Annotated in this window: 42 protein-coding genes and 1 tRNA gene; 34 read left to right on the forward strand and 9 right to left on the reverse strand. The window is 63.4% G+C overall.

The genetic code is table 11. The features are described 5' to 3' along the window. The 9 genes from BGN91_RS01475 to BGN91_RS01515 form a co-directional block, all read left to right on the forward strand. The coding region (locus BGN91_RS01475; RefSeq protein WP_292610193.1) for a ribulose bisphosphate carboxylase small subunit at window positions 1-362 on the forward strand (362 nt) is incomplete at its 5' end. Window positions 363-520: 158 nt separating this feature from the next. Continuing rightward, window positions 521-1,435 (forward strand): CbbX protein, encoded by a 915-nt coding sequence (cbbX, locus tag BGN91_RS01480; protein ID WP_292610194.1) that lies wholly within the window; start codon window positions 521-523, stop codon window positions 1,433-1,435. 278 nt (window positions 1,436-1,713) lie between these two features. After that, entirely contained in the window at window positions 1,714-2,217 is a 504-nt protein-coding gene (locus BGN91_RS01485; protein WP_292610195.1) for a hypothetical protein, read from the forward strand. 250 nt (window positions 2,218-2,467) lie between these two features. Further along, window positions 2,468-3,982 (forward strand): WD40 repeat domain-containing protein, encoded by a 1,515-nt coding sequence (locus BGN91_RS01490; RefSeq protein WP_292610196.1) that lies wholly within the window; start codon window positions 2,468-2,470, stop codon window positions 3,980-3,982. Window positions 3,983-3,992: 10 nt separating this feature from the next. Continuing rightward, the gene (locus BGN91_RS01495) at window positions 3,993-4,322 is read left to right on the forward strand and encodes a hypothetical protein (protein WP_292610197.1); all 330 of its coding nucleotides are present in this window, start codon (window positions 3,993-3,995) and stop codon (window positions 4,320-4,322) included. Window positions 4,323-4,480: 158 nt separating this feature from the next. Further along, entirely contained in the window at window positions 4,481-5,218 is a 738-nt protein-coding gene (locus BGN91_RS01500) for a hypothetical protein (protein WP_292610198.1), read from the forward strand. 26 nt (window positions 5,219-5,244) lie between these two features. Beyond that, window positions 5,245-5,655, forward strand: a complete 411-nt coding sequence (locus BGN91_RS01505; protein ID WP_292610199.1) for a hypothetical protein — start codon at window positions 5,245-5,247, stop codon at window positions 5,653-5,655. A gap of 64 nt (window positions 5,656-5,719) precedes the next feature. Beyond that, a complete protein-coding gene (locus BGN91_RS01510) occupies window positions 5,720-6,133 on the forward strand; it encodes a hypothetical protein (protein WP_292610200.1) in 414 nt (137 codons plus the stop codon). 32 nt (window positions 6,134-6,165) lie between these two features. Then, the gene (locus BGN91_RS01515; RefSeq protein WP_292610201.1) at window positions 6,166-6,798 is read left to right on the forward strand and encodes an SHOCT domain-containing protein; all 633 of its coding nucleotides are present in this window, start codon (window positions 6,166-6,168) and stop codon (window positions 6,796-6,798) included. A 45-nt stretch (window positions 6,799-6,843) separates the two neighbouring features. Here BGN91_RS01515 and BGN91_RS01520 read toward each other — a convergent pair whose 3' ends face one another. Then, on the reverse strand, window positions 6,844-7,785 hold the full coding sequence (locus BGN91_RS01520) for a LuxR C-terminal-related transcriptional regulator (protein ID WP_292610202.1): 942 nt from the start codon (window positions 7,783-7,785) through the stop codon (window positions 6,844-6,846). A gap of 24 nt (window positions 7,786-7,809) precedes the next feature. Between BGN91_RS01520 and BGN91_RS01525 the strand changes: the two genes are divergently transcribed. Next, the gene (locus BGN91_RS01525) at window positions 7,810-8,598 is read left to right on the forward strand and encodes a hypothetical protein (protein ID WP_292610203.1); all 789 of its coding nucleotides are present in this window, start codon (window positions 7,810-7,812) and stop codon (window positions 8,596-8,598) included. Between the two features lie 96 nt (window positions 8,599-8,694). Here BGN91_RS01525 and BGN91_RS01530 read toward each other — a convergent pair whose 3' ends face one another. Together BGN91_RS01530 and BGN91_RS01535 are read right to left on the reverse strand one after the other, a co-directional pair. After that, complete coding sequence (locus BGN91_RS01530; RefSeq protein WP_292610204.1) at window positions 8,695-9,366, reverse strand: SH3 domain-containing protein; 672 nt, start codon at window positions 9,364-9,366, stop codon at window positions 8,695-8,697. Between the two features lie 69 nt (window positions 9,367-9,435). Beyond that, window positions 9,436-10,125: a hypothetical protein gene (locus BGN91_RS01535; protein ID WP_292610205.1), complete on the reverse strand. Its 690-nt coding sequence runs from the start codon at window positions 10,123-10,125 to the stop codon at window positions 9,436-9,438. 178 nt (window positions 10,126-10,303) lie between these two features. Here BGN91_RS01535 and BGN91_RS01540 point away from each other — a divergent pair, with 178 nt between their 5' ends. After that, window positions 10,304-10,573 (forward strand): hypothetical protein, encoded by a 270-nt coding sequence (locus BGN91_RS01540; RefSeq protein WP_292610206.1) that lies wholly within the window; start codon window positions 10,304-10,306, stop codon window positions 10,571-10,573. Between the two features lie 132 nt (window positions 10,574-10,705). Here BGN91_RS01540 and BGN91_RS01545 read toward each other — a convergent pair. Together BGN91_RS01545 and BGN91_RS01550 are read right to left on the reverse strand one after the other, a co-directional pair. Continuing rightward, window positions 10,706-10,782, reverse strand: a tRNA-Arg gene (locus tag BGN91_RS01545). A gap of 456 nt (window positions 10,783-11,238) precedes the next feature. Further along, window positions 11,239-11,553: a hypothetical protein gene (locus BGN91_RS01550; protein WP_292610207.1), complete on the reverse strand. Its 315-nt coding sequence runs from the start codon at window positions 11,551-11,553 to the stop codon at window positions 11,239-11,241. Between the two features lie 349 nt (window positions 11,554-11,902). On the opposite strand from BGN91_RS01550, the gene rpsT reads away from it, so the two are divergent. From rpsT to gyrB, 6 genes are all read left to right on the forward strand, one after another. Then, the gene (rpsT, locus tag BGN91_RS01555; RefSeq protein ID WP_292610232.1) at window positions 11,903-12,169 is read left to right on the forward strand and encodes a 30S ribosomal protein S20; all 267 of its coding nucleotides are present in this window, start codon (window positions 11,903-11,905) and stop codon (window positions 12,167-12,169) included. Window positions 12,170-13,540: 1,371 nt separating this feature from the next. Further along, the gene (gene dnaA / locus BGN91_RS01560) at window positions 13,541-14,968 is read left to right on the forward strand and encodes a chromosomal replication initiator protein DnaA (RefSeq protein ID WP_292610208.1); all 1,428 of its coding nucleotides are present in this window, start codon (window positions 13,541-13,543) and stop codon (window positions 14,966-14,968) included. Window positions 14,969-15,157: 189 nt separating this feature from the next. Further along, a complete protein-coding gene (gene dnaN / locus BGN91_RS01565) occupies window positions 15,158-16,276 on the forward strand; it encodes a DNA polymerase III subunit beta (RefSeq protein WP_292610209.1) in 1,119 nt (372 codons plus the stop codon). A 177-nt stretch (window positions 16,277-16,453) separates the two neighbouring features. Continuing rightward, window positions 16,454-17,596, forward strand: a complete 1,143-nt coding sequence (gene recF, locus BGN91_RS01570; RefSeq protein ID WP_292610233.1) for a DNA replication/repair protein RecF — start codon at window positions 16,454-16,456, stop codon at window positions 17,594-17,596. Between the two features lie 128 nt (window positions 17,597-17,724). Continuing rightward, window positions 17,725-19,875: a hypothetical protein gene (locus tag BGN91_RS01575; protein ID WP_292610210.1), complete on the forward strand. Its 2,151-nt coding sequence runs from the start codon at window positions 17,725-17,727 to the stop codon at window positions 19,873-19,875. 432 nt (window positions 19,876-20,307) lie between these two features. After that, on the forward strand, window positions 20,308-22,749 hold the full coding sequence (gene gyrB, locus BGN91_RS01580; RefSeq protein WP_292610211.1) for a DNA topoisomerase (ATP-hydrolyzing) subunit B: 2,442 nt from the start codon (window positions 20,308-20,310) through the stop codon (window positions 22,747-22,749). Window positions 22,750-22,776: 27 nt separating this feature from the next. On the opposite strand, the gene BGN91_RS01585 is transcribed toward gyrB, so the two are convergent. After that, entirely contained in the window at window positions 22,777-23,910 is a 1,134-nt protein-coding gene (locus BGN91_RS01585) for an FUSC family protein (protein ID WP_292610212.1), read from the reverse strand. Between the two features lie 256 nt (window positions 23,911-24,166). Here BGN91_RS01585 and BGN91_RS01590 point away from each other — a divergent pair, with 256 nt between their 5' ends. Continuing rightward, window positions 24,167-24,766, forward strand: coding sequence for a hypothetical protein (locus BGN91_RS01590; protein WP_292610234.1), 600 nt, complete (start codon window positions 24,167-24,169; stop codon window positions 24,764-24,766). Between the two features lie 255 nt (window positions 24,767-25,021). Here BGN91_RS01590 and BGN91_RS01595 read toward each other — a convergent pair whose 3' ends face one another. Beyond that, on the reverse strand, window positions 25,022-25,306 hold the full coding sequence (locus BGN91_RS01595; RefSeq protein ID WP_292610213.1) for a DUF1330 domain-containing protein: 285 nt from the start codon (window positions 25,304-25,306) through the stop codon (window positions 25,022-25,024). A gap of 165 nt (window positions 25,307-25,471) precedes the next feature. Between BGN91_RS01595 and BGN91_RS01600 the strand changes: the two genes are divergently transcribed. Next, entirely contained in the window at window positions 25,472-26,392 is a 921-nt protein-coding gene (locus BGN91_RS01600; RefSeq protein WP_292610214.1) for a pirin family protein, read from the forward strand. Between the two features lie 87 nt (window positions 26,393-26,479). Here the strand turns inward: BGN91_RS01600 and BGN91_RS01605 are convergent, their stop codons facing one another. Next, complete coding sequence (locus tag BGN91_RS01605) at window positions 26,480-27,481, reverse strand: adenosine kinase (RefSeq protein WP_292610215.1); 1,002 nt, start codon at window positions 27,479-27,481, stop codon at window positions 26,480-26,482. Window positions 27,482-27,771: 290 nt separating this feature from the next. On the opposite strand from BGN91_RS01605, the gene murJ reads away from it, so the two are divergent. The 4 genes from murJ to BGN91_RS01625 all read left to right on the forward strand — a co-directional run bounded on the left by murJ (window position 27,772) and on the right by BGN91_RS01625 (window position 32,255). Further along, window positions 27,772-29,331, forward strand: a complete 1,560-nt coding sequence (murJ, locus tag BGN91_RS01610) for a murein biosynthesis integral membrane protein MurJ (RefSeq protein ID WP_292610216.1) — start codon at window positions 27,772-27,774, stop codon at window positions 29,329-29,331. Between the two features lie 92 nt (window positions 29,332-29,423). Then, window positions 29,424-30,464: a tryptophan--tRNA ligase gene (gene trpS / locus BGN91_RS01615; RefSeq protein WP_292610217.1), complete on the forward strand. Its 1,041-nt coding sequence runs from the start codon at window positions 29,424-29,426 to the stop codon at window positions 30,462-30,464. A gap of 538 nt (window positions 30,465-31,002) precedes the next feature. After that, window positions 31,003-31,497, forward strand: a complete 495-nt coding sequence (locus tag BGN91_RS01620; protein ID WP_292610218.1) for a universal stress protein — start codon at window positions 31,003-31,005, stop codon at window positions 31,495-31,497. A 188-nt stretch (window positions 31,498-31,685) separates the two neighbouring features. After that, window positions 31,686-32,255, forward strand: a complete 570-nt coding sequence (locus BGN91_RS01625) for a NifU family protein (protein ID WP_292610219.1) — start codon at window positions 31,686-31,688, stop codon at window positions 32,253-32,255. Window positions 32,256-32,389: 134 nt separating this feature from the next. Here BGN91_RS01625 and BGN91_RS01630 read toward each other — a convergent pair whose 3' ends face one another. Beyond that, window positions 32,390-33,520, reverse strand: coding sequence for a DUF2778 domain-containing protein (locus tag BGN91_RS01630; protein ID WP_292610220.1), 1,131 nt, complete (start codon window positions 33,518-33,520; stop codon window positions 32,390-32,392). Between the two features lie 401 nt (window positions 33,521-33,921). Between BGN91_RS01630 and tsaB the strand changes: the two genes are divergently transcribed. The 11 genes from tsaB (at window position 33,922) to rimP (ending at window position 44,204) form a co-directional block, all read left to right on the forward strand. After that, window positions 33,922-34,623: a tRNA (adenosine(37)-N6)-threonylcarbamoyltransferase complex dimerization subunit type 1 TsaB gene (tsaB, locus tag BGN91_RS01635; protein WP_292610221.1), complete on the forward strand. Its 702-nt coding sequence runs from the start codon at window positions 33,922-33,924 to the stop codon at window positions 34,621-34,623. Continuing rightward, window positions 34,620-35,099: a GNAT family N-acetyltransferase gene (locus BGN91_RS01640; RefSeq protein WP_292610222.1), complete on the forward strand. Its 480-nt coding sequence runs from the start codon at window positions 34,620-34,622 to the stop codon at window positions 35,097-35,099. The genes tsaB and BGN91_RS01640 overlap by 4 nt, the downstream gene beginning before the upstream one ends. Before the next feature lie 161 nt (window positions 35,100-35,260). Next, on the forward strand, window positions 35,261-35,710 hold the full coding sequence (locus tag BGN91_RS01645) for a Fur family transcriptional regulator (RefSeq protein ID WP_292610223.1): 450 nt from the start codon (window positions 35,261-35,263) through the stop codon (window positions 35,708-35,710). Window positions 35,711-35,943: 233 nt separating this feature from the next. Then, window positions 35,944-37,371, forward strand: coding sequence for a tRNA (N6-isopentenyl adenosine(37)-C2)-methylthiotransferase MiaB (gene miaB / locus BGN91_RS01650; RefSeq protein ID WP_292610224.1), 1,428 nt, complete (start codon window positions 35,944-35,946; stop codon window positions 37,369-37,371). A gap of 4 nt (window positions 37,372-37,375) precedes the next feature. Continuing rightward, on the forward strand, window positions 37,376-38,422 hold the full coding sequence (locus tag BGN91_RS01655) for a PhoH family protein (protein WP_292610225.1): 1,047 nt from the start codon (window positions 37,376-37,378) through the stop codon (window positions 38,420-38,422). 65 nt (window positions 38,423-38,487) lie between these two features. Next, window positions 38,488-38,997: an rRNA maturation RNase YbeY gene (gene ybeY, locus BGN91_RS01660; RefSeq protein ID WP_292610226.1), complete on the forward strand. Its 510-nt coding sequence runs from the start codon at window positions 38,488-38,490 to the stop codon at window positions 38,995-38,997. Further along, complete coding sequence (locus BGN91_RS01665) at window positions 38,998-40,122, forward strand: hemolysin family protein (protein WP_292610227.1); 1,125 nt, start codon at window positions 38,998-39,000, stop codon at window positions 40,120-40,122. Further along, window positions 40,119-41,717 carry an apolipoprotein N-acyltransferase gene (lnt, locus tag BGN91_RS01670; RefSeq protein ID WP_292610228.1) on the forward strand — a complete coding sequence of 533 codons (1,599 nt, stop codon included), beginning with the start codon at window positions 40,119-40,121 and terminating at the stop codon, window positions 41,715-41,717. Before BGN91_RS01665 ends, lnt begins: the two co-directional genes overlap by 4 nt. 200 nt (window positions 41,718-41,917) lie before the next feature. Continuing rightward, window positions 41,918-42,337 (forward strand): helix-turn-helix domain-containing protein, encoded by a 420-nt coding sequence (locus BGN91_RS01675; protein WP_292610229.1) that lies wholly within the window; start codon window positions 41,918-41,920, stop codon window positions 42,335-42,337. A gap of 38 nt (window positions 42,338-42,375) precedes the next feature. Next, window positions 42,376-43,149: a tRNA (guanine(46)-N(7))-methyltransferase TrmB gene (locus tag BGN91_RS01680; protein WP_292610230.1), complete on the forward strand. Its 774-nt coding sequence runs from the start codon at window positions 42,376-42,378 to the stop codon at window positions 43,147-43,149. 275 nt (window positions 43,150-43,424) lie between these two features. Then, complete coding sequence (gene rimP / locus BGN91_RS01685; protein WP_292610231.1) at window positions 43,425-44,204, forward strand: ribosome maturation factor RimP; 780 nt, start codon at window positions 43,425-43,427, stop codon at window positions 44,202-44,204. The last annotated feature ends 64 nt before the right edge of the window (window positions 44,205-44,268 follow it).

Consider the following 44,268-nt stretch of genomic DNA (forward strand, 5'->3'; position numbering starts at 1 on the left):
AGATCCAGTACTGCCTCAGCCAGAACTGGGCGGTGAACATCGAGTTCACCGACGATCCGCATCCCCGCAACACCTATTGGGACATGTGGAATCTGCCGATGTTCGACCTGCCGGATGCGGCAGGCGTGCTGATGGAGCTGAAGGAGTGCCGGAAGGTCTATGGCGACCGCTACATCCGGATATCCGCGTTCGATTCCAGCCATGGTTGGGAATCGGTGAAGCTGTCCTTCATCGTCAACCGGCCCAAGAACGAGCCGGGCTTCCGGCTCGAGCGCCAGGAGGCCGATAGTCGTAACGTTCGCTACACCACGACCTCCTATGCGGTGGCCGATCGTTCCGAAGGTCAGCGCTATTCATCGTGATTCCATCCGGCCAAGGCTGGACGATCTTCCTTTAGGTCGTCCAGCCCGGATGCACTGCTCCGTCGCCTCCTGACGACGGAGCATTCCTCCCCGAACAGTTCTCTCGCGAGCGGTCGTCAAAAAGCAGCTTCCGGCCGAGGTTATCAGGACCATCTTCGATGCAAGAAAAAGTCAACCTTCGCGAGGAACTCGAGGCCGTCGGAATCGGCGAGATACTCAAGCAGCTCGATCAAGAGCTGATCGGTCTCAAGCCCGTCAAGACGCGAATCCAGGAGATTGCGTCGCTCCTCCTTGTCGAGCGGATACGCAAGAAAATGGAGCTGACGTCGGAGAACCCGACGTTGCACATGTCGTTCACCGGCAATCCCGGCACCGGCAAAACCACCGTTGCCTTGCGGATGGCCGATATTCTCCATCGGCTGGGTTATGTACGCCGTGGCCATGTCGTGTCGGTCACGCGCGACGAATTGGTCGGACAATATATCGGCCACACCGCGCCGAAGACCAAAGAGATATTGAAAAAGGCGATGGGCGGCGTGCTGTTCATCGACGAGGCCTATTACCTCCATCGGCCCGACAACGAGCGCGACTACGGCCAGGAAGCTATCGAGATCCTGCTTCAGGTCATGGAGTCGCAGCGCGAGGACCTGGTGGTAATTCTCGCAGGCTACGCCGACCGCATGGAAAAATTCTTCTCCAGCAATCCCGGCTTCCGCTCGCGCATCGCCCATCACATCGACTTCCCCGACTACACCAACGAGGAGTTGCTCGCGATCGCGGAGGTGATGCTGCACCACATGAACTATAAGTTCACCTCCGAGGCCCGCGACGCCTTTGTACGCTACATCGCGTTGCGCAAGGCGCAGCCCTTGTTCTCCAATGCGCGCTCAATCCGCAACGCGCTGGATCGTATTCGCTTGCGTCAGGCCAATCGCCTGGTTGCGGACGAGAACGCCATCCTGTCTGTCGACGATGTCCAGTCGATGGTCGCGTCCGACGTTCTTGCCAGTCGCGTATTCGAGACGTCGCAGCCCGCCATTGTCGAGCAATTGATCGACAAGAGAAAGCGATAGTCCTGCCGAGACCAGCCTTTGTGGCCGCGTCTCGTTCTGCCGCAGATTTCGCGCGTCTTGGAAAGGCAAGACGGGCGATCGATGCCGCCGGCGTGCCGGACGGACGAGAGGCGCCGCTTCGTGGTTGATCGAATATTGCTCCGGAGCCGGCAGCCGCAATCACCTCATAGTCCGGGCTGACCACTACCGGATGATAGTGTTGCGCGGCCGCGAAAGCCGGCGATGCTGGGCGTCGCTTCCTTCGGGCCGAACGACGGTCGAGCAGGTGGAAATCATTCGTGCGTTTCAAACATAACCGGCTAAACACCATGCGCATCGGGGCAACACTCTGCGTTCTAGCTCTCGCTTGCACGGCCGCCCATGCCGAAACGCTCGCTTACCGCACGCGGGCGGGGATGGACGTGACCGTGGTGAAAAAATCGAACATCGGCACCACGCACGCCAAAATTCTGACCAGGCACACCAGGGCGAACGCCACCGCCTATTGCCGCGACTATGTCGGCAAGGTCACCGCCAGGTGTATTGCCGATGAGTTGAAAGTGAAGCTGCTGCCGGAGATTTCGGCCAACTGCAAGACCGGCCAGTTCATCACGCTGTACGGCCAAGGCTACCGGTTCCTGGGCGCCAATCCGGACTATGACGCAGACGGGGATACGGCAGAATATACGCAATACCGGATCGTCGAAGCCGGCGGCGGCGAGCCCCTGAAAGGCTATAGCGCGACGGGATACGACGTGGCGCTCGGCCAGTTCGAGGCGCTTTGCCCGAACCGCGCCCGGTAGCGCTTCTGCCTTTTCCGCATGTCTTGAAGGATCGCCGGCATAGAGCGGCCATCAAGGATGAGATTCGCGATGGAGCCTCAGCTGGACAAGGCCATCGCGGTCGGATGCCGCCGAGATGGTGACCCGATGCCGAGGCCGCACCACTATCGAATGATAGTGTCAGGCGCCAACCCTGCCCGTTAGCGTGCCTTGCGGGGGCGGATGCCTTGATCGACCCCATACGGGCTGCATGCAACAGGAGGTTGGCTTGGTGACGGCCCTGAAACGGATAGCGATCCTGCTGGGGTTCTGGCTGGTCACGATCTCCATGACCAGCGGAGCGATCGCCGCCGACTTCTACGCATCGCGCGTATTCAGTGTGGATCAGTCCGTCTACGCGGTCCGTTTCAGCCCGGCCGGAGACCGCGTCGCGCTCGCCACCAACGCCGGCACGATCATCTTCAACACGTCGGACGGCAAGCAGGTGGCCGAACTGAAGGGTAAAGCGTCGTCCGTGGCCTGGAGCCCGGACGGCTCGATGCTGATGGTGCGGACCGAGGACGCGCTACGCTTCTGGAATATCGCCGATTATTCAAAGGAATTCGCGGCGATCCCCTTGACTGCGCAGACGCTCATCATTGGCCTTCCGCGCGAGCCGTTCAGCCCGGACGGCAAGCGTATTGTCGTGCTCAGGCAAGATGACACGGTGGCGGTCTGGCAAATCGAAGGCCCGCGAGAGGTCGCCATACTGGACGGGCATTCGGCCCCGCTGACCGACGCCGGCTTCAGTCCCGACGGTGCGCGTGTCGCCACCGCCGCGAAGGACAAGGCCGTGGTCGTGTGGGACGCCGCTACGGCCAAGAAGATCGTCAAGCTCGAAGGGCACGAGAAGGCCATTGACCAGGTCGGCTTCAGTCCGGACGGAGCGCGCATCCTGACGGTCGGGCGAGACCGGACCGTGCGAGTCTGGGACGCCGTCGGCGGTGGCGCCATCGCAACGCTGCGGCATCAGGCCGACGTCGAGGCAGCGACATTCGACCGCGAGGGCAAGCGCATCGTGACCGGCGCGGATGACGGCGTTGCGCGCGTCTTCAATGCTGCCAGCGGCGCGGAAATCGCCACCTTGAAGGAAGACGGCGTCGAAAAAGTCCTGTCTGCGGCCTTCAGCCCGGACGGCACCCGCATCGCCACGGGCTCGTCGGACCGGTACGTGCGCATCTGGGACGCGGCCTCCGGCAAACAGATCGTCAAGCTGAACGGCCTGTCCGAAGGCTACGGCGTTGGCTTCACCGACGATGCAACGATCGTGGTGAGACCGCACGGCGCGATGGGTGTCCTCTATACCGTGCGACAGTCACGGGGCGATGTCCGACTTGCAGATGGAATGGTCGGCATGTGGGCCTTCGGGCCACCCGATGACGTCGATGCCACGCCCGATGTCATGCATCTCATCTGTTCGACCAGCCCATACATCATCCACCCGGACGGGCTCGTTGAATACCTTGCCGGCGGCGAAGACCAACTGCTTGAGCCCCGACAGTTCATGCGCTGCAAGGCCGACCTGACCTGCGACGTGTTCGAGGGCGCCGCGCATTCGCTGGCGGCCGATCCTTTGGACAAGGCGACGTTCAAACTGGCCGACGGCAAGGGCACGCTATGCATGGCCAGCGATCCCGACAGCTGCAACACCCTTCGCAAATGCCCGAAGCTGGAATGGAACGACGCGGCGCGCGCCAGCGGCCATGCCGAGCAATGGGACAAGCTGTATGCGGCCTCCGCCAACTGAAATACGCAAATTGATCGTGTTCGTCCTCGCGATCGCGATCGCTGTCTACGCGGTCCACGGCATCATCGTCGATGACCTGGTCATGCTCTACCGCGTGACGCCTTGGCGCCTCAGACACTATGGATATCTCCATTTGCGCGGCATGTGGGCGATCGGAGGCGCGGCGTGCCTCCTGCTTGGCGCAGCCGGTTTCGCCGTCCTGGCTTTCGGCGTCATCGGCGCGAAACCGAAGGCAGATCCCGCGGCGAGGTTCTATACAAAGCTCGCCACCCCATTGATCTTGATCGGTGCTGTGTTCTTCCTCGGAGTATCATTTTTCTCCGAGCTGTTCGTCCGATGAGGATCGTCGCCGGGGCTACACTGGTCGGTGGAAGAAGCAGTTCGCTTCGGCCGGAAAATAGAGACGGCGTCAGGCGCGCCACGTCGATAACGGCTGAACCCGTCGGCGCCGGGGGCGAAAACGCGGGCGGCCGAAAACATCATGCGAGGCACCGAACAATGACCGGACGCTTCGCCACCGACTGCTGCGGAATGGTTCTCGGCGCACTGCTGAGCCTGTCTCCGCTCGCGGCCCGCGCCGCGGAGCCATGTACGCATGAAACCGAAACCATCGTCTGCCGCAACGAAACCCGGACGATCCGGGTCATTGCCGATTCGACCTCGCCATCGGCGCGCTATGCCATCGGATGGATCGTACCGTCCGCCGTGGCGGCCAAGGAATTCGAACGCAACCCGGAGGATGGATCGCTGGCGCTTCCGGGCGGCGAGCCGGAGAACGTCATTGTCCGCCTACGTGACGGCGCCGTCATCTCGACAATGCAGAGCAAGCACTTCGGCGATCACGCGCGCTACAACCACCGCGAGATCATCACAATCTGGTCGACCGACGAAAGGCTGCTGCTCGTCTGGTCCAACGACAAATGGGAAACGCTGGCGTCCGAAGCCTTACGCCTCGACGGCCGCGGTGAACTGACGGGCCGAGACGACGTATTGGCGCTGGTGCGGCGCATCGGCAAGGAACGTCTATCGCGCCGGACAGGAACCGACGACGCCGATCTCCATGAGCCGCTTATTCTCAAGGAGCGATTGCACGGCACGAGTCGGATAGACGTCGTTACCGCCTTGATAACACCGGGATCGGAGAACGGCTTCACCTTCACGATAACCCTGAAACCGTCGGACGAGCGACGCTCTCGGCCCCTGCGGGCCGTCCATGTCGGGACGCTCAGAAAATGACGTCATCTCTGAACAGGAGACTTTACATGAAGACCCGCACCGCGTTGGCATCCGCTTTGTTTCTTGCATCCCTGACCGCATCGCCCGTCCTGGCGTCCGGCGATTGCGTCTACTCCGGGTACAATCAGGGCTCGCCCGATGTCTTCAAGTTCGTGAAGTGGGAGTTCGGCAAACGCGATGGACGCTGGCTGAAGGTCAACCTGACACTGCACAACAAGCTGAAGCAAACGGTCAAATGGTTCGAGTTGACCATGCTGGCGGACGGACATTCGATCAGTCTCAACACGACGCAAACCCTCCCGGCGGAGAGCGATGCGCTGATAACTGCCAAATACGAGATGTCGAATGAATCAGCCGCCGAATTTCAGAAGCTGACGCCATTGATCTGCGTCCGCTCCACGGAAGACGAGAAAGGCGACAAGCAAAAATACGATTGAAGGTGCGCACCGCGCCCGAGCCTGACCGGCCCTCATACCGATTCACGAATGGAAGATCACGACAATGAGTATCCTGATCCGTACTGTTCTTGCCGCTATTCTCCTGATTCCGTCGGCCACGTTCGCCCAGGCATCGAAGAAAGCCGGCGCGCCGCCCGCGATCCAGGCGGAGTTCGACGGGTTTATTGCAAAATTCCGGGCGGCGTTGAAAGCGGACGACTCGGCCGTCATCGCCGGCATGACCAAGCTGCCCTTCATGGAGGACAAGACGTATTCCGATGTCGCACAGTTTCGCGCGAAAGCTTATCCGGAGTTTTTCACCAAGAAGAACCGTACCTGCATCCAGCGCAACAAGGCCGTCTATGATCGTGATCCGGAGGGCAACGATAATTACTTTATCTTCTGCTACGAGAATATCTTCACCTTCACCAAGACGCCGGCTGGCTTCCTGTTTATCGACGTCAGCGTGAACGATTGATCCGACAACCGCTTCGATAGCTGGCCGGACCGATGATCGGCAAAGAAACACCAAACTCCAGTCCCGGGCCCGCGGGACCAGCGCCGTGGCGCCGCGCGCTCCGCGTGCTCTCACTGACCATGCGGTTGGGCGTCAGCCTGTTTCTGGGCACCATGATCGGGGTCGCGGGCGGCGCCCTCTATCCGCCGCTCACCCGCATCGCCGCGCCGTTGATCTGTAGCGGCAAGCTGGAAACGGTGTCGTCCCAATATTCGTACAAGCCGGGGCAGCAGGGCGTCACCCGCGAACTCTTTTGCGTCGGCGACGACGGTTCGCGGCAACCGATGACGGCAAGAGGCCTGTTCGCTTCCAGCCTTGTCTACGGCATCGTGCTGTTCACCCTGTGGCCGTTGCTCATGTTTCCCTTCAGGTCCTTGCTGTCGCGGTGCGCACGCCGCGCTGGCTCCTACGCCGAGGACAGGCTGCACGGATTCGCCTCCCGGAAGACCACGACGCCCACCGGGGCGCTGCCGATAAAGGGAATCCGAATTGAAACCGTTCGGCAGCCGGCTCCCGCCGATACGATCGAAGACCATCTCCGGGAGCTTGCCCGGTTGAAGGACGTCGGCGCGATTACACCGGAGGACTACGAGACCCGGAAGCGGGAAATACTCTCCGAACTCTAGCCGCCGCTGCCTGCGTCATTCAGGTTCCGGCTCTATGGCCTCGCTTCAATGCACGACCGAAAGACACAGCGCGACGAGCTGGGCCTGCGAGCCCGTGCCGGTCTTGCCGAAGATGCGGTTCAGGTGGCCACGGACATTGCCGAGAGAAATTCCCAGTCTGGCTGCGATTTCCGCCGGACCTTCGCCCGCAACCAGCAGCACGACAATGTCGGTCTCGCGTGGCGTCAGCCCGAAGGCGCGGCACAATCCGGATATGCCCGCCGGAGCCGGCCGGTCGGTATCGTCTATGAACAAAATCGTCGCCGCCCCGAAGGTCGAGAGCGCTCGATCTTCCGTAGCGGGCATCCGCACTGCGCGAACCGCCAATGGCCGCGACGTCTCGCGGCGGACAAGCGTGATCGCCCCCGAGCTTTCGTCGATGATCCTGGCCAGTTGCTGGCTTTCGATGTCGCCGGCGCCCCAAAGCATCGCAGGCTGCGTCAGCAGCTTTCCGGAATGCGCGAGAACCTGCTCGCCCGCCTGGTTGGCGTGAATGATCCGCCGGTGCGCGTCGAGGAAAATCACGCCGGTCGATAGCTCGTCGAGCGTGGCTTCGAGTGTCGAGATCCTATCTTCGAGCAAGCGTATGTGCCGCTTCAGGCTCAGAGCCGAGGTGAGCGTCGGCAGGAGGTGCGTCAACACAGCTTTCTCGGTCTCCGAGAACGGCTGTCCTGAACGGCTTCGGCAGGCGGCGACGAAGCCGCCGGATGTCGTGCATGCGACCGCGGCATGATGCCCGCCCATCGGTCTGATCGCGCCCTCGAACACCGCCAGCCGACACAAGACCGCCAACGGCACCGCCTCGTCCTGCGCAACCATCCTGCCCTTGGGAAGCAGGCGCGAAAGCACAGCTACGTCGGCCGGATAGGCGGCCAACGCCTTTATGCTTTCGTCAGCGACGCCACTGCCCCAGGCCAGCGGCGTGACGCGCGGATAAGGGTTATCCATCTCTTGGGGCAGGGTCGCGACGAGATGGTCGGCGTGCACCGTCTCGACGATCGCGGCAAGGCCAGCGTCCCAGGCTGCCTGGTCCAGCACCCCCTGCATGACGAGACGTCCAATCCTGGAGACAACATTGCCCATAAAACATCCCCCCGCGCCGGCACAACCGGCGGCCTCGTTTCTTACCACGGCTACATTAGCATTCTTGTTGCAACCACGGCCGGGCCGCAGACCCTCACAGGTAAAGCCACCCGGAAATCACCGCAGGCCGATGCTTTACTGGCTTACGAGCACGCGCTTATCGAGGGCGGCCTCAAGGCAGCCATCCCCTACATGACGTCGGAGAAGCTGACTGACCTTAAGGGCATGGCGGAAGCGTTCGGCGAGGACGGTTTCAACGAATTCCTCGACCGGATGCGCGGCGGCGCCCAGGGCGAAGCGCAGCGAAAGCAGATCATGAGCGTCGCGATCGACGGCGACCACGCGGTGCTCGAAGTGCGCGACAAGGCGAACACCGTCCCCGAACAACACCTGGACAGAACGAAGGACGGCTGGAAAGTCGGCACACGACTGCGACAAGCGGCATGCCCTCGCTCGCGGTTGCGCTCCGGATGTCGGCGCATGCGGAGAGACAAAATCGACCAGACCAATCGACCGGAAACGATTCGAACTTTTTCACCGCCAACCGCTGCCGTTTGTACGCTTTTTCGCTCGTCGGCTATTCCCTGCTCGTTGCTTGGGTGTGGTTTCGACAGAAATCGGCGGCTAAATCGTACTTTGGAGGGCCATCGGCGGTATTTGGCGCGCCCGAAAGGATGAAACTGGGCACTGTTACGTGCTTGTTATTCCAAACGTTTCCTGGCCGCGGTAGCGTACCTGCGAGTCCACCTAACGCCGGTTAGCCTGGTCGCGTTTTCATCGCCGACCTGCGCCCGCCTCCCGCAAGTAGCGTCCGTTGACCCAGCCGTGCAGGGAGCTTCTCCCGCTGTGCTCCACACGGCACCATCTTTGGCCGCGGGTGTTCTTGCAGCCGAGGTTTTTCACAACCGCCCCGTTTGGTAACCGCGCGACAAGCTGCGCGTGAGGAGAGGGTTCGGCGCGCATGTTGAGCGCGTCGCGGGCGGGGACGCTGCTCACCTGCCAAAAGTCCGGCCCGCCGGTCATGCCGTCGGCGAAATCGGACCCCTTCTCGTTGGTCGCGCTCTTTTGCCCGAGCGCGATGGTCAAAACGTAGTTTGCGACCTTCCCCCGCCGCGCGTCGTTGCGCATGAGATAGACGCGCGCTTTGTAGTCGCCACTCGTCGGCGCTACGCCTTCGTAGGAATCGCCGCTCGTTGAGCCGATGAAGAACGCCGTCTCTGTCTCTCCGGGCGCGAGGAGATTGAAATAGTTGCTGAACTCGCCCGTCTTGAGCGTCACCTCGATGGATTCGCCCGCGCCCGCGGGAAAGACATAGTCGACGAACTCATAGCCCTTGATGCGCCCCTTGATTACGGCGTGTCCGTGATGGAACGTGACGCGCTCCGTTCGATGCTCGCGATCGGCCAACGCGCGCGTGGGCGTGAAAGCGGTGAGCGCCGCGATCAAAAGTAAAATGACCCGCATGGCCGCCTCTCTCTCGCTTCCGCGGCGCCCAAGCGCGCAGATCGCCTTAAGTCAGAGCTTGCCCTCTTCGGTCAGGGACGTCACGTCCGAAACCGAGCCGCCCTTGACCAGGCAGCGCCAGGGCGCACGCTGGGGGCCGACGCCGAGCGTCACGGAATTGTTCGCCTGCGAGATTTCGCTGCCCAGGACGACGACCGTAGGATTGTTGGTCTGTTTCTTCACGGCGCGCAGGCAAGCTTGCTTGTCCTCGCTGGAGACATCGCTGGCTCCGGCCGCCTCATGCGCGGTGCCGCCGGCCGCGACGGCGCGGGTGAACTTGACGATTCTCGATCCGCTGCGATTGAACGAACATTGGAAGGTCGCCGGCGCACTTCCCTCGACCGAGCCGTTGACGGCATGCGTGCCGTCCGTCCGCTGGCCCTCGTACTTCACATTGACCACATCGGGACTCGCCTTGAAGGCAGCCGCGGCGCGAGCACGGCATTTGTCGAGCATCGCGTCTGAGGAGGACGCAGCGGCGGTGGCACCGGCTGTCGAGGATGCAACCGAGCCGCTCTTGGCTTCCGCCGCCCGGCACCCCTTCTTGTATGATGCGCCGTATTGCTCCTGATCGTAACGGCCCGCCGAGCAGTCCGCGTAGCCGCGCTTATACTCCCTTTGAGACGCTGTCGACGCGAACGATGTGTCAATAAGCGTAAGGGCAAGCAGCGAAGATAGCGTCGCTACGGTAGTATATCGCATGACGTTTCCTTCCCTATTTCCAACTGGCGACTTCCGCAGATAAATTGAAAGACTGCATACAGAACACTGCGTGCTGTCAAGCGACGCGGCGGGCCTTCCTGTCGGGCTGCTGAGACGTTGCGCTGATCGCGCGGTCGTTTCCGCGCTAACCACAGTCGAGAGCGGTCGAACGGGCGCCATGATGAGTAAGCTTTGCCGGACGGTCTTCTTTATCTATGTTGGCTTGGCCGCAGCCGCGTTGCTTCTCATTCCGATCAGCGCCCTGCGGCTGTTTGGCGCTGAGCCATCGCCGTTAGCAGGGATCTTTGCTGTCCTGCTTGCTCAGCCGTGGCTTTCGTTGGCGTCGGAGGCGGGCGGGGAGTCGATAATTGGGAATCTTGGGATCGTGACAGCCTGCCTCGCGCTCAACGCCATGATCTTGTGGCTGGTCTGCCGGTTCGGGCTTTAAGCCGAAGCATCGGAGTCGTCCCGGAGTGATCTCAAGCATTAGCGGAACGCAAATGAGACGGGATACGACAGCTCGCGCCACAACGTCGATTGCAGACCGAGCGCCCAGTTTTGTTTAGGAGTGGTGGAAAAATGGCGCGCCCGAAGAGATTCGAACTCCTGACCCCCAGATTCGTAGTCTGGTGCTCTATCCAGCTGAGCTACGGGCGCGTCTGTCGCGGAAATCGCCGGTAGGCGAACAGCAACTGCGTTCGGAGACAGGCGTCTCGAAGGCGGGCCATAGCTAACGGCTCCCAGTCTGCTTTGCAAGCGGCGCGGCTGCGTCGCCGGAGGCTCGGGACCAGAAAACCTCTCGGGATCAGCTGGTGGCGCATCTGACCTGGGGCGGATCGACCCAATCGGGCTCAGGAACCGGCAGCGGCGAAGACGTTGGCGCCTTCCTGAAGCGCAAAGGTCGGCCGCAAGCGGCGAAAAACGGAACCTCGCAGCACGTCGTCCTAAATGACATAGTCCTTATTGCGCAACTCAACGGCTTCTACTTCTTCCCTTTTTCGCGAGCTCAGTCACGGGCATCCTTCCGACCCATCGGTTCTCGCGGAAGCCCCATGTACGGCGGTTGCATACCGTCAGCCGTGCGCAGACGGCATCGATGGCCCCCTGGTCCATTCAATCCCGGGAGTAGCCGATCAGCGGTCGCCGCGGCCGAAACACCAAGAGCAGGAGAATGCCCGCAATCGCCAGCACCGCAAAAGCCGGCTGGTTCAGAACCAACTTGATGAGATCCCATAGCCAGGGCGCCGACGCCTCGATCTGAGTGCGAGCCGCCTGCTGACTGGCCTGATGAATGTCGTTCCAGAATTCTCCGAGCGTGGTCAACCGCAGCGTCTGGTCCGCGATCGACCGCGCGCCATCATAAACCACGAAAACGAAACCGCCCGCGAGCAGCAGCAGCCCAATCAGGCGAAAAAACCCACGGATCATGCCATTACCTCTTCCATCTGCTGCCGGATCGCCAACCGGCCCCTCGGCCGTCGAACATTGGGAAATCCAACCTCGGCAGCCCTCAAACGCTCAAAAAGGCCCCCTTGCCGCCCCGCTCCAGGAGGAAGGCGTTGACGCTCGAAACCATGGCCTCTATAAGACGGCCAATGGCGGCGGGATAATCCCGCCGCCGCTGTTCTTTAGAAGAGCACCTCGCGAATCAGTTCGCTTCGAGGGTGGCATTTTCAGGAACAACCGGAAACACATTCAGACTCACCCGCGCAATCACATGGCCGGCGCAACCGGCCGGCTCTCGCGGCGAGACACTGCCGAAGGATACGTCGAGACCATGGCCAATACGACCTCCGCCAAGAAAGCGACGCGCAAGATTACCCGACGCACCGCCGTCAACAAGTCGCGACGGACTCTGATGCGCGGTTCGATCCGGATCGTTGAGGAAGCGATTGCCAAAGGCGATCGCGATGCCGCGATCCAGGCGATGAAGCGCGCCGAGCCGGAGTTGATGCGGGCAGGCCAGAGAAACATCGTTCACAAGAACAGTGCGAGCCGCAAGGTCTCGCGTCTCACGCATCGAATCGCCAAGCTCGCAAAATAGTCCGGCCCAGTTCCTCAACCCGAAACTAATTCAAAAAAGGCCCGGCAATCGCCGGGCCTTTTTTTGCGAGATAGTCGTAGAGCATCTTCGATCAAGTCCGCTGACGAGGAAGCGGTTCAGCGCGTCACGCCGGCTTCGCCTTTCGAAGGAACGTCGACGCCAATGACACGCTTGTGATCGGCATCATGGTCCGGGATGCGGAATATCCGGCACGAAGCCTGCATGACAGTTCGATGCCGATCAAGTTTCATCCCGCTTGAAACAAAAGACAACGCCAATCCCGCTATTTCGATTTGCCTCGCCGGCTGACACTCGCGTCTGATCTCGGCTTCGCGCCGATAGCTCGCTGCCCTGTTCGATGCTTCCAGGCAGATATAACCGCAGGCGCGGTCGGTTGCGGCACGCGGCCGGCACGGGTTACCCGCAAAAACGGCCAGAAAAAAATGCGCTTCACTAATCACTTATCCACATAGCGTGATGAAGCACTTCCAAAACGAGCAGGCGTGTCCGCCCGTTTTACGGTTTCTTAAAATATTTTGGACCGCGATGCGAATTTGTAACACTGCGCGGAGGCATCGAATCCGCGCGAAGATTCAAAACGTTGCCGCTGGGCACATCGAGCATCGCCCGCCTCACCGACACGCATTCGATTTGTGCGACGCAGCCGCGACGTGAAAGCCGTTGCGAGAATTGGGGTGTCGTGTATTTCTTTGGTGGCTCGCGGCGCTTACGGCTCTTCACTTAGTGCGGATTAGAGAACCTTGGGTGGGCGTGCATATCGGCGGCGATATGAACGTTAGCGAAGCTTTCCATGTGACCAGCGAATGGCAACTCATAGCAACATGAGAACGGATGTTCTGTGTCGAAATTTCTCGATTGCGACGTTTACGTCCAGCGTTGCCGAACGAGAGAGATACGCTCAGGCCAAGCCGAATATCCGCAGGAAGCGGACGGGTTGAACTGGTGAGTTAGAGTGCGCGTAGCGGTCCCGACATTGATGTCGGGTCTCGCAGACTGGTTTTGAAATAGATGTGAGAGGACATCTCGGCGCGATCCATCGCAGCGAGGAGGGGGTTTATGTCAAACAAAAACAACACCACCGGATTTCATTCATTGAATTGTTTCACTGACATTTTCTCAAGTGCGACCGCTTCGCTGTGCTCTCCCACACAGCCTCCGGGCAGCCCGTCCAGTCGCTGCTGACCTCGCGTTCGTCTCGTTTTCCAGCCATCTGAACCCGCTTGCGGTGCTTGGCCGAACGATCGGTCATGGCTGAAACGAGGCACGCCGGAGGATCACGACGAGCCGCGCGACGCCTTCCCGGAGCGCGGTCGCATCGCAACCTTATTCAAATCAGAAAAGTCACAAAAAATGTCAGACATAGAACAGGAGCGCTGGTCGCGGGTGAAGGGCCGATTGCGCACGACGGTCGGAGAGGACATCTATTCGAGCTGGTTCGCCCGGATGGACCTCGAGAGCGTCCATGCGGAGAGTGTCCGTCTGTCGGTTCCGACCCGTTTTCTGAAGAGCTGGATTCAGGCGCATTATGCCGAGCGGGTGCTGGCCTGCTGGCAGGCCGAGCTGCCGGACGTTCACCGGATCGACCTGACGGTGCGCTCGGCCATGCGCTGTGCTGCGCCTGTCAAAGAGATGCCGGCCAACGATCCGCGCCATGCCGAGCAGAGCGACGGTCGCGCCAGCGTCGAATTGAAGACGGTCGCGACCGCGCCGGCCTCGGCGAACCATGACGCGCTCGGCGGTTCGCCGCTCGACCCGCGACTCACATTCGCGAGTTTCGTCACCGGCCGCTCGAACACGCTCGCCCACGCGGCGGCGCGTCAGGTGGCAGAGGGACGACGTGGCGACAGCGTCATGTTCAACCCGCTCTACATTCACGCCGGAGTCGGCCTCGGCAAAACGCATTTGCTGCAAGCCGTCACATGGGCCGGCAATGCCGGCACCGAGCGCAAGGTGCTCTATCTGACCGCCGAGAAGTTCATGTACGGCTTCGTCGCCGCGCTGAAGACCCAAACGGCGCTCGCCTTCAAGGAAGCGCTTCGCGGCATCGACGTTCTGGTCATCGACGATTTGCAATTCCTGCAAGGCAAGTCGACCCAGGCCGAGTTCTGCCACACCCTGAACGCACTGATCGATGCCGGCCGCCAGGTGGTGATCGCAGCCGACCGGCCGCCGTCCGACCTGGAAAGCCTCGACGATCGCGTACGCTCGCGGCTCGCCGGCGGCCTCGTGGTCGAAATGGGCTCGCTTGGTGAAGAACTCCGGTTCGGCATTCTCAAATCGCGCGTCGACGCCGCACGGATTCATCATGCGAGTTTCGACGTGCCGGAGCCGGTGCTCGATTATCTCGCCAAGGCGATCACGCATAACGGCCGCGACCTCGAAGGCGCGATCAACCGCCTGCTGGCGCACAGCAAGCTCAACGCCCAGCCGGTGACGCTGGAGATGGCGGAGCGCGAGGTCCGCGACCTGATCCGTCCGCAGGAGCCGAGGCGGATCAAGATCGAGGACATCCAGCGCGTGGTCGCCCGGCAGTACAATGTCAGCCGCTCCGACCTTCTGTCCTCGCGCCGCACCGCCAATGTGGTGCGGCCGCGGCAGGTGGCGATGTATCTGGCGAAGACGCTGACCTTGCGTTCGCTGCCAGAGATCGGCCGCCGTTTCGGGGGCCGCGACCACACCACCGTGCTGCATGCCGTGCGCAAGATCGAGGCGCTGGTGTCCAAGGACGCGACCCTGTCCGACGAGGTCGAACTGCTGAAACGCCAGCTTCAGGAATAAGCACGGCGGCAGAATTTCCGCCAAAATATGGGAAAAAGCCAAAACCCGGGCAAGCCAAGGCTTGCGCCGGGCGCGCTTCCGCGTCACCTTGCGGGCCCGCCAGATTTAAGCAAATCGGCCTTGAACTCGGGGTGTACGTGCTGCGTTCCGCGGCATTTTCAAGACGCGAACTGATCGGACGGATTTGCAATGAAGGTCACCGTCGAACGCGCGCAACTGCTGAAATCGCTGGGCCATGTGCATCGGGTGGTGGAGCGGCGGAACACGATCCCGATTTTGGGCAACGTGCTGGTCCGCGCCGAAAACGCCAGGCTGTCGCTGAAGGCCACCGACCTCGACCTCGAAGTGACCGAAACTTTCCCCGCGGAAACCGGAACCGGCGGCTCGACAACCGTTCCGGCGCATATGTTCTACGACATCGTCCGCAAACTGCCCGACGGCGCGCAGATCGTACTGGAAGGCGACGGCGACCGGTCGGTGCTGGCGATCCGTGCCGGGCGTTCGCGCTTCACGCTGCAGACCCTGCCCGAAAACGATTTTCCCGATCTCGCGGCCGGCGAGATGACGCATTCCTTCACGCTCGCGGCCGCCGACATCAAGCGGCTGATCGATCGCACCCAGTTCGCGATCTCCACCGAAGAGACCCGCTATTATCTCAACGGCATCTATCTCCACAGCGCGGGCAGCGCCAAGGACGCGACGCTTCGGGGCGTTGCGACCGACGGCCACCGCCTGGCCCAGGTCGATCTCGCATTGCCCAAAGGCGCGGCCGGAATGCCCGGCATCATCATCCCGCGCAAGACCGTCGGCGAGGTGCAGCGGCTGATCGAGGACAGCGAGGCCGAGATCGGCATCGAACTGTCGCAAGGCAAGATCCGCTTTACGCTCGGCAACGTGGTACTGACCTCGAAGCTGATCGACGGCACCTTCCCCGACTATGGCCGGGTGATCCCGCAGAACAACGACAAGGAATTGATCGTCGACAAAAAGGACTTCGAGGCCGCGGTCGATCGCGTCTCCACGATTTCCAGCGAGCGCGGCCGCGCGGTGAAGCTGGCGCTATCGGCGGGCAAACTCGTCCTGTCCGTGACCAATCCGGATTCCGGAAGCGCAACCGAAGAACTCGAGGTCGAATACGCTTCTGAGCCGCTCGATATCGGCTTCAATTCGCGCTATCTGCTGGACATCGCCGCGCAGATCGAGGGCGAGGCCGCGGTGCTGAAGCTCGCCGATCCGGGCTCGCCGACGTTGGTGCAGGACAAGGATTCAAAGGGCGCGCTCTACGTGCTGATGCCGATGCGGGTATAGGATCGGGCCGGCGCGCAACCCGTTCAGAAGTCGTCATTGGCGGGCATAGCCGTTCGGAGAACGGCGTCGCGTCGCTCGCCTATGACCCGGCAATCCATCGCCCGAAAATCAGACCATCCGCAATATCCGCTTCGCGGATGATGGATACGCGGGTCAAGCGCGCGTATGACACGTCGCATGATCGCCTCCCGCATACGCCGCCTCAGCCTCACCCGCTTCCGCAACTACAGCGCGGCAGCGTTCGAGACGCGCAGCGACGTGATCGTGCTGGTCGGCCCGAACGGCGCAGGCAAGACCAATTGTCTCGAGGCCATCTCGCTGCTGTCGCCGGGACGCGGCTTGCGGCACGCCACGCGCGAAGACGTCGCCGATATCCGGGGCGACGGCTCCTGGGCGGTTTCGGCCGAGGTGGAAGGCGCGCTCGGTCTCGCGACGCTCGGCACCGGCATCGACATGCCGAGCGCCGATGCGACGTCAGGCGGGCGGCGCTGCCGGGTCGATCGCGAGCCCGTCGCGTCGGCGGCGGCGTTCGGCGATCATCTACGCATGGTATGGCTGACGCCCTCGATGGATGGCCTGTTCACGGGGCCGACCTCGGAACGGCGGCGCTTCCTCGATCGCCTGGTGCTGGCGGTGGACAGCGATCACTCCGGCCGCGTCGCGGCGCTGGAGCGCAGCCTCCGCTCGCGCAACCGCCTGCTGGAGATGCGCAACTTCGACGACCACTGGTGCGCCGCCATCGAACGCGAAACTGCCGAGCTTGCCGTCGCGGTCGCGGCGATGCGCGCGCAAACCGTGACGCGCCTTGCGGCCGCGCTGGAGGCGCGCAGCGCGGACTCCGCATTTCCTTCGGCCAGGATCGGGCTCGACGGCTGGATGGAAAACGCCCTGCTCACCGAGCCCGCGACAGCGGTGGAGGACCGGTACCGTGCGATCCTGCGCGACAATCGCGCCCGCGATGCGGCGGCGGGCCGCACGCTCGATGGCCCGCACCTCACCGATCTCGAAGTGATCTACGCGCCCAAGAACATGCCGGCGAAGGACGCCTCCACCGGCGAGCAGAAGGCGCTTCTGATCGGGCTCGTGCTGGCTCATGCGGGTCTCGTGGCCGAGATGACGGGGATCATACCGCTGCTGCTGCTCGATGAGGTGGTGGCGCATCTCGATCCCGACCGCCGCGGCGCGCTGTTTAGCGCGCTCGCCAGGCTCGGGGCCCAGGTCTGGATGAGCGGAGCCGACCCGGCCGCGTTCGCCAATGTCGGCGCGGGAAGCGAGATTTTCCAGGTCACTTCAGGACGAATCGTGCGCCGGCCGCCATAGCATCCCGCAGGACGGGGAAATGCCGCTGTGGCTTTGAACCAAGGTTCCACTCGGCACGACTAGGCCTTGTACTGCGTCCCGACCGGCGCCCCTGCGCCGCCCCTCGTCGTTTCCCGGAGAAACCGATCATGCCCGCCCCGAGCCGCCGGTACCGTGCGTCAGCACGCCGATACGTCCTGACCGCACTTTCATTGGCGCTGATTGCGGGCGCTTCTCCCGCGAGGGCGGAAAGCGGCCTGGTGGACGTCAACCAGTTGCCGCGGCTTCCGGGCGCGCAGGAAACCACGGATTCGCAACCCGACCGCGTGATCTACACCGTGCAGGGCGTGGTGCCCTCGGCGGTCCGATCGGTGCAGACCCTGATGACCGACAATGGCTGGATGCGATACGTGCGGCCGCTCGAGGAAACGACGAGCGGCCTGCTGTTCAAGAAAGGCGGGTACGGTCTGTCGGTATCGTTCACGCAGGCACTTGGCCGCCCCGACCGGTCGGCGGTCTATTACGCCGCCAACCGAATCTACGCCGACGTTCCGTTCCCACTCGGCGCTACAGATATCATCTACGACGAACGCCGGCCCTATTTCGGCTGCACGGCTCCCGGCAGCATCGACGCGAACCTCGATTTCTTCAATCGCGAACTTGCAGCAGCCGGGTGGACGCCCTTATCCGCCGACGACGCCAGGACGCGCTGGCCCAATGCCGCAATCGACGACAAGATCGACAATGGCGCGCGGGCCTATTTCAGGCGCGACGATCGCGACAGGCAATCGCCGATCATGGTGTCGCTGCGACGGCTCGGTGACGACAAGACCGCCGTCGATATCAGGGTCGCCCCCTTCGCCCTGCCGCAGGATCTCCGCGCGGGTCCCGACATGGACGGCCTGCCGCGCCCCGATCGCATCGTGACCGCCGGGACCACCGGCAACGCCGCCTCCGAACACCGCGAAGCGCATGCGACGGTGGTCGCCGAAATGCCTGCCGTGCTCGCCTTCTACCGCCGTGAGCTGGCCGCGCGCGGCTGGAAGGAAGAGACCAAGGGGGCTGTCGTCACGCCGGACGAGGCGTCGCTGAATTTTACGGCTCCCGAAGAAACCGGCGCGCTCAAGCTCGGACGCAAATACGATCTGACCCTCGTCAGCTTCGTCATGCAGGTCACCCCGTCGGCGCTCGCGGCCCGGGCCCGGGCGAAAAAGCAGGCCGACGATGATTTCATGAAGGACGCGATGTCGATGGCGACGGAGCTGATCGCGGCCGACAATGCTCGTCGTGCGCAACAATCCACGACGCTGTCGGACGCTCCCTTGCATGCGCAGGCCGGCAAAACCACGCCGATCCCGGTGCCGGAAGGCGCCGAGAATGTCGAATTCGACGGCTCGGACGGCAAGCTCGAGTTTGAATCGGCGTCGAGCGTGAAGGCGCTCGCTGGCTTTTATCGCGGCGCGCTGAAGCCGCTCGGCTGGAAGACGCAGCCGACGGTGATCAACAACCCCAACATGGCCGCGTTGCAGTTCTCAAAGGGCGGCAAAAGCATTTCGATCACCGTCATGCAGATGGGTGCAAAAACCAATGTCAGCGCCAACGGTTCAGGCCTTGAGATGGCGGATGCCGGGACGAACGCCGCCAGCGACGATCAGGCGGCTGCGCCCGCGGCTGCAAAGCCGCTCGAAGCGGAGCCGGATTCCGCGCTGCCGGTTCCGAAAGATCACACCTTGAGTTCCATCACGACGGGTACGTTGCCCGGCAGCGACGCTCCGTTTCGCCGCGAGCTTGAGGCCAGCATCCCGGCCGATCTGGCTTCCGTGCTTGCCTTCTATCGCGCCGAACTGGAGAAGCGCGGATGGAAGGAGGCGACGGATCACGCAATCACCAAACCGGATCGCGCCGAACTGGCATTCGCCTCCCCTGACGGCCCGGCCGTGCTGAAACTCGGGCGTCAGAAGAACGAAACCACGGTCAACCTCGCGCAGAAGATTCCGGCCGCGGCCGCCAAGGGCGACGTGCTGCCGAAGCCGGGTCAGTCCCGACTGATGCTGGGCAACATGGGACCGACGGACGCCACCATCACCATCAACAAGCGGACCATCAAGCTTGTGGCAGGCGCAGGCGGCCCGCAATCATCGCAGCATCCCGCGCTCGATCTGCCGCCGGGCAAATACAAATACGTGACGAAGGTGGCCGGACGCACCGGCAAGTCGGGCCAGATCGAGCTTGGGGCCGACGACGCCTGGGGTCTGATGCTCGGCCCCGATGGCGATGTGCTGGCGCTGCAGGCTTACTGAATCATGCACACCTCTCGCCGAGGGAGCTAACCAGCCGGGTGACTCGCTCCCGGAGCGGGACGAGGAAAACTGCGCAGCGGTTTTTCCGCCGCATCCCGCTCTGAAATACTGGAATCGACCATCCGCTCGGTCTATCGGACCCGCACCTGATGTGGTTGCGAGCCGATATGCGCACATCGACCGGCACGCTGCCGGGGACCGGACGACGACGATATTTCGTCCCCGAGCGCCTGTTTTCAGGGTCGCGAATCGTCGTTTCGAAGGCATCGCGAATCGGCTGTTCCCGCCCTTGAAAAACCGTCTAAAAATCACACATATTCAATAGCTTGGAAGTGGTCACTTTGCGCTAGGCGCGGTGCCGTTTTCATGTCAGAAATAGAGCATCCAGCCGCGATCATTCGCGCCGATCGGGACATCTTCTGAAGGCCTTCCATGAGCGAACCTGCCCGGCAGCAGCTTGCCGCCACCGAACCTGTCGCGCCCGTCGAATACGGTGCGGAATCGATCCGGGTTCTCAAGGGCCTCGATGCCGTGCGCAAGCGGCCCGGCATGTACATCGGCGATACCGACGACGGATCGGGCCTGCATCACATGGTCTACGAAGTCGTCGACAACGCCATCGACGAGGCGCTGGCGGGACATGCCACCATGGTGGAGGTGATCCTCAACGCCGACAATTCGGTGACGGTGCGCGACGACGGCCGCGGCATTCCTGTCGGCATCCATAAAGGCGAAGGCATTTCCGCAGCCGAGGTCATCATGACCCAGCTCCATGCCGGCGGAAAGTTCGACCAGAATTCCTACAAGGTTTCCGGCGGACTGCACGGCGTCGGCGTCTCCGTCGTGAACGCGCTATCGAGCAGCCTGAAATTGCGGGTCTGGCGCGACGGCAAGGAGCACTTCATCGAGTTCGCCCACGGCGACGCCGTGGCGCCGTTGAAAGTCGTCGGCGACGCCGACGGCAAGCGCGGCACCGAAGTCACCTTTCTCGCCTCGACCGAGACTTTCACCAGCGTGGAATACGATTTCGCCACGCTGGAGCACCGCCTGCGCGAACTCGCGTTCCTGAACTCCGGCGTCAACATCCTGCTCTCGGACATGCGTCACGCCGTCGAGAAGCGCGAACAGATGATGTATGACGGCGGCGTCATCGAGTTCGTCAAATATCTTGACCGCAACAAGAAGGCGATGGTGCCGGATCCGATCATGATCCGCGCCGACATGAACGGCATCAATGTCGAGGCCGCGCTGTGGTGGAACGACAGCTACCATGAGAACGTGCTCTGCTTCACCAACAACATCCCGCAGCGCGACGGCGGCACGCACCTCGCCGGTTTCCGCGGCGCGCTGACGCGGCAGGTCAACGGCTATGCCGACGCCATCGCCCGGAAGGAAAAGATCGCGCTGACCGGCGACGACTGCCGCGAAGGCCTGACCGCCGTGCTGTCCGTGAAGGTGCCCGACCCGAAATTCTCATCGCAGACCAAGGACAAGCTGGTGTCCTCGGAAGTGCGCCCGGTGGTCGAGAACGTCATCAACGAGGCGCTCGCCGCCTGGTTCGAGGAACACCCGACCGAAGCGAAACTCATCGTCAACAAGGTGGTGGAAGCCGCAGCCGCCCGCGAGGCCGCGCGAAAAGCGCGCGAACTGACGCGGCGCAAGGGCGCGCTCGACATCGCGTCGCTCCCCGGCAAGCTCGCCGACTGCCAGGAACGCGACCCGGCGAAGTCCGAACTGTTCATCGTGGAGGGCGATTCGGCCGGCGGCAGCGCCAAGCAGGGCCGCAACCGCGAATTCCAGGCCGTGCTGCCGCTCCGTGGCAAGATCCTGAACGTCGAGCGTGCGCGCTTCGACAAGATGTTGTCGTCGGAACAGATCGGCACGCTGATCACCGCGCTCGGCACCGGCATCGGCCGCGAGGATTTCGATCTCGGCAAGCTGCGCTATCACAAGATCATCGTGATGACCGACGCCGACGTCGACGGCGCGCATATCCGCACGCTGCTGCTGACGTTCTTCTTCCGCCAGATGCCGGCGCTGATCGAAGCCGGGCATCTCTATATCGCGCAGCCGCCGCTCTACAAGGTGACCCGCGGCAAGTCCGAGCAGTATCTGAAGGACGAGCGCGCGCTGGAAGATTATCTGATCGAGACCGGGCTTGACGACTGCGTGTTCAAGCTGGCCAGCGGCGAGGATCGCAGCGGCCGCGATCTGCGGGCGCTCGCCGAAGACGCCCGCGTCATCCGCAACGTGCTGCACAATCTGCACAGCCGCTACAACCGCAAGGTCATCGAGCAGGCCGCGATCGCCGGCGTGCTCAATCCGAAGGTGACCGGCGATCCCGCCACCGCAACCGCCGCCGCCGACTATATCGCCAAGCGGCTGGACGCGCTGGCCGACGAGGTCGAGCGCGGCTGGAGCGGTCGCTTCGCCGAGGGCGAAGGCTTTTTCTTCGAGCGCACCGTGCGCGGCGTCAGGGACGTCGCCGTGATCGACGATGCGCTGCTCGGCTCCGCCGATGCCCGCAAGCTCGACGAATACGCCGCGACGCTGCAGGAAGCCTATCCACGGCCCGGCCTTCTGCGCCGCAAGGACATAGAGACCGCGATTCACGGTCCGGTCGGCCTGTTCGAGGCGGTCACCGACTCGGGGCGCAAGGGCGTGGCGCTGCAACGCTACAAAGGTCTCGGCGAGATGAACCCGGACCAGCTCTGGGAGACCACGCTCGACACCAACGAGCGGTCGCTGCTGCAGGTGAAGATCAAGGAGGTCGACGAGGCCGACGACATCTTCACCAAGCTGATGGGCGATGTGGTGGAACCGCGCCGCGAATTCATCCAGGACAACTCGCTCAGCGCCAACGTGGACGTGTGAGCCCACGCTGCCGGCGACCGCGCCGTGCTATCCTGTCCCTGCGGCGCCCTCTGCCTTTTTGCTCGACGATGCCGACCGGTCGGTCCATTCGGAAACACGGCGTTCGAGATCCCCGAGATTTTGCCGCATCTGCTCCAGCGAGAAGCCCAGCGCGAAAAAACGCTCGGTCATGTCGCCCGGCAGTCCGCGCGTCAGCCCCTCGCGGCGCATCGCGGCGACTTCCGCGGCATAGGCCTCCAGCGCCGTCTGCACCGGCAGAAACGCGGGCGCTCCGGCGTCAAGCCGCAGCGCCTCGGCGGAGGCCTTCAGATAACTGGTCATGGCCTCGCTGAGCCTCGCGAGGGGCTGCGCCAGCCGCGACTGAAGATTGACCGGCAGCGGGGTCACCGTGGCGCGCCCGATCATCACGACATCGTGCCGCAGCCGCAACACGGTTCGCAACAGCGGACCCGTATCCGGCCCATGCGACAGCCGGGCCGAGCGTTCGCGTTCGGCCTCGGCGCCGATCGCGTTCAGGTCGCTGATGGCATGCCCTATTCCGTCCTGGAGCGCGTGGAGCGTGTCGTTGTCGCGGCCGCGGGTGAGGCCCGCGAGCAATTCCTGCAGGGCGTCGGCAAGGAGGTTCAACACGCGCGCAGCATTGACGCGAATCTGGCCATAGGCGCGCGACGGCAGCACCAGAAACGATACCAAAAGCCCGGTGACGGCTCCCACGGTCACCTCCAATATGCGGTCGATGGCGGATTCGAGCGGCGACATCTGCCCCATCGTCGGCAGCAGCAGCACGATGATCGCGGTCACGGTCGCCACGTTCAGGCTCGGATTGATCGCGGCCAGAAAGGCCAGCGGCGCAACCGCCAGCACCAGCACCGCCAGCAGGGCGGTTTCGCCGGAATGCGGGATCAGGATCGCGACCGCACCGCCGTAGATCGCGCCGCCGATGGTGCCAATGAGGTAGTCACGGGTCGCTTTCAGTGACCGGCCGACGCTCATCTGGGTCACGATGATGGCCGTCAGCACGGCCCACAGCGGCAGCCGAAGGTGCAGCGTAATCGCGAGCGCCAGCGCGGCGAAGGCGGCGGCCGTGACCCGGACGCCGAGGCCCATTTCCACCTTTCGCGACCACAGCCGCGTTGCCGTGCGTTTCAGGAATGAGGTCATGCACCGCAGGGTTGGGTTAGCCAGCCGTTCCGACTTAAAGCCGGTCGCGCATCATTCCGCAACAGGATCGCTTGCAGCGGCGGACCGGGTTCGTTAAATGGCCCCCCGGTCACATGTTCGTGGTAACCGGCGGCAGAACATTTCAAATTCGGGCGCGTGAACCATATTCCTGATATTGCCTTGAACCTGAGCCCTGTTCGGGGAACTTACTTCTGCAATCCGTGTTTTGTTTGTTTGCGTAAGCGTTGGTGTTGTGATGCCGGTTTTTCGTTATTTTCTGGTCATGGGCTGTTGTCTCCTCGGCTTGCTTCTAGCTGCCGGCTGGATCTGGCCCGGCGACGCTCCTACCAACGTGGATCGGGCTACCGTCGCGACCGCGAACGCCGCCTCCCCGGGCCTGCAGGCGACAGCTTTGCAGTCCGGAGCCTCCGACACAAAGGGCTCATCCTCCAAGGACTTGACCGCTCAGGATGGATCCTCGACGGATTCGGGATCGGCGTCGGCGGTTCTCAGCTCGATTGACGACTGGCGCCGCTCCGAGGAACGCTTCGAGCGGTCGAAGACGAATCCCCAACCCATCGTCTATCCGGACATCGCTACGCTCGCGCCCACCCCCGCTCGATTGCAATGGGAACGCCAGCTTCGCTATCTGCCGGCGGATCACGTCTATGAAGCGCGGGCGGAAATGCCCAAGGGAACGGCCATCGAATCCCCGAAAGTGGCAGAGAAGACGGCACCGCCGCGCAAGCACGTTGCCCACGCCCGCAGCAGAGCAAGGGTCGCGACGGAGGTGGAGCGATTGCCGCCGCGCTACGCCCGCAACAGCGCCTGGAACCCGTTCGGCTTCTTCGACTGATCGAGAGCCCGCGTCCTGACAGCCTTAAGTCTCAAGGGCCTAAGTCCCGAGGGCCGAGTCGTTTTCGGCGACGGCCGGGCGGGCGCCTACCCCGACAGCCAGCGGAATGCGCGGCGCAGCTCATCCGAACCCGGGCCGCGCCGGCGCAAAGCGGCGACCGGTTTCGGATAAAACATGCTCGGTCGAAAAGACCCAGAGCTTGATCCGACATAGTTGAACCAGACCCAGCGGGTGTTCCCGCGCGACGCCGCGGGATCAGCCTTCGATGATGATGAAATCGGCTTCCGAACATCTCTGACGGATCGCCTTCGCAGCCTGATATTCGGGGCTTTGATAGCACGCCTTCGCGGTGGCGAGGTCCTTGAACTCGACCACCACGTTGCGGTCGCGCGATGTGCCTTCCATCGAATCGAACGGACCGCCGCTCACGATGAAGTTGGCCCCGAACTTTTCGAACGCGGGCTCGGCCGCAGCGAGATAGTCTGGATAACGATCCCGGTCGTGGACCGAAACGCGCACGATCCAATAGCCTTTTGCCATGCTCGATCTCCTTAATGCAGGTTTATCAAAGCCGTCGACCGAAGGCGCTCCGACTTTATGAGGGGTCCGGCAAGCCGGAACCGCGTGACGTCAGGCGAACGCAGTTGTCAGTGTGAAGGCCGCGCACGATAATAAGGCACAATCATCATACCAGTCGGAGGCAACATGAGCTGGCTTCCCTCTAACGATCCCGCGCTCGGCGACGCCCGATCCTGCGACGCGCTCGAGCTTGTCATCGTACCGCGCACCCGCGACCTCGGCGACGGATTTGCCGTGCGCCGCGCGTTGCCGCACGGCCGGCGGCAGATGGTCGGCCCCTTCATCTTCTTCGATCATTTCGGACCGGTGCAGTTCGTCTCCGGCAAGGGCATGGACGTGCGGCCGCATCCGCATATCGGGCTCGCTACCGTCACTTATCTGTTCGACGGCAGCATCATGCATCGCGACAGCGAAGGAAACATCCAGGAGATCCAGCCCGGCGCCATGAACCTGATGACCGCGGGACACGGCATCGCGCATTCCGAACGCACCCCCGACGCGCAGCGCGCCAGCGGCCAGATGATGCTCGGCCTGCAAAGCTGGATCGCACTGCCGGCGGGCAAGGAGGAGATCGCGCCATCATTCCAGCACTACGGCGCCGGCAGCCTGCCGACGGTAGAGGACAAGGGATTGCGCGCACGCGTCATCGCCGGCCGTTCGTTCGGCGCAACCTCGCCGGTCGAGATGGTGTCCCCGTGGTTCTACGTCGAGGTCAGCCTGGACGCCGGCATGAGCGCACCGCTGGATGCAGACCACGAGGAGCGCGCGATCTATATCGTCGAGGGCGAGATCGAGATCGCCGGCGACCGCCACGAAGCGCCGCAGCTTCTGGTGTTCCGGCCCGGAGATCGCATCACGGTGCGAGCGACAAAACCGGCGCGGATGATGTTCCTCGGCGGCGATGCGCTGGAGGGACCGCGTCACATCTGGTGGAATTTCGTCTCCTCCAGCAAGGAGCGCATCGAGCAGGCGAAGGAGGACTGGAAAACCGGCCGTTTCGCTGCCGTTCCGAACGAGCACGAGTTCATTCCGCTGCCGGAGAACTGATCCTTGTTTTGACGGGTTTCTTTACGCGAACCGGTATCCATCCCCGGGTCAAGCCCGAGGACATGGTTCGCTCGAAAACGCTGTAATTCACACCGGCAGGCCGTTTGCCTGCGCAAGCTCCTTCAGCGACACCTGCGGCCGCGCGCCGATGTGCTGGATCACCTCGGCCGCGGCGAGCGCGCCGAGCCGGCCGGCGTTTTCATGGCTCGCGCCGCGCACCAGTCCGAACAGGAATCCCGCCGCGAACAGGTCTCCGGCGCCTGTGGTATCGACCAGCGTGTCGATCGAACACGCCGGCACCGCGGCAACGCCGTCTTTCGTCGCCACCACGCAGCCCTTCTCGCTGCGGGTGACGACGCCGAACGCAATGTCATTGCGCAATTGCGTCAGCGCCGCATCGAAGTCCGAAGTCTGGTAGAGTGAATGCAGCTCGCTCTCGTTGGCGAAGATCAGGTCGACGGCGCCGGTCCGCATCAATTGCAGGAATTCGTCGCGGTAGCGATCGACGCAGAACGCATCCGACAGCGTCAGCGCCACCCGGCGTTTCGCCCCGTGCGCGATCTGCGACGCCTTCAGGAACGCCTCTTTCGCCGCCTTGGGATCCCATAGATAACCCTCGAGATAGAGGATCGACGCGGCGGCGACCGCCTCGGCATCGATGTCCGCAGGCGACAGATCCTGCGCCGCGCCGAGATAGGTGTTCATGGTGCGCTCGCCGTCCGGCGTCACCAGAATGTAGGAGCAGCCGGTCGCCGGACCATCGCAGGCGGGCGGCGTATCGAAGACCACCTGCGCGGCGCGAATGTCATGCGCATACAGGCGGCCGATCTGATCGTCCTTCACCTTGCCGACATAGGCCGTGCGCGCGCCGAACCCAGCGAGACCGACGATGGTGTTGGCGGCCGATCCGCCCGACATCTCGGTCGCGGGTCCCATGTCGGCATAGATCGAGGCTGCGCGCGGCTCGTCGATCAGCGCCATGCCGCCTTTGGTCATGCCATGGGCGGCGAGAAATCCCTCATCGGTCCGCACCAGAACGTCGAAAATCGCATTGCCGATCCCGAGCACGTCGTATTTCGCTGAAGTCATTAAGAATATCCCGTTGCGGCAATTGCGGGGGCGCGCGGAATCCGGTCAGACTCCCGCGAAATGGGGTTTGCCGCGACCTATCACGGCGTCTCCATGCCATCAAGCACGGCCTAGTGGTCCGATTCTAACATTTGTATCCCGTTGCAGCAGGTGTTTTTGCAAATGTTTAGAATCAAAGGACCACTAGCAAATATAAGTTTCTAGTGGAGCTTTGGATTTGACATTCGCTTCTTGCGTCGCTCCAAACCGGATAGCGAATGTCAAATCCATTCCACTAGGCCGACATTGCCATGATCCGCTCCGTCCTCACCGTCTCCTCGGGCACGCTGGCCTCGCGTCTGCTCGGCTTCGCGCGCGATGCATTGACCGCGGCGCTGCTCGGCGCGGGACCTGTCGCCGATGCATTTCTGATGGCGTTTCAACTCATCAATGTGATCCGGCGGATGCTCGGCGAAGGCGCCTTGAACGCGGCGCTGGTGCCGACCTGGATGCGCCTGCGCGACGGCAGCGGCCCGGCCGCGGCAGCAGTCTTCGCCGGCGCGGCGCTCGGCACCGTGAGCGCCGCCCTGATCGCGCTCAGCGTGATCGCCGCCGTGGCGATGCCGCTTCTCATGAGATTGCTGGCGCCGGGCTTCGTCGGAAGCGAAAGCCTGCAGCTTGCCGTGACGAACGCGCGACTGATGCTGCCTTATCTTGCCTTCGCCGGCCCCGCGGCCGTCATGATCGGCCTGATGAACGCCCGGCATCGCTTCGCGATCCCGGCCTTCGCGCCCTTGACGTTCAACATCGCCCTGATCCTCGTCGCCGCGGTTCTGCTGCTGTCGCACCGGGATTCTCATTTCGCGGCGCTGGCGATGGCGGCGACCGTGGGCGCTGCCGGCCTGCTGCAACTTGCGGCTCTTGCGGCTCCCGTCCGCCGCGACAATCTCGCAAGTCCCTTGCGCGTCTCCTTCGATGGCGGAATGCGGGATTTCGCCCGCAAGGCCATTCCGGGCATGATCGCGAATTCGGGACCGCAACTGCTGATCGTCGCCGGCGCGATCGTGGCGTCGGCGTCGCCGTCGGCGGTGGCGTGGCTTTATTTCGCAAACCGCCTGATCGAACTGCCGCTGGGGATGGTGGGCGTCGCCATCGGCACCGTGCTGGTGCCGGAACTGAGCCGCGCATTCAACAAGAGCGACACCGCTGCGCTGGCCAACGCGGAGTCGCGGGGGCTCGAGCTTGCTGCGGGCCTGGCTCTGCCCGCGACGTTCGGCCTGATCGTGCTCAGCGAGCCGATCGTGCGGGTGCTGTTCGAGCATGGCGCATTCACCGCGGCCGACACCAAAGCAACAGCGCTGGCGCTCGGCTGTCTCGCTCTCGGCCTTCCCGCTCACATCCTGATCAAGGCGCTGTCTCCCGCATTCTTCGCGCGCGGCGACACGATGACCCCGCTTCTGGCGGCGCTGAAGGGCATCACGGTCGCGATCGTGCTCGCCGTCATATGCGGGTGGATGTTCGGAGTCGGCGGAATAGCCGCGGCAATGGCGCTCGGCGCATGGAGCAATGCGGTAATCCTCGCCCGGAGCGTCGCCGCGACGTTCGGATTTTCCATCGACGCCGAAGCGCGCCGGCGTCTGCCGCGCATCGTACTGGCGGCACTGCTGATGGGCGGGACTTTGTGGCTTGCCGTTCGATCGCTGCCAATCATGGCCGGCGCACACTCGATCTTTCAGGCCGCTCTGCTCGCGATTGTGATCGTTTCGGGTATCGCGATCTATACACTGCTTCTGCTGCTGTTTCGGGTGATCGACCGGACCAACATGCGGGCCGCGTTGACGCGATCCGGACCCGGCGACTTGCGCGCCTAGGCTCTGCGTGGCAAGGGACGACGCGCCGCATCGCGGCATTGGCCGCGTTTCGCGGCGCTTCGATGATGGGACGGCCAAGCAGGAACTGAGAGATGACACGGGTTTTTTCGGGCGTGCAGCCGACCGGCAATCTGCACCTGGGCAATTATCTCGGCGCCATCGTCAATTTCGTGAAATTGCAGGCCGACCACGAGTGCCTCTATTGCGTGGTCGACCTCCATGCCATCACCGTGCCCGTTGCGGTCTGGGGCGGGCCGGAGGAGTTGCGCCGCAACACCCGCGAGGTCACCGCCGCCTTCATCGCAGCCGGCATCGATCCGAAGCGCCACATCATCTTCAACCAGAGTCAGGTGGCGGGACATGCCGAGCTGACCTGGGTGTTCAACTGCGTGGCGCGGCTCGGCTGGCTCAACCGCATGACCCAGTTCAAGGAAAAGGCCGGCAAGGACCGCGAGAACGCATCGGTCGGGCTTTACGATTATCCGGTGCTGATGGCCTCCGACATCCTGGTCTATCGCGCAACCCACGTTCCGGTCGGAGAGGACCAGAAACAGCACCTCGAGCTGAGCCGCGACATCGCCCAGAAATTCAACAACGATTTTTCCGGATCGATCGCCGCCAACGGCTTTGATGAAAAATTCTTTCCGTTGCCGGAGCCCGTGATCACGGGGCCCGCGACGCGGGTGATGAGTCTGCGCGACGGCACCAAGAAGATGTCGAAGTCGGATCCGTCGGATTATTCGCGCATCAACCTCACCGACGACGCCGACACCATCGCGCAAAAGATCCGCAAGGCCAAGACCGATCCGGAGCCGCTGCCGTCGGAGGAAAAGGCGCTGGAAAGCCGCCCCGAGGCCGACAATCTCGTCGGCATCTATGCGGCCTTGTCGGGCACGCCCAAATCCGAGGTGCTCGCGCAATTCGGCGGCGCGCAATTCTCAGGATTCAAATCCAGCCTCGTGGATCTGGCGGTCGCGAAGCTGTCGCCGATCGCCGCCGAAATGAAGCGGCTGACCGACGACCCGGCCTATGTCGACCGGATTCTGATCGAGGGAGCCGACCGCGCCCGCGCCATCGCCTCGGAAACCATGAACGCGGTGAAGGATATCGTCGGATTCATCCGCAAGCGCTAGAGCCCGCTTCTGATGGAATCAGAAGCGGGGCTCCATGATTTTGTTTTGACGGGTTTCCTTCACGCGAACCGGTACCCGCCTCGCTCGAAAACGCCAGAGTCTGATTCAACTGCGCTGAATCAGCCTCTGGCGTTACCCTTTTGATTGAGCATGATCTTATCCGAAAACCGGTTTTCCACTTTTCGGGATCATGCTCTGGCAGGCTGTTGAAAAATCAACATCGTCATTCCGGACGCCGTGCAAGCGGCGATCCGGAATCCAGAAATACGAAGAAAAAAATCAGTGTGGCTGGATTCGGGTTCGCACCTTCGTTGCGCCCCGGAATGACGGTTGGATCGAATCGATCCGAAATCATCAACCTGATCGAACCCGGCATTTCGAGGAAGCGGTATGCGGGCGGAAGACCGCGACACGCTTTCCCGCATTATGTCGCCTTCCACCGCTTTCGGCTGCTGTTGATCGCTCTCCCGCAAGCTGCTTGTCGGGGCGGGTCGCGCCGTGGCAGCATGGCGATGGCTGGTTCAGCACCGGGACATGCATGAGCGCACACCGTCGAAGCTACGAGAGCGGCCACAAGCCGAAATACCTGGTCATCGTCGACGACAGCGCGGAATGGGACCGCGCCGTCTATTATGCCAGCCGGCGCGCCATTCGCGTCGGAGGCGGCATCGTGATGCTGCGGGTGATCGAGCCGGAAGACCGCAATCAGGAATGGCTCGGCGTCGCCGAGGTGATGCGCGCCGAAGCCTATGAAGGCGCGAACGCGGCGCTCGACCGCGCCTCCGGACGGGCCAACGGCATCGCCGCGATTACGCCGGAACGCGTCATTCGGGAGGGCTCCCCCCTCGAACAGATTCTCGACGTCATCGACAAGGACCTCGATATTTCGATGCTGGTGCTGGCGGCCAGCGGCGGCCCCGAGGGTCCGGGTCCGATCATCACGACGCTGGCCAAAACCGCGGGCAACTTCCCGATTCCGGTGACGATCGTGCCGGGCAGCCTGGACGACGACGCCATCGACGCCCTGTCCTAGCGCATATTTCACTTCCGAGGGAATCGGAAGCGAGGCTCTATGATCTTGTTTTGACGCGTCTTCTTGATGCGAACCGGGATCCGCTTGGCGCGCATGGCCCGCCCGGCGCTCTTGATCGTGCTTTGGCCATGGCTATCTGCTAAGGGAACCTACGCGCCGGCCTTGAACCGGCGACGACGGAGAGACCCATGTTCATTCAGACCGAAGTTACCCCCAATCCCGCCACCTTGAAGTTCCTTCCGGGCCGCACCGTGCTCGGCAAGGGCACGATGGAATTCACCGGTCCCAGCGCGGCCGGCCGCTCGCCGCTCGCCGTGAAGCTGTTCGCCATCCATGGCGTCACCGGCGTGTTCTATGGCTCCAACTTCATCACGGTCACCAAGGACGACAGCGACTGGCAACACCTCAAGCCGGCCATCCTCGGCGTGATCATGGAACACTACATGTCGGGCGCGCCGCTGTTGACCGATGGCGACGGAAGCGGCGAGACAACCACGGATAACGACGTCGAATTTTTCGAGGAGGCGGACGCCGAAACCGTGACGCTGATCAAGGACCTGATCGAGACGCGGGTGCGGCCGGGCGTTGCCGACGACGGCGGCGATATCACGTTCCGCGGCTTCAAGGACGGTGTCGTCTACGTGAACATGAAGGGTTCGTGCTCCGGATGCCCGTCATCGACCGTGACCTTGCGGAACGGCATCCAGAACCTGCTGAAGCATTTCATTCCCGAGGTGGTCGAAGTGCGGCCGGTGTAGCGGGCGCGACTTTCCGCGCCGCGGTCTTCAGAACCTTTCCGCTTCTGATGGACTCAGAAGCGGGCTCCACGATTTTCATTTGACGCGTTTTCTTCACGCGAACCGGTACCCGCTTCGCTCGAAAACGCTATGGTTCAGAGTTTGGCGACGACGACCAGCCGCCTGACCTGGCCGCTCTTATAGGCGCGCAGGAAGGCGTTGTAGTTTCTGAACGACACGCAGCCGTTGGAGTCGCCGTTCGGCCCGAGCATATAGGTATGCGCGAGCAGCCCGCTGCGCCCGTATATCTTGTCCTCGCCGCCGACCGGTTTCAGCCGGATCGCTTCCACGCCGTGGAACGGGCGTTCGCGCAACGACAGGTCATAGGTATGCGGCGGCGTCACGCCGCGCATTTTCCTGTCGGCGGAACGCGGATCGTCGAGCATCTTGCCGAGCCCCGAATGCGCCTCCAGCTTGGTGCCGTTCGGCATGTAGACCGTGCGCGCCGAAATATCGTAGACGGCGGTATATTGGTCGTATTGCGGAATGCGGCCAAGCGTCAGGCTCTCGCCATCGCTCGTCACCCCGCCGTCGGGCGCGGCAAATGCGAGTTGGAGACCGCTGGACACGGATTTACCGAACAGCTTCTCGAAGATCGACGGCTTCTTCGGCTCGGGTTCCGGCTCCAGCGCAGCAGCCGTGTTGGCCTGCGCGACGTCGCGGCGGGACGGAGCGGAAGCCTGCAACTGGCGCAATTCGGCCGGACGCGGCGCCGGCATCGGCACGACCGCGGCGACCTGCGGCGTGGGCGGAAGCGGCAACGTTTCAGGCATCTCTTCCGAAGGAAGCGAGGCAACCTCTACCGGAGCAGGCTGAGCCGGTGCGGCCTGCGGGCGGAAGGTTTCTGGCTCTCCGCCGAGGAAGCGCGGTCCGTAGAGCCATGCCGTGCGGGCCCGGGCGGCGGGATCCTCGATGCGGGCATTGGCCGCGGTACGGATTTCAGGAGTTGCCCGAGCAGCACGCGGCCTGGGCATCTCGTGCAGCGCCTCGTACGCCGCCGCGATGCGATCGGCCGGGGCGGCGCGAACCGACGCGGCCGGCGGCAGCGACGCCGTGACGAGTTGCGGGTCTCCGCCGGAAACATTGGCGTAGAGGGTCCAGGCGCAGGCGAGCGCGATGCAGGCGAGCGCGGCGGCGCCGACAATATTCTGCGGAACGGCCTTGCGGGGCGAAGCGGTGGAATAGGCCGCCACATCGTAATACCGCGTGCCCGTAACGTACGTCATTCGCCCCACATCCAGAGTCACTCAGCATCCGAACCATGCGAGCGCACGAAAGTCCGCATGCCGCCCGCGAGGTGCGGATACAAGACTACGCATGGTCGAATCGCTGACCCCAAGTTCCGGAGAACCTGTCGCAGACTTGCGAAGCGTCATTAAGGCGAGTTTTAGTTAAATGCCGATTAAATACGGGCCGGATCCAGGGCACACCGGCGAAAGTGGCCGAAACGCCGGCAATCTTGTGTCTAAAACATGGCCTTGCCCGCCGGTACCGCAGGTGGCGCGATGAGAACGGTGCTAGACCTGTGGCTCGGCTTTGAGGTGATAACACGCGCGTTTTCCATGCGGAGCGGCACAAATCCTCGGGTCAGCCGGGGACATGCTCCGAAACGATAGTCTGGCTTCCGATGCTTGTTCTTGCGATCGACACCGCACTCAATGCCTGCGCCGCCTGTGTCCTGGACACCGATGAAGGCCGGCTTGTCGCTCATGAATCGTTGCCGATGAAGCGCGGGCACGCCGAAGCGCTGATGCCGCTGATTGCGCGCGTCATGGACGCCACCGGGATCGCCTTCACCTCGCTCGACCGCATCGCCGCGACCACAGGCCCCGGCAGTTTCACCGGCCTGCGCGTAGGGCTGTCGGCCGCGCGCGGCATCGCGCTTGCCGCCAACAAGCCGGCGGTCGGCGTCACGACCCTGATGGCCTATGCCGCGCCGGTTGTCGGCGAAAACCGCGAGGCGCCGGTGATCTCCGCGATCGATGCCCGCCACGACCACGTTTATTTTCAGGCCGTCGGCGGCGACGGCTCTACGCTGATCCCGCCGCAGGTCGCGCCGATCGAGGAGGCGCTCGCAGCATCGCGTTTCGGCGCGCCGCACTTGGTCGGCAATGCCGCCCGGCTCCTCGCCGATCGCTGGCCCGCGCACGCCCCGCCGCCGATCGCGGTCGATCCGCAGGCGGCGCCCGACATCGCCTGGGTGGCGTGGCTCGCCGCAGCGGTCGATCCGGATGCTGCGCCGCCGCGCCCCACCTATCTGCGCGCGCCCGACGCCAAGCCCGCAGGCGACCTCCCGCACAAGACATCCAGGCCGGCTGCATCGTCATGACATGGTTCGGAAGCAAGGAACGCGCGACGCCCGTGGTCGAGTCCGCAACTCCGCACGACGCCGCGCGCCTGGCGGCTATTCACGGTGCATCGTTTCACCGCGGATGGGGCGAAGGCGAATTCGAAGTCATGATCGCGGAACGCAACACGCTGGTTCAGCGTTTGCGGTTGCGGTCGAGCGTGATCGGTTTCGCAGTGTCGCGCATCGCCGCGGACGAGGCCGAGATTCTCTCGATCGCGATCGACGCCGGCCATCGCGGTCAGCGATTCTCGCGCGACCTGTTGTTCACGCATCTCGGCTATCTCGCCGGTCGCGGCGTCCGCAAGGTGTTTCTTGAAGTCGAGGAAAATAATCAGCCGGCGCGACGTCTCTATGAACGCGCCGGCTTTGTCGTCACCGGGCGCCGCGAGCGTTATTATCGGGAGGCCGGCGGCAAGGAACTGAACGCATTGGTGATGCGCCGCGACTTGTCGTAATCTATACGGAGTGGCAAAAGGAAGACGATCTGCAAAGTGAAAACTGTTTTGCGTCCGATCGCACTCCCGAATATCATTGGCTCGCATTATCTTTGCGCGCTATCATCATGCGATGCGCCCCCTACCTCGGCGGAACATGCGCCATCGGAACCGGACACGTCATGACGGCCCTGAAACCGACTTCTGCGCAGAAGCCCACCAACATCGAGGCGCGTTGCGCCGCCACCGGCATGCGCATGACCGAACAGCGCCGGGTTATCGCGCGCGTGCTGGCGGAAGCCTCCGATCATCCGGACGTCGAGGAACTCTATCGCCGTTGCGTCGCGGTGGATGACAAGATCTCGATCTCGACGGTCTATCGCACCGTCAAGCTGTTCGAGGATGCCGGCATCATCGAGCGGCACGATTTTCGCGAGGGGCGCGCGCGCTACGAGACGATGCGCGACAGCCACCACGATCACCTCATCAACCTGCGTGACGGCAAGGTGATCGAATTCACCTCCGACGAAATCGAGAAGCTGCAGGCCGAGATCGCCCGCAAGCTCGGCTACAGGCTGGTCGACCACCGCCTCGAGCTCTATTGCGTCCCGATGGACGAGGACAATTCCTGAGCGGCGATCTCCGACAAGATGTCGCGATCTATCGTTCAGTTGAAAAACAGCCAGGTCATTTCCGGGACACGCGCCCTTTGCGTGGAATTTGAATGTAATCCGGCCGGAATGCCGGATTCGTGCTTCCCGCGCTCGCAGATGCGCGATTGCGCATCGGGAATGACAAGGGACATACTGGATTTTCTGCCGTTCAGCCTATAACTGAGCGACATAACGTCCCGATGCCAGGTTCCATGACGCCGCCGCGCAAGCTGCACATCAAGTCCTATGGTTGCCAGATGAACGTCTACGATGCCCAGCGCATGGTGGACGCACTGGCGGGCGAAGGCTTTGTCGAGACCGCCAACGCCGACGAAGCGGATCTCGTCATCCTCAATACCTGCCACATCCGCGAGAAAGCATCCGAGAAGGTCTATTCCGAACTCGGCCGCTTGCGCGTCGCCAAGGAGCAGGCGGCGAGCGGCGGCCGCGACGTCAGCGTCGTCGTCGCCGGCTGCGTGGCGCAGGCCGAAGGCAATGAGATCATCCGCCGCGCGCCCGTGGTCGATGTGGTGGTCGGACCGCAGAGCTATCATCACCTGCCGCAACTGCTGGCCCGCGCGAAGGCCGAAGGCCGCGCGCTCGAAACCGAGTTTCCGGTCGAGGACAAGTTCGGCGTCCTGCCGCAGCCGTCGCCGCAGGCAATCCGCGCCCGCGGCATCTCGGCATTCGTGACGGTGCAGGAGGGCTGCGACAAGTTCTGCACCTTCTGCGTCGTGCCCTATACGCGCGGCGCCGAGGTGTCGCGCCCGGTGGCGAAGATCGTCGAGGACGTGCAGCGCCTCGCCGACAACGGCGTGCGCGAGATCACCCTGATTGGACAGAACGTCAATGCCTATCATGGCGAAGGCCCCGACGGACGGCCCTGGCCGTTCGGTAAGCTGCTGCACCGCCTCGCCGGAATTCCGGGCATCGTCCGCCTGCGCTACTCCACCAGCCATCCGCGCGACGTCGAGGAGACGCTGATCGAGGCGCACCGCGATCTCGACGCACTGATGCCGTTCGTGCATCTGCCGGTGCAGTCCGGCTCCGACCGTATTCTCGCGGCCATGAACCGCAAACACACCGCCGCCGATTACCGCCGGGTGATCGACCGGTTTCGCCATGCCCGGCAGGACATCGCGTTCTCGTCGGACTTCATCGTCGGCTTCCCCGGCGAAGCCGAGGAAGATTTCGCCGCCACCCTCGCGCTCGTCGACCAAATCGGATACGCTGCCGCCTATTCGTTCAAGTATTCGCCGCGGCCGGGGACGCCGGCGGCGGAGATGCAGGAGACGGTGTCAACGGCCCACATGGACGCGCGACTGGAACGGCTTCAGAGCCTGATCGACGGCCAGCAGTCCGCCTTCAACAGGGCTGCGATCGGCAAGACGGTCGATGTGCTGTTCGAGCGCGCCGCGCGCAATGCGGGCCAGATCGTCGGCCGCACCGCCTACCTGCAGCCTGCGCATGTCATGGCCTCCGAGAATCTCATCGGAAAGGTGCTGCCCGTCGCCATTGAAAGCCTGGAGCGCTACAGCCTGCTCGGATCGCTTGCCGATCCCGGTTTGGCTTCGGCGTCCGGCGACGCGAAAGACACTCCTTTGATGGCCGCATCGCCTCAAGCGATCATGGGAGCCTGAACCCTTGCCCAAGAGCGCATCGGATTCGCCTTCAATCGCCCCCGGTCAGAAAATCGACATGCAAGCCCCGCCCGAAACGCAAGTCGTCATCGATTTCGACGACAACCGCGCGGTGTCGGCGATGGTCGGACCCTACGGACAGAATCTGGCGCAGGTCGAACGGCGGCTCGGCGTGGTCGTGGATTCCCGCGGCAACCACATCACCATCGCCGGATCGCGCGACGGCTGCGATGCGGCCCGGCGCGTGCTGGAAACGCTCTATACCCAGGCCGCCCAGGGCCATGACCTCACGCAGGGCGAGGTCGAGGGAGCGATCCGCGCCGTGATCGCACAGGGCTCGCTGTTCGAATATGATCCCAAGGCGCGTTCGACGTTTGAGGCCATCAACCTGCGCAAGCGGCCGGTGCGCGCGCGCACCGCTGCGCAGGATGCCTATATCCGCGCGCTGAAACATCACGAACTGGTTTTCGGCATCGGCCCGGCCGGCACCGGCAAGACCTGGCTTGCGGTGGCGCGGGCCGCGCAACTGTTCGAGCGCAAGGAAGTCGATCGCATCATCCTGACGCGGCCGGCGGTCGAGGCCGGCGAACGGCTCGGCTTTTTGCCGGGGGACCTGCGCGAAAAAGTCGATCCTTACCTGCGGCCGATCTACGACGCACTCTATGACCTGATGGACTCCCGCATCGTCGAGCGCGCGCTGCAATCCGGCGAGATCGAGATCGCGCCGCTCGCCTTCATGCGCGGCCGCACCTTGACCAACGCCGCGATCATCCTCGATGAGGCGCAAAACACCACCTCGATGCAGATGAAGATGTTCCTGACGCGACTCGGCGAAAACAGCCGCATGATCGTCACAGGCGATCCCTCGCAGGTCGACCTGCCGAACGGCCAGACGTCTGGGTTGGCGGAAGCGACGCGGCTGCTCGACAGCGTCGAGGGCGTGGCGCAGGTGAAATTCACCGCAGATGACGTGATCCGTCATGAACTGGTGGCGCGGATCGTCGCCGCCTATGAGGGGCTGCCGCAGCGGCCGGCAGTCAAAAAGCCATGACGCCGGACACGCCTGGAAAAGGCGACCGGCCTCCGCAACGGGCCGGCGCCGGCGAAAGACATACGATGACCCGCTCCGCTTCGCCCGCAACCGAAATTCTCGTCGTCGCCGAATGCTGGCGCGCCGAGACAAATGCCGAAGCGATCATTCTTCGCGCCGTCGAGGCTGCAGCCGAAATCGCCGATGCCGAGACCGGCGATGCCGAACTTGCGATCATGCTGACCGACGACGACGGCATCCGTACCCTCAACGCCAACTGGCGCGGTATCGACAAGCCGACCAACGTCCTCTCGTTCCCGGCGCTGCAGCCGACCGGCCCGTCCCTGCCCGGCGATCCGCCGCGCATGCTCGGCGACATCGCGATCGCCTACGAGACCACGCGCCGCGAGGCCGACGACGAACGTAAAGCCTTCGATCACCACCTGAGCCATCTCGCGATCCATGGCTTCCTGCATCTGATCGGTTACGACCACGAAACCGATGAAGACGCCGGGGAGATGGAAAACCTCGAGCGCGAAATTCTGGCGCGGCTCGGCATAGCCGATCCCTACGCACCGCAAGAACGGACGACCTGAGTGACCTCAGAGGACGAATCCAGCGACAGCAAGCCGCCGCAGGACAACCGCAACCTGCCGGTGCCGGTGCACAACGGCGAAGTGTTGCGTCCGGTCCCTGAGCGCTGGCTGATGAGGGCGATCCGCTCGCTGTTCGGATGGAAAGCGGGATCGGTCCGCGCCGATCTTCAGGTGGTGCTCGACGCCTCGACGTCCGACGAGACCAGCTTTACCGCCGTCGAGCGCACCATGCTGCGCAACATCCTCAGTTTGCACGAACGGCGCATCGCCGATGTCATGGTCCATCGCGCCGACATCATCGCGGTCAAGCGCGATATTCCGCTCGGCGAGTTGATCAACGTGTTCGAGAGCGCGGCGCATTCCCGTCTCGTCGTCTACCACGAAAACCTCGACGATCCCGAAGGCATCGTTCATATCCGCGACCTGCTCGCGTTCATGGCTGTGCGGGCGCGCACCGAGCTGCCGTCCAAGGCGAAACGCAAAAAAACGCCGCCGGCCGGTCTCGACCTGCGCGCCGTCGATCTGGCGCTGCCGTTGAACGAAGCCAACATCATCCGCAAGCTGCTCTACGTGCCGCCGTCGATGCCGGCGATCGACCTGCTGGCCCAGATGCAGGCGACGCGTATCCATCTGGCGCTCGTGGTCGACGAATACGGCGGCACCGACGGCCTGGTGTCGATCGAGGACATCGTCGAGCAGATCGTCGGCGAGATCGACGACGAGCACGACGGCGACGAGCCGCCCTCGATCGTGCGGCAAGCCGACAATTCCTTTATCGCCGATGCGCGCGCCAACCTCGAGGACGTCCGCGCCATGATCGGCGACGAGTTCGTGACCGGCGAAGCGGGCGAGGAGGTCGATACGCTCGGCGGCTTTCTCGTCACCCATGTCGGCCGCCTGCCGGTGCGGGGCGAAGTCATTTCAGGACCCGGACCCTTCGAGATCGAAGTGCTCGACGCCGACCCGCGCCGCGTCAAGCGGCTGCGGATCGGGCAGCGCAAGGAACGGCCCGCCGTCCGCCCGCGCGACGGCCGGCGCCGCGAGGCCGCGCCTGATGCGCCCTCGCAGACGCAGGGCGGCCCCGCCTCTTCCTCACCGCCGGGCGATGGAGGCGAAAACCCGTGAGCATTGCAGCCAGCATCCGCACGGCCGGCCTTCCCGTCACTCTGTCATGGGGCTGGAAACGCGCCGTCATTGCGCTGCTCGCCGGCGCCGCCTCCTCGCTTGCGATGGAGCCGTTCAACGCCTGGCCGGTGTTGTTCGTCACCTTTCCGCTCGCGACCTGGCTGATCGACGGCGCCGGCGCCGGTCGCCTCAAGGGCATACCGGCCGCGGCGCTCTCGGGATGGCTGTTCGGCCTCGGCTATTTCGTTCCGGGACTGTACTGGATCGGCAACGCCTTCCTGGTCGACGCCCAGACCTTCGCATGGCTGATGCCGTTCGCCGTCCTCGGCCTGCCGGCCTATCTCGCGCTCTTCACCTCGCTCGGCTTCGCGCTGGCGCGCTGGATCTGGACTCGCGACGCCTCGCGCATTCTCGCGCTCGCCGCGGCGCTCACCATCAGCGAATGGCTGCGCGGCCATGCGCTGACCGGATTTCCATGGAATGCATTCGGTTACGCGCTGACGGAGCCCTTGGCGCTGGCGCAAACCGCGTCGCTGATCGGATTGTGGGGCCTGACCTTCCTCAGTGTCGCGATCTTTGCGAGCCCGGCCGTATTGATCGACGGAAGCAGCCGAAGGCCGTGGACCCTTCCGGCGACCGCCGCCGTTCTGCTCGTCGCCATGGGCGTCTACGGCGCGATCAGGCTGTCGCGTCATCCGACTGAATTCGCCGACCGCGTCACGCTGCGCATCATGCAGCCCAATCTGGAGCAGGATGCGCGGTTCAACTATTCCGCCAAGGCGGCGGTGATGCATAAGTATCTGACGCTCTCCGACCGCGCCACCGGGCCGCACTCGGCCGGCGTCAGCGGAGCCACCATCCTGATCTGGCCGGAATCGGCGTTCCCGTTTTTTCTCGCCCGCGAAGCCGACGCCATGGCCCAGATCGCCGACCTCCTGCCGAAGGGCACGATCCTGATTACCGGATCAGTGCGCGCGCCCGACCTGCCGCCGGGTGTCCGCATCACCCGGGCCTACAATTCGATCTACGTCATCGACGACGACGGCAGCATCCTGTCGATTTACGACAAGCTCCATTTGGTGCCGTTCGGCGAATTCCTGCCGTTCCAAAGCCTGATGGAAAAGCTCGGCTTCGTTCAACTCACCAAGGTCCAGGGCGGCTTCATTCCGGGGAAGACACGGCGGACCATCGACCTTCCGAACGCGCCGAGCGTGCTGCCGCTGATCTGCTATGAGGCGATCTTTCCCGGCGATATCGAATCCCGCGGCGGCCGGCCCGGCTGGATCGTCAACCTCACCAACGACGGCTGGTTCGGAATCAGCACGGGCCCCTATCAGCACCTTCAGCAAGCGAGACTGCGGGCGATCGAGGAAGGGCTTCCCCTGGTACGGGCGGCGAACACCGGTATTTCGGTGGTGACAGACCCGGTAGGACGGATTGTCGCACGGCTCGATCTCGGCGTCGAAGGCGTGCTGGATTCCCGCTTGCCCGCCGCGATCTCGCCGCCGCCTTACGCCCGCGCCGGCGACGTTCCCGCCGCAATCATGGTGATCATCGGGCTTGCACTGGCTATTCGACGGCGTCGCAAACCCTGACGGCGGCGTGCGGCGCACGACCTGTTCATCCGCACGATCGACATAATTTGTGTAACAATTTGCACGACTGGTATAATGCGACGGATGGAACCGTTCTAAATTAAACGCAGATTTTTATCACGTGATCCAGTCAAGTTTGACAATAATAGTAATCGGAAGCGTATCCTCGGGATCGCTGCCTCATTTAGGAGACCTACGAGATGTCGACCAAGGCGCCCAATCCTGTTGACAGGCATGTCGGCAGCCGTGTGCGCATGCGACGCATCATGCTCGGCATGAGTCAGGAGAAGCTCGGCGAAGCTTTGGGGCTGACATTTCAGCAGATCCAGAAGTACGAGAAAGGCACCAACCGCGTCGGCGCCAGCCGCATCCAGCAGATCTCCGAAATCCTGCAGGTCCCGGTCTCGTTTCTGTTCGAGGGAAGTCCGGGCACCGGCGTCGCCAAGGTCGAGGGCCTGAGCGAGGCGCCGTCTCCCGCCTATGTCTCGGATTTTCTCGCGACCTCCGAAGGTCTCGCGCTGACCCGCGCATTCACGCGGATCACCGACGCGAAACTTCGCCGCAGCATCGTCGACATGGTCGAGCAGATCGCGGCGCGCGAACCGCCGGACCACCGCTAGGCGGACAAGCAATTGCACCGCCTTCGCCCGACGTCGCAATGACGGCCGCCGCTCCCGATCCCCGCGACCGTCATCCGCCGGCTGACGACGCATCATCGCTCCAGCACGAAACGGCGCGCGATTCCGGGCAGGGCTCGTTCTTCGGACGCCGCAAGGGACACAAGCTGCGCCCACATCAGAACGAGTTGATCGCGCATCTGCTGCCGCGCCTCACTATCGCTCCCGGCGAGCGCGAACCCTCCGACCCCGCCGCGCTGTTCGACATGCCTGTGCAGGAGTTGCGTGCCGAGATCGGATTCGGCGGCGGCGAGCATCTCGTCGCCGAGGCGCTGGCGTTTCCGCGCACCGGCTTCATCGGCTGCGAACCCTACGTCAACGGCATGGCCAAGATCCTCACGCAGATCGAGGCGCACGATATCGGCAACATCCGCCTGTTCGCAGGCGACGCATCTGAATTGCTGGCATGGCTGCCGCGCGCATCGCTGGCGCGGATCGATCTGATCCATCCCGATCCGTGGCCGAAGCGCCGGCACTGGAAACGCCGTTTCGTTCAGGACGCAACCATCGCGGAGATGGCGCGCCTGCTTCGGCCGGGCAGCGAATTCCGCTTCGTCAGCGACATCGCCGACTACTGCGCATGGACGCTGTCGCACTTCGCCCGTTCGCCGGATTTCCTCTGGCTCGCCGAACGCGCCGACGACTGGCGCAAGCCATGGCCCGGCTACACCATGACGCGCTACGGTCGCAAAGCGATGCGCGAAGGCCGCCGCGCCGCCTATCTGCGGTTTCGCCGCGAAAGCAGTAGCGTATAAGGCCCGCCGAACGTCGTCCTGCGCCGGCCGGCGGATGCAGCTTTTTGAGCTCGCCGGCCTTGCCGAGTCACGCGAAAACGGCTATATTCGCTGAAACTTTCTCATACGACCGCGTATCGAGAGTGGGCCCGTCGGGACCCGCTCTTTTTTATTTCCTGAACGGACCTGACGCGCCGCGCCACGGCACGGTTCCTTCAGCCAGCAACTGCCGGACCGGACGAGGCCACAGTCCAGCATAGGCCAGTGACCGACGGACTTAACCTTTGACCCTGAATATGACCGATCCCGTTGCCCAGATCCCGGATCACGACCTGCTCGCCGAGCCGCGTCTGGTGGTCGAGCCGGGCATCGCGGCGCGGGTCTCGTCTGTGGTCGCCCCGGTCCTGCAAGGCATGGGATACCGCCTGGTCCGCATCAAGGTGTCGGGCGAAGCCGGCTGCACCGTGCAGATCATGGCCGAGCGGCCGGACGGGTCGATGCAGATCGAGGACTGCGAGGCGATCTCGAAGGCGCTGTCGCCGGTGCTCGATATCGCCGATCCGATCGACAAGGCCTACCGGCTGGAAATCTCCTCGCCCGGCATCGACCGGCCGCTGGTGCGCCGGTCCGACTTCGAACGTTACGCCGGCCACCTCGCCAAGATCGAGATGGCGGTCGCCCATCAGGGCCGCAAGCGGTTTCGCGGCACCCTTCAGGGCGTCAAGGACAACGCGGTGCGCCTGCATCGGGACGACGTCCAGAACGAGGACGACAGCGATGTCCTCCTGGTCATGGAGGATATCGCCGACGCCCGACTGGTGCTGACCGATGAACTGATTGCCGAATCGATGCGGCGGGGCAAGATGGCGGAACGCGAGATGAAACGGAATCTCGGCATCCTGCCTCCGCCTCCGTCACATGCAAAAAACGACGCGGCTGGGAGCAACGCGCCGAAGCCGAAACTCAAGGGCAAGGCGAAAGCCCCCGCCAGGAAGCCGCCGAAAAACACCAAGCAACACCGCCTGGCCGCAGAAAGACTGCGGCGCGGCGACATCGATCCCATCGAAGGAGAATAAGTCATGGCCGCTGTCAGCGCCAACAAGCTCGAACTGCTGCAGATCGCAGACGCGGTGGCGCGGG

This window comes from Nitrobacter sp. 62-13 (assembly GCF_001896955.1).
In the GTDB taxonomy this organism is placed as follows: Bacteria; Pseudomonadota; Alphaproteobacteria; order Rhizobiales; family Xanthobacteraceae; genus Nitrobacter.

What these genes read in the sequence shown, in the direction of transcription:
- cbbX (WP_292610194.1), top strand. Translation starts at nt 521, where the DNA reads ATGCAAGAAAAAGTCAACCTTCGCGAGGAACTCGAGGCCGTCGGAATC.
- BGN91_RS01500 (WP_292610198.1), top strand. Translation starts at nt 4,481, where the DNA reads ATGACCGGACGCTTCGCCACCGACTGCTGCGGAATGGTTCTCGGCGCA.
- BGN91_RS01505 (WP_292610199.1), top strand. Translation starts at nt 5,245, where the DNA reads ATGAAGACCCGCACCGCGTTGGCATCCGCTTTGTTTCTTGCATCCCTG.
- BGN91_RS01510 (WP_292610200.1), top strand. Translation starts at nt 5,720, where the DNA reads ATGAGTATCCTGATCCGTACTGTTCTTGCCGCTATTCTCCTGATTCCG.
- BGN91_RS01515 (WP_292610201.1), top strand. Translation starts at nt 6,166, where the DNA reads ATGATCGGCAAAGAAACACCAAACTCCAGTCCCGGGCCCGCGGGACCA.
- BGN91_RS01520 (WP_292610202.1), bottom strand. Translation starts at nt 7,785, where the DNA reads ATGGATAACCCTTATCCGCGCGTCACGCCGCTGGCCTGGGGCAGTGGC.
- BGN91_RS01525 (WP_292610203.1), top strand. Translation starts at nt 7,810, where the DNA reads ATGGTCGGCGTGCACCGTCTCGACGATCGCGGCAAGGCCAGCGTCCCA.
- BGN91_RS01535 (WP_292610205.1), bottom strand. Translation starts at nt 10,125, where the DNA reads ATGCGATATACTACCGTAGCGACGCTATCTTCGCTGCTTGCCCTTACG.
- BGN91_RS01540 (WP_292610206.1), top strand. Translation starts at nt 10,304, where the DNA reads ATGATGAGTAAGCTTTGCCGGACGGTCTTCTTTATCTATGTTGGCTTG.
- BGN91_RS01550 (WP_292610207.1), bottom strand. Translation starts at nt 11,553, where the DNA reads ATGATCCGTGGGTTTTTTCGCCTGATTGGGCTGCTGCTGCTCGCGGGC.
- rpsT (WP_292610232.1), top strand. Translation starts at nt 11,903, where the DNA reads ATGGCCAATACGACCTCCGCCAAGAAAGCGACGCGCAAGATTACCCGA.
- dnaA (WP_292610208.1), top strand. Translation starts at nt 13,541, where the DNA reads ATGTCAGACATAGAACAGGAGCGCTGGTCGCGGGTGAAGGGCCGATTG.
- dnaN (WP_292610209.1), top strand. Translation starts at nt 15,158, where the DNA reads ATGAAGGTCACCGTCGAACGCGCGCAACTGCTGAAATCGCTGGGCCAT.
- recF (WP_292610233.1), top strand. Translation starts at nt 16,454, where the DNA reads ATGATCGCCTCCCGCATACGCCGCCTCAGCCTCACCCGCTTCCGCAAC.
- BGN91_RS01575 (WP_292610210.1), top strand. Translation starts at nt 17,725, where the DNA reads ATGCCCGCCCCGAGCCGCCGGTACCGTGCGTCAGCACGCCGATACGTC.
- gyrB (WP_292610211.1), top strand. Translation starts at nt 20,308, where the DNA reads ATGAGCGAACCTGCCCGGCAGCAGCTTGCCGCCACCGAACCTGTCGCG.
- BGN91_RS01585 (WP_292610212.1), bottom strand. Translation starts at nt 23,910, where the DNA reads ATGACCTCATTCCTGAAACGCACGGCAACGCGGCTGTGGTCGCGAAAG.
- BGN91_RS01590 (WP_292610234.1), top strand. Translation starts at nt 24,167, where the DNA reads ATGCCGGTTTTTCGTTATTTTCTGGTCATGGGCTGTTGTCTCCTCGGC.
- BGN91_RS01595 (WP_292610213.1), bottom strand. Translation starts at nt 25,306, where the DNA reads ATGGCAAAAGGCTATTGGATCGTGCGCGTTTCGGTCCACGACCGGGAT.
- BGN91_RS01600 (WP_292610214.1), top strand. Translation starts at nt 25,472, where the DNA reads ATGAGCTGGCTTCCCTCTAACGATCCCGCGCTCGGCGACGCCCGATCC.
- BGN91_RS01605 (WP_292610215.1), bottom strand. Translation starts at nt 27,481, where the DNA reads ATGACTTCAGCGAAATACGACGTGCTCGGGATCGGCAATGCGATTTTC.
- murJ (WP_292610216.1), top strand. Translation starts at nt 27,772, where the DNA reads ATGATCCGCTCCGTCCTCACCGTCTCCTCGGGCACGCTGGCCTCGCGT.
- trpS (WP_292610217.1), top strand. Translation starts at nt 29,424, where the DNA reads ATGACACGGGTTTTTTCGGGCGTGCAGCCGACCGGCAATCTGCACCTG.
- BGN91_RS01620 (WP_292610218.1), top strand. Translation starts at nt 31,003, where the DNA reads ATGAGCGCACACCGTCGAAGCTACGAGAGCGGCCACAAGCCGAAATAC.
- BGN91_RS01625 (WP_292610219.1), top strand. Translation starts at nt 31,686, where the DNA reads ATGTTCATTCAGACCGAAGTTACCCCCAATCCCGCCACCTTGAAGTTC.
- BGN91_RS01630 (WP_292610220.1), bottom strand. Translation starts at nt 33,520, where the DNA reads ATGACGTACGTTACGGGCACGCGGTATTACGATGTGGCGGCCTATTCC.
- tsaB (WP_292610221.1), top strand. Translation starts at nt 33,922, where the DNA reads ATGCTTGTTCTTGCGATCGACACCGCACTCAATGCCTGCGCCGCCTGT.
- BGN91_RS01640 (WP_292610222.1), top strand. Translation starts at nt 34,620, where the DNA reads ATGACATGGTTCGGAAGCAAGGAACGCGCGACGCCCGTGGTCGAGTCC.
- BGN91_RS01645 (WP_292610223.1), top strand. Translation starts at nt 35,261, where the DNA reads ATGACGGCCCTGAAACCGACTTCTGCGCAGAAGCCCACCAACATCGAG.
- miaB (WP_292610224.1), top strand. Translation starts at nt 35,944, where the DNA reads ATGACGCCGCCGCGCAAGCTGCACATCAAGTCCTATGGTTGCCAGATG.
- ybeY (WP_292610226.1), top strand. Translation starts at nt 38,488, where the DNA reads ATGACCCGCTCCGCTTCGCCCGCAACCGAAATTCTCGTCGTCGCCGAA.
- BGN91_RS01675 (WP_292610229.1), top strand. Translation starts at nt 41,918, where the DNA reads ATGTCGACCAAGGCGCCCAATCCTGTTGACAGGCATGTCGGCAGCCGT.
- BGN91_RS01680 (WP_292610230.1), top strand. Translation starts at nt 42,376, where the DNA reads ATGACGGCCGCCGCTCCCGATCCCCGCGACCGTCATCCGCCGGCTGAC.
- rimP (WP_292610231.1), top strand. Translation starts at nt 43,425, where the DNA reads ATGACCGATCCCGTTGCCCAGATCCCGGATCACGACCTGCTCGCCGAG.